Source organism: Marinicella sediminis (genome assembly GCF_002000055.1).
Lineage (GTDB): Bacteria > Pseudomonadota > Gammaproteobacteria > Xanthomonadales > Marinicellaceae > Marinicella > Marinicella sediminis.
In genome coordinates, this window is the sequence record NZ_MVBD01000010.1 from 1 (window position 1) to 57671 (window position 57671).

At 48.3% G+C, this 57671-nt stretch carries 53 protein-coding genes (1 of these 53 running past the window's edge); 26 read left to right on the forward strand and 27 right to left on the reverse strand.

Features of this window, described 5'->3' with window-relative positions; translation table 11 throughout:
• Window positions 1-2273 (forward strand): Ig-like domain-containing protein (locus B0475_RS13295; RefSeq protein ID WP_198538287.1); only part of this gene is annotated, 2273 nt, incomplete at its 5' end.
• Between the two features lie 66 nt (window positions 2274-2339).
• Here the strand turns inward: B0475_RS13295 and pdxH are convergent.
• From pdxH to B0475_RS13315, 4 genes are read right to left on the reverse strand one after another with little or no spacing between them, the layout of a single operon-like run.
• Window positions 2340-2978 (reverse strand): pyridoxamine 5'-phosphate oxidase, encoded by a 639-nt coding sequence (pdxH, locus tag B0475_RS13300; protein WP_232781890.1) that lies wholly within the window; start codon window positions 2976-2978, stop codon window positions 2340-2342.
• A complete protein-coding gene (locus tag B0475_RS13305) occupies window positions 2975-4135 on the reverse strand; it encodes a motility-associated ABC transporter substrate-binding family protein (protein ID WP_077412368.1) in 1161 nt (386 codons plus the stop codon). Before B0475_RS13305 ends, pdxH begins: the two co-directional genes overlap by 4 nt.
• Window positions 4132-4878, reverse strand: coding sequence for an ABC transporter permease (locus tag B0475_RS13310; protein WP_157892954.1), 747 nt, complete (start codon window positions 4876-4878; stop codon window positions 4132-4134). The genes B0475_RS13305 and B0475_RS13310 overlap by 4 nt, the downstream gene beginning before the upstream one ends.
• A complete protein-coding gene (locus tag B0475_RS13315; protein WP_077412370.1) occupies window positions 4875-5561 on the reverse strand; it encodes an ATP-binding cassette domain-containing protein in 687 nt (228 codons plus the stop codon). The genes B0475_RS13310 and B0475_RS13315 overlap by 4 nt, the downstream gene beginning before the upstream one ends.
• Before the next feature lie 112 nt (window positions 5562-5673).
• Here B0475_RS13315 and B0475_RS13320 point away from each other — a divergent pair, with 112 nt between their 5' ends.
• A complete protein-coding gene (locus B0475_RS13320) occupies window positions 5674-6879 on the forward strand; it encodes a DesA family fatty acid desaturase (protein WP_077412371.1) in 1206 nt (401 codons plus the stop codon).
• 60 nt (window positions 6880-6939) lie between these two features.
• On the opposite strand, the gene B0475_RS13325 is transcribed toward B0475_RS13320, so the two are convergent.
• Entirely contained in the window at window positions 6940-8694 is a 1755-nt protein-coding gene (locus B0475_RS13325) for a DUF885 domain-containing protein (protein ID WP_077412372.1), read from the reverse strand.
• Between the two features lie 118 nt (window positions 8695-8812).
• The gene (locus tag B0475_RS13330; protein WP_077412373.1) at window positions 8813-10609 is read right to left on the reverse strand and encodes an ExeM/NucH family extracellular endonuclease; all 1797 of its coding nucleotides are present in this window, start codon (window positions 10607-10609) and stop codon (window positions 8813-8815) included.
• A 433-nt stretch (window positions 10610-11042) separates the two neighbouring features.
• Here B0475_RS13330 and B0475_RS13335 point away from each other — a divergent pair, with 433 nt between their 5' ends.
• From B0475_RS13335 to B0475_RS13350, 4 genes are all read left to right on the forward strand, one after another.
• A complete protein-coding gene (locus tag B0475_RS13335; protein ID WP_198538288.1) occupies window positions 11043-11426 on the forward strand; it encodes a hypothetical protein in 384 nt (127 codons plus the stop codon).
• Between the two features lie 141 nt (window positions 11427-11567).
• Window positions 11568-12812, forward strand: coding sequence for a lipoprotein-releasing ABC transporter permease subunit (locus B0475_RS13340; RefSeq protein ID WP_077412375.1), 1245 nt, complete (start codon window positions 11568-11570; stop codon window positions 12810-12812).
• Window positions 12805-13497, forward strand: a complete 693-nt coding sequence (gene lolD / locus B0475_RS13345) for a lipoprotein-releasing ABC transporter ATP-binding protein LolD (protein WP_077412376.1) — start codon at window positions 12805-12807, stop codon at window positions 13495-13497. The genes B0475_RS13340 and lolD overlap by 8 nt, the downstream gene beginning before the upstream one ends.
• 50 nt (window positions 13498-13547) lie before the next feature.
• Window positions 13548-15752: a DNA internalization-related competence protein ComEC/Rec2 gene (locus B0475_RS13350; protein WP_269799126.1), complete on the forward strand. Its 2205-nt coding sequence runs from the start codon at window positions 13548-13550 to the stop codon at window positions 15750-15752.
• Between the two features lie 34 nt (window positions 15753-15786).
• Here B0475_RS13350 and B0475_RS13355 read toward each other — a convergent pair whose 3' ends face one another.
• Complete coding sequence (locus B0475_RS13355) at window positions 15787-16908, reverse strand: OmpA family protein (protein ID WP_077412378.1); 1122 nt, start codon at window positions 16906-16908, stop codon at window positions 15787-15789.
• Between the two features lie 155 nt (window positions 16909-17063).
• On the opposite strand from B0475_RS13355, the gene B0475_RS13360 reads away from it, so the two are divergent.
• Genes B0475_RS13360 through B0475_RS13370 form a run of 3 tightly spaced genes read left to right on the forward strand, consistent with a single transcriptional unit; the run spans window position 17064 to window position 19581 of the window.
• Window positions 17064-18566 carry an ATP-binding response regulator gene (locus B0475_RS13360; RefSeq protein ID WP_077412379.1) on the forward strand — a complete coding sequence of 501 codons (1503 nt, stop codon included), beginning with the start codon at window positions 17064-17066 and terminating at the stop codon, window positions 18564-18566.
• Window positions 18556-19425 carry a response regulator transcription factor gene (locus B0475_RS13365; protein WP_077412380.1) on the forward strand — a complete coding sequence of 290 codons (870 nt, stop codon included), beginning with the start codon at window positions 18556-18558 and terminating at the stop codon, window positions 19423-19425. The genes B0475_RS13360 and B0475_RS13365 overlap by 11 nt, the downstream gene beginning before the upstream one ends.
• Window positions 19426-19437: 12 nt before the next feature.
• Complete coding sequence (locus tag B0475_RS13370) at window positions 19438-19581, forward strand: DUF2256 domain-containing protein (RefSeq protein WP_077412381.1); 144 nt, start codon at window positions 19438-19440, stop codon at window positions 19579-19581.
• Here the strand turns inward: B0475_RS13370 and B0475_RS13375 are convergent.
• Together B0475_RS13375 and B0475_RS13380 are read right to left on the reverse strand one after the other, a co-directional pair.
• A complete protein-coding gene (locus tag B0475_RS13375) occupies window positions 19570-20919 on the reverse strand; it encodes a DASH family cryptochrome (RefSeq protein ID WP_198538291.1) in 1350 nt (449 codons plus the stop codon). The two genes, B0475_RS13370 and B0475_RS13375, sit on opposite strands and share 12 nt — an antisense overlap.
• Before the next feature lie 29 nt (window positions 20920-20948).
• Window positions 20949-21215 (reverse strand): TIGR03643 family protein, encoded by a 267-nt coding sequence (locus tag B0475_RS13380; RefSeq protein ID WP_077412383.1) that lies wholly within the window; start codon window positions 21213-21215, stop codon window positions 20949-20951.
• Between the two features lie 52 nt (window positions 21216-21267).
• Between B0475_RS13380 and B0475_RS13385 the strand changes: the two genes are divergently transcribed.
• The 3 genes from B0475_RS13385 (at window position 21268) to B0475_RS13395 (ending at window position 23730) form a co-directional block, all read left to right on the forward strand.
• The gene (locus B0475_RS13385) at window positions 21268-22758 is read left to right on the forward strand and encodes a cryptochrome/photolyase family protein (protein ID WP_077412384.1); all 1491 of its coding nucleotides are present in this window, start codon (window positions 21268-21270) and stop codon (window positions 22756-22758) included.
• A 116-nt stretch (window positions 22759-22874) separates the two neighbouring features.
• Window positions 22875-23225, forward strand: coding sequence for a hypothetical protein (locus tag B0475_RS13390; RefSeq protein WP_077412385.1), 351 nt, complete (start codon window positions 22875-22877; stop codon window positions 23223-23225).
• Window positions 23226-23340: 115 nt separating this feature from the next.
• The gene (locus B0475_RS13395) at window positions 23341-23730 is read left to right on the forward strand and encodes a hypothetical protein (protein ID WP_077412386.1); all 390 of its coding nucleotides are present in this window, start codon (window positions 23341-23343) and stop codon (window positions 23728-23730) included.
• A 38-nt stretch (window positions 23731-23768) separates the two neighbouring features.
• Here B0475_RS13395 and B0475_RS13400 read toward each other — a convergent pair whose 3' ends face one another.
• Window positions 23769-24290 (reverse strand): cob(I)yrinic acid a,c-diamide adenosyltransferase, encoded by a 522-nt coding sequence (locus B0475_RS13400; RefSeq protein WP_077412387.1) that lies wholly within the window; start codon window positions 24288-24290, stop codon window positions 23769-23771.
• Window positions 24291-24380: 90 nt separating this feature from the next.
• Here B0475_RS13400 and gcvT point away from each other — a divergent pair, with 90 nt between their 5' ends.
• The 6 genes from gcvT to B0475_RS13430 all read left to right on the forward strand — a co-directional run bounded on the left by gcvT (window position 24381) and on the right by B0475_RS13430 (window position 30999).
• The gene (gene gcvT, locus B0475_RS13405; protein ID WP_077412388.1) at window positions 24381-25451 is read left to right on the forward strand and encodes a glycine cleavage system aminomethyltransferase GcvT; all 1071 of its coding nucleotides are present in this window, start codon (window positions 24381-24383) and stop codon (window positions 25449-25451) included.
• 4 nt (window positions 25452-25455) lie between these two features.
• Window positions 25456-25848 (forward strand): glycine cleavage system protein GcvH, encoded by a 393-nt coding sequence (gene gcvH, locus B0475_RS13410; protein ID WP_077412389.1) that lies wholly within the window; start codon window positions 25456-25458, stop codon window positions 25846-25848.
• A 99-nt stretch (window positions 25849-25947) separates the two neighbouring features.
• Window positions 25948-27306, forward strand: coding sequence for an aminomethyl-transferring glycine dehydrogenase subunit GcvPA (gene gcvPA / locus B0475_RS13415; protein ID WP_077412390.1), 1359 nt, complete (start codon window positions 25948-25950; stop codon window positions 27304-27306).
• A 265-nt stretch (window positions 27307-27571) separates the two neighbouring features.
• Window positions 27572-28108 carry a DUF2937 family protein gene (locus B0475_RS13420; protein WP_077412391.1) on the forward strand — a complete coding sequence of 179 codons (537 nt, stop codon included), beginning with the start codon at window positions 27572-27574 and terminating at the stop codon, window positions 28106-28108.
• 132 nt (window positions 28109-28240) lie between these two features.
• Window positions 28241-29623, forward strand: coding sequence for a hypothetical protein (locus B0475_RS13425; RefSeq protein WP_077412392.1), 1383 nt, complete (start codon window positions 28241-28243; stop codon window positions 29621-29623).
• Window positions 29620-30999 (forward strand): hypothetical protein, encoded by a 1380-nt coding sequence (locus tag B0475_RS13430; protein ID WP_077412393.1) that lies wholly within the window; start codon window positions 29620-29622, stop codon window positions 30997-30999. Before B0475_RS13425 ends, B0475_RS13430 begins: the two co-directional genes overlap by 4 nt.
• Before the next feature lie 331 nt (window positions 31000-31330).
• Here the strand turns inward: B0475_RS13430 and B0475_RS13435 are convergent, their stop codons facing one another.
• Window positions 31331-31828, reverse strand: a complete 498-nt coding sequence (locus B0475_RS13435) for a peptidylprolyl isomerase (protein ID WP_077412394.1) — start codon at window positions 31826-31828, stop codon at window positions 31331-31333.
• A 148-nt stretch (window positions 31829-31976) separates the two neighbouring features.
• Between B0475_RS13435 and B0475_RS13440 the strand changes: the two genes are divergently transcribed.
• From B0475_RS13440 to B0475_RS13455, 4 genes are all read left to right on the forward strand, one after another.
• Window positions 31977-33239 (forward strand): amidohydrolase, encoded by a 1263-nt coding sequence (locus tag B0475_RS13440; protein WP_109862404.1) that lies wholly within the window; start codon window positions 31977-31979, stop codon window positions 33237-33239.
• A 3-nt stretch (window positions 33240-33242) separates the two neighbouring features.
• Complete coding sequence (locus tag B0475_RS13445) at window positions 33243-34619, forward strand: lipase/acyltransferase domain-containing protein (RefSeq protein WP_077412396.1); 1377 nt, start codon at window positions 33243-33245, stop codon at window positions 34617-34619.
• 79 nt (window positions 34620-34698) lie between these two features.
• Window positions 34699-35526, forward strand: coding sequence for a hypothetical protein (locus tag B0475_RS13450; protein WP_077412397.1), 828 nt, complete (start codon window positions 34699-34701; stop codon window positions 35524-35526).
• Window positions 35527-35700: 174 nt separating this feature from the next.
• On the forward strand, window positions 35701-37029 hold the full coding sequence (locus tag B0475_RS13455; protein WP_077412398.1) for a choice-of-anchor Q domain-containing protein: 1329 nt from the start codon (window positions 35701-35703) through the stop codon (window positions 37027-37029).
• A gap of 40 nt (window positions 37030-37069) precedes the next feature.
• On the opposite strand, the gene B0475_RS13460 is transcribed toward B0475_RS13455, so the two are convergent.
• From B0475_RS13460 to rsfS, 8 genes are read right to left on the reverse strand one after another with little or no spacing between them, the layout of a single operon-like run.
• Window positions 37070-37495 (reverse strand): hypothetical protein, encoded by a 426-nt coding sequence (locus B0475_RS13460; protein WP_157892956.1) that lies wholly within the window; start codon window positions 37493-37495, stop codon window positions 37070-37072.
• A gap of 8 nt (window positions 37496-37503) precedes the next feature.
• Window positions 37504-38943 (reverse strand): metalloprotease TldD, encoded by a 1440-nt coding sequence (tldD, locus tag B0475_RS13465; RefSeq protein ID WP_077412400.1) that lies wholly within the window; start codon window positions 38941-38943, stop codon window positions 37504-37506.
• A complete protein-coding gene (locus B0475_RS13470) occupies window positions 38943-39758 on the reverse strand; it encodes a paraquat-inducible protein A (protein ID WP_077412401.1) in 816 nt (271 codons plus the stop codon). Before B0475_RS13470 ends, tldD begins: the two co-directional genes overlap by 1 nt.
• Window positions 39751-43431: a YhdP family phospholipid transporter gene (locus B0475_RS13475; protein WP_077412402.1), complete on the reverse strand. Its 3681-nt coding sequence runs from the start codon at window positions 43429-43431 to the stop codon at window positions 39751-39753. Before B0475_RS13475 ends, B0475_RS13470 begins: the two co-directional genes overlap by 8 nt.
• A gap of 12 nt (window positions 43432-43443) precedes the next feature.
• On the reverse strand, window positions 43444-44907 hold the full coding sequence (locus B0475_RS13480) for an Rne/Rng family ribonuclease (RefSeq protein ID WP_077412403.1): 1464 nt from the start codon (window positions 44905-44907) through the stop codon (window positions 43444-43446).
• A 22-nt stretch (window positions 44908-44929) separates the two neighbouring features.
• Entirely contained in the window at window positions 44930-45526 is a 597-nt protein-coding gene (locus B0475_RS13485; RefSeq protein ID WP_232781892.1) for a Maf family protein, read from the reverse strand.
• Complete coding sequence (gene rlmH, locus B0475_RS13490; protein ID WP_077412404.1) at window positions 45519-45989, reverse strand: 23S rRNA (pseudouridine(1915)-N(3))-methyltransferase RlmH; 471 nt, start codon at window positions 45987-45989, stop codon at window positions 45519-45521. Before rlmH ends, B0475_RS13485 begins: the two co-directional genes overlap by 8 nt.
• Window positions 45989-46345 carry a ribosome silencing factor gene (gene rsfS / locus B0475_RS13495; RefSeq protein WP_232781893.1) on the reverse strand — a complete coding sequence of 119 codons (357 nt, stop codon included), beginning with the start codon at window positions 46343-46345 and terminating at the stop codon, window positions 45989-45991. The genes rlmH and rsfS overlap by 1 nt, the downstream gene beginning before the upstream one ends.
• 297 nt (window positions 46346-46642) lie before the next feature.
• Here rsfS and ovoA point away from each other — a divergent pair, with 297 nt between their 5' ends.
• Entirely contained in the window at window positions 46643-48796 is a 2154-nt protein-coding gene (ovoA, locus tag B0475_RS13500; protein WP_232781894.1) for a 5-histidylcysteine sulfoxide synthase, read from the forward strand.
• Window positions 48793-49893 (forward strand): pyridoxal phosphate-dependent aminotransferase, encoded by a 1101-nt coding sequence (locus B0475_RS13505; protein ID WP_157892957.1) that lies wholly within the window; start codon window positions 48793-48795, stop codon window positions 49891-49893. The genes ovoA and B0475_RS13505 overlap by 4 nt, the downstream gene beginning before the upstream one ends.
• Here the strand turns inward: B0475_RS13505 and B0475_RS17820 are convergent.
• The 7 genes from B0475_RS17820 to B0475_RS13535 form a co-directional block, all read right to left on the reverse strand.
• Window positions 49880-50728 (reverse strand): GGDEF domain-containing protein, encoded by an 849-nt coding sequence (locus B0475_RS17820; RefSeq protein ID WP_198538293.1) that lies wholly within the window; start codon window positions 50726-50728, stop codon window positions 49880-49882. The two genes, B0475_RS13505 and B0475_RS17820, sit on opposite strands and share 14 nt — an antisense overlap.
• Before the next feature lie 1000 nt (window positions 50729-51728).
• Window positions 51729-51890: a hypothetical protein gene (locus B0475_RS17715; protein WP_157892959.1), complete on the reverse strand. Its 162-nt coding sequence runs from the start codon at window positions 51888-51890 to the stop codon at window positions 51729-51731.
• Window positions 51891-51954: 64 nt separating this feature from the next.
• A complete protein-coding gene (locus B0475_RS13515; protein WP_077412407.1) occupies window positions 51955-52524 on the reverse strand; it encodes a GNAT family N-acetyltransferase in 570 nt (189 codons plus the stop codon).
• A complete protein-coding gene (locus B0475_RS13520) occupies window positions 52524-54275 on the reverse strand; it encodes a GGDEF domain-containing protein (protein ID WP_157892961.1) in 1752 nt (583 codons plus the stop codon). Before B0475_RS13520 ends, B0475_RS13515 begins: the two co-directional genes overlap by 1 nt.
• 69 nt (window positions 54276-54344) lie before the next feature.
• Window positions 54345-54551 (reverse strand): hypothetical protein, encoded by a 207-nt coding sequence (locus tag B0475_RS13525; RefSeq protein ID WP_077412409.1) that lies wholly within the window; start codon window positions 54549-54551, stop codon window positions 54345-54347.
• A 62-nt stretch (window positions 54552-54613) separates the two neighbouring features.
• The gene (locus B0475_RS13530; RefSeq protein WP_077412410.1) at window positions 54614-55393 is read right to left on the reverse strand and encodes an SAM-dependent methyltransferase; all 780 of its coding nucleotides are present in this window, start codon (window positions 55391-55393) and stop codon (window positions 54614-54616) included.
• A complete protein-coding gene (locus B0475_RS13535; RefSeq protein ID WP_157892962.1) occupies window positions 55390-55866 on the reverse strand; it encodes a GNAT family N-acetyltransferase in 477 nt (158 codons plus the stop codon). Before B0475_RS13535 ends, B0475_RS13530 begins: the two co-directional genes overlap by 4 nt.
• Window positions 55867-56027: 161 nt before the next feature.
• Here B0475_RS13535 and B0475_RS13540 point away from each other — a divergent pair, with 161 nt between their 5' ends.
• Both B0475_RS13540 and B0475_RS13545 read left to right on the forward strand, forming a co-directional pair.
• A complete protein-coding gene (locus B0475_RS13540; RefSeq protein WP_198538294.1) occupies window positions 56028-56801 on the forward strand; it encodes a M90 family metallopeptidase in 774 nt (257 codons plus the stop codon).
• Between the two features lie 152 nt (window positions 56802-56953).
• Window positions 56954-57490, forward strand: a complete 537-nt coding sequence (locus B0475_RS13545; protein ID WP_157892963.1) for a hypothetical protein — start codon at window positions 56954-56956, stop codon at window positions 57488-57490.
• 121 nt (window positions 57491-57611) lie between these two features.
• Here B0475_RS13545 and B0475_RS13550 read toward each other — a convergent pair whose 3' ends face one another.
• Window positions 57612-57671 carry the 3' end of an FAD-binding oxidoreductase gene (locus tag B0475_RS13550; RefSeq protein WP_077412414.1) on the reverse strand. Its footprint extends 1323 nt past the window's final position, so the window shows 60 of its 1383 coding nt (coding positions 1324-1383); its start codon lies off the right edge, out of view — the gene reads right to left on this strand; its stop codon occupies window positions 57612-57614.

Sequence of the window (57671 nt, forward strand, 5' to 3'; positions counted from 1 at the left end):
GCAGCTGGTCTTGTACCCTGTCTGGTCCCATCACTGACGGTGATGACATCTTTGCCGAGCAGGATGATCCGGCTGGCAACACCTCACCACAAACCACTGAACTGGGTGGTATTGACACCACACCACCGGCCGCTCCAGTGGTCACCAGCCCTGTTGATGGTGCACTGACCAACAACAACACCCCATTGGTGGTTGGTACTGCAGAACCCGGTTCGCAGGTCACAGTGACTGGTCCATTGGGCGAGACCTGTTCAGTGGTTGCAGACGTCAATGGTGATTGGTCTTGTACCATCGCTCCTGCATTGGCCGATGGCGCCAACCTGCTCAGTGTCGTCGCCACTGACGAAGCTGGCAACAGTTCACCAGCCACCGAGCTGACCCTGAACGTTGACACCATTGCCCCACTGGCGCCCGTGATCATTGCACCCACCAACGGTGCTCCGGTGACCGGTACCGGTGAGCCTGGCGCTACAGTCAACGTCACCACCCCATCAGGTGCCACATGTTCCGCATTGGTTCAACCAGATGGCAGTTGGTCTTGTAATCTGGATCAACCACCGGTGGATGGCGAGGACATCAGTGCTGATCAAACTGATCCGGCAGGTAACACTTCACCAGACACCACTGCAACAGATGGCATTGACACCACACCACCGGCCGCTCCAGTGGTCACCAGCCCTGCTGATGGTGCACTGACCAACAACAACACCCCATTGGTGGTTGGTACTGCAGAACCCGGTTCACAGGTCACAGTGACTGGTCCATTGGGCGAAACCTGTTCAGTGGTTGCAGACGTCAATGGTGATTGGTCTTGTACCATCGCTCCTGCATTGGCCGATGGCGCCAACCTGCTCAGTGTCGTCGCCACTGACGAAGCTGGCAACAGTTCACCAGCCACCGAGCTGACCCTGAACGTTGACACCATTGCTCCACTGGCGCCCGTGATCATTGCACCCACCAACGGTGCTCCGGTGACCGGTACCGGTGAGCCTGGCGCTACAGTCAACGTCACCACCCCATCAGGTGCCACATGTTCCGCATTGGTTCAACCAGATGGCAGTTGGTCTTGTAATCTGGATCAACCACCGGTTAATGGCGAGGACATCAGTGCTGATCAAACCGATCCGGCTGGTAACACTTCACCAGACACCACTGCAACAGGTGGCATTGACACCTTAGCACCCGCTGATCCGGTGATCACTGCACCTGCTGACGGCATCACCATCAATGACAACACCCCAACGGTGACAGGAACTGGTGAACCAGGTTCAACGGTAACCGTGACTGGTCCATTGGGCGAAACCTGTTCAGTGGTAGTTGATGTCAATGGTGACTGGTCTTGTACCATCAGTCCGGCCTTACAAGACGGCAGCAACCTGCTCACCGCCGTGGCCAGTGATGATGCCGGCAATCAATCCAACAGTGACAGCATCACCCTGATCATCAATGCGTCGGCCACATACGGGTTGGTCATCAATGCACCAGCTGAACTGGTCACCACTGAAATGGGTGGCAGCGACAGTTTCACGGTGGTTCTGCCATTGTCGCCCACAGATGATGTGACGGTTGACTTTTCTAGTAGTGATTTAACAGAAGGTACCGTGAGTCCTTCTTCAGTGACCTTCACTGCCGCAGACTGGGATCAGCCGGTGACCATCACAGTGACTGGTGTGGACGACCCTGATTATGACCTTGATCAAAGTTATCAAGTGATCACTTCAGCACTGTCCTCACTGGATCTGAACTATGCTGGCATCAATCCTGCTGATGTTGACGCAGTGAATGTTGATGATGATGAAAGTCCGGATCTGCGGGCATTCATCACCAACTGCGTCAGAGGAGTGCAACCCACTGACTCGATGACGTACCGTTTACTGATCAGTAATACCGGTAACAAAGACATCACGGGGGCCAATGTAGCCACTGTTCTGGGTGACAAGATGACATTGCCACAATGGGTTTGTCAGCAAAACGGTGGAGCCTCTTGTGACTCACTCAGCGGCAGCGGCGATCTGAATGAAACGGTTGATTTGCCGGTTGGCTCCAGTCTGCTTTATCTGTTTGATGCGGATGTCGATGCTGCATTGACCGATTTCATTGATGTGGAAGGGTCTGTGACCATGCCGGTTGATGAAACCGATGTCAACCCAGGTGACAATGTGGCCTTTGACAGTGATCTGGTGTATTTGTATCTTTTCAAGGACACATTTGACTGTGCCCCTCCAGGAACCATCGAATCGACCAATGCGCTGCTTGAGTCGCTCACTCAGTGATGAAACGCTGAAACAAAAAAAGGCCGGAATTACCGGCCTTTTTTTATGTCTGGATAAATAATATTTCTATGGAGCCAGCCTTTGAATGCGCCAAGTTGTTCCGTCTTTGGTGTATTGGAAACGATCATGCAAACGATTGGCCCTGCCCTGCCAGAATTCATAGCGTTCAGGAATCACCCGGTAACCGCCCCAGGCATCCGGCAAAGGGACTTCACCAGCTTTGAACTTTTCCTTGATTTGATTCATCAGGGTTTTGAGGACTGTACGGCTGGAGATAACCTGACTTTGCTCTGAAATCCAGGCCCCAAGTTGAGACCCCCTGGGTCGCGAGGTGAAATAGGCAAAGGATTCTTTGGCTGATATTTTTTCAACCTGTCCACTGATTCTGACCTGCCGCTCAAGCCCCAGCCAGGGAAACAACAAAGCTGCCCTGGGATTAGCCGCCAATTCTTTGGCTTTGGCACTTTGGTAATTAGTGAAAAAAACGTAGCCCCTGTCATCAAACAATTTCAATAAAACCGTTCTGGCCTGCGGCATGTCATCGGCACCGCAAGTGGCCAGAGTCATGGCATTCACCTCATGCAACTGTGCATTCCGGGCTTGTTCAAACCACATACTGAATTGCGCCAGAGGGTCATCTTTTAACTCTGCCCTTTGCAATCCCGATTGGGTGTATTCATTTCTTAACTCGCCTATATCCATCATCGCTCTCTTTTGAACTTAAACCAAACCAACAATCCGCCCAACAGCAACAGCAGCGGTACCACAATCAACATCAACCCAGCCAACCACAATACTTCATTGGCTGCAAAATACAATTCAGACTGCCACCGACCAATGGCCGGCAAATCAATCCGTTCATCCCGTTTAAGCAACCAGTCAATCAATCGAAATGACATTTCAAGATTGCCTCCACTGAACAGGTGTTCGTCGGCCAAAAAATCACTGTCGCCGACCACCATGAGACGACTTGCACCCAGCTGACTGGTTGATGCCAGGGCTTGTTGTTGATCATTGACCCACAAAACATCATTGGCTGTTTCATAGGGCATCACTTCAACCAAATCAAGAGGTCGGTCAAATGCCTGGTTCACCGGGTGATCTGGAAATGACTTGATGATCAGGTGACCTTGATGAAATGCATCAGTCTGAACCACATCAAATAACAAAGACAATTCAGGTTGAACACTGGTTACCATGGGATCAGTCAGCCACAACAGACTGATACCCTGCTGCACTTGTTGTTCCAGCCAAAGTCGCTGTTGCAAGTTAAAGGGTCTGGCTGGTGCTGGCAGAACCAGTAAGCGGGTTTTTTCGGGCAATTTGAGTTGTGCACTCCACGGTAATACCATGACCTGATAATTGGCGGCTTGTAATGCTTTGAGCCATTGCCCATACCCCAGTGAAACCCCGGCATCAAATGATTTACCCTGATGTCCTTCCAGAAACACCAGCCAGGCTCCATCTTGGTGACTCAGTCTTTTCAAGCCGTTAAAAAAAGCTTCATACGACAAAGTCGTCAGATGAAACTTCTCTGTGCCCTGATAAATCAGCATTTCACCCAGCTTTTCGATACCCAGTTTTTTTTTCAGTTGGGGTTGTGAATCAATATCCATGTATTTAACTTCAGCATTTTCCACCGATGCCACAATGGGCTGTAAAAAATTATTCACCAGTTGTGCAGCGGGCGATTCAGGTTGGGCATACACTTCAATGGTCAGTCCTTGCTGCTGATGCAATATGTTTTTGGCCGATTGAGGCAACAAGTCTGTATAGGTATCAACCATTCTGAAATTGTCTATCAACCGCGCTGATAGCATCACCAGTAGCAGCCAGCCAATGATCATCAACCCCTGTTTCATGACCCGTCCCTCAATTGTTTCAATTTTTGCTCAGTCAACATGCTAAACAGGACCACGCCTCCAGCAAAATAGACCACTGAGCTGATACTCAATTCGCCACTGAACAGCCAGTCAAGGTGGTGTGCCGGAGAACACAGTTTCAACCAATTCATTCCATATGCCTGACCGGAACCATCAGCACCCAACAACCACAAGACCGCCATCACCACAATACTCAGCAAAGCAGCCGTTGCAGTGGCATGACAATAAACGCCAATCAGCAGGCCCAATGCCGCCATCCACAACACCGCCAGACTCAGACCCAATACACCTGACAAAACCTGCCAGCCAGACAAAGTCCCTCCGGTTTCGAGCAATGCCCAAAACAGGAACACCTGTAACCAGACAAACCACAGAAGGGTTGCTGATGCGGCCAGTTTTTGTCTGACCACTGACCCGGTGGAGCGATGGCTTAATAATAAATAAAACAGGGTTTTCTGAGAGCGTTCACTGGTCATGATGGTGGCCGTCGACAAGGCCACCACCAGAATCATCACCCTGGCCAACATGTGTAACAGCGGAGACCACAAGGTATCAGTCACAGACGGAGGATATGGCAATTGGCTGAGTGAAGGCTGGATGGCGAGGTAATGATCCAGCATTTGCCAACACATCCAAGCCAGTACAAAACTCAGCACACCAAGCATCAACCACATAGAAGGAGCACGCCAAAGGTGTCTGCAATCTTTACTGAACACGTTCATCGTCCATCATCCATGACATCACCTGAAGCCTGCCAGTCATTGATGGCCTGATTATAAATATTGTGGAATGAATCACCATCGGTATGCCGTCGCAATGTAACCAGTTCGCCCTGGTGCATTACCACCACCCAATCTGCCAAAGATTCCATATCTTGCATAATGTGGGTTGCCATGATGATGGATTTTTGGGATTTCCATGCTTGGACTTGTTGCATAAATGCTTGCATCACCTGAGGGTCCATGCCATTCAATGGTTCATCCATCAGTAACATCGATGCAGCGGAAACATCCAATTGAGCCAATGACAGGCGTTGCCTGAAACCCAATGACAAGTGTCGGGTTAAACGATTGGCCATGGCAGTCAGCCCCCAGCGCTCCATGACCGGTTCGATATCAACTGCCGCAACCCGCATCTGTTGGGCGACAAATTGTAATTGTTCTTTCACGCTCAGGTATGGGTAAAAAACCGCTGGCTCAGGCAACAGATAACAACTGTGATCAGGTGAAAAGTTCAACTGGCCACAGTCAGGACTCAACAGACCTGCCATCACCTGTAACAAGCTGGACTTGCCGGCACCGTTGGCGCCTAACAACACAACCACGCCGGTATCAGGCAACTCAACAGTGATGTTCTGGAGAATTTCCTGACCGGAACGGCTCAGGCAAAGTTGATTTATTTTCATAGAGTTAGCTTGATTCTATAGCCATACCATACGCCAAAGTACGCGGTTTTAGCTGGCTATTGTGGTGGTTATTCATTATAGTGAGCAATGCTTTTATTACAAACATCTATTTATGATTCCAACAATTGAATTTTTACAAACCGGTCTGCTTGACCTGTCGGCTTGGCAACTGGTTCTCTATACCTTTATAGTGGTACAGATCACATTATCTGGTGTCAGTCTTTTTTTACACCGCGAACAAACCCATCGGGGCATCAAAATGCACCCGGCTATTCAACATTTTTACCGCTTCTGGACCTGGTTTACCACAGGCATGCTGACCAAAGAATGGGTGGCCATTCACCGTAAACATCATGCATATTGTGAAACCGAAGATGATCCGCACAGCCCACAAATTCATGGCATCAAAAAAGTCCTGCTGCATGGCGTCACTTTATACACCGCAGAACGCAAAAATCAGGAAACCATGGAAAAATATGGCCAGGGAACACCGGATGACTGGCTGGAAAAAAACGTCTATACACGTTTTCACTATTTAGGCATTGTACTGCTGGCTTTCATTAATGTGGCCCTGTTTGGTGTGATTGGCTTATTGATTTATGCCATTCAAATGCTTTGGATTCCGGTATTTGCTGCCGGTGTCATCAATGGCATTGGTCACTATGTGGGATACCGCAACTACCGGACCGATGATTCGTCTCGTAACATCACCCGCTTTGCCTTCTTTATCTTTGGTGAAGAATTACACAACAATCATCATGCCTTCCCTTCTTCATGTAAATTTGCCCATAAAAAAGGTGAACACGACATCGGCTGGTACATCATCAAACTGATGAATAAGATGGGGTTGTGCGAAATCCGCAAAGTCGTCCCAGACCTGTATGTTGATGAGCAAAATGAAGATTTCAATGGCGACACAGTCAAAGCCATTTTGACTCATAAATTCAATGTTTTACAGGTGTATATCCGGGATGTGATCAAACCAAACCTCACGGCCGAATACCAGACTGCATCGAAATCTTTCAAGAAAAAGATTCACAAATACACCCATAATCTGTCACTCGATCCTCAGTTTTTGAAAACTGACATCAGGCAGAAATGGCAGAGCTATTTTGCTGACAGCCAATCCCTGAACAGCCTTCTGCAATACAAAGAGGAGTTGCAATCCATTTGGGAAAATAACAGCAAATCAGTGGATGAAATGATCGCTGATTTCAAAGCCTGGTGCGCCAAGGCAGAACAAAGTGGCAACCGCCTGTTACAGGAATTTGCCAGCTCACTGAGTCGTTACAAGCTACAAACCTTTACCGCCAGATAAGGGGTTCCAATTACACGGCACAAAAAAACCGGGTCAAACCCGGTTTTTTTGATTCATCATTTACTTCATCCGTTGCGGGATGTACTCTTGCTTAACAGCTTTCGCCAACAACTCTGGTGGCAACAATCCTTGAGCCAGAATGAAATCATGGAACGATTGCTGGTCAAACTGATCCTTTAGTTTCAACTCAGTTTCAGCGCGTAACTGCAACAACTTCTCGTAGCCATAATAATAAGCAGTGGCCTGAGCTGGTGACCTGAACGTATACCGGTCAATTTCAGTCTGAGCATTCTTATCATCCTCTCCAACATCTTCCATCAATACCCGTTTGGCTTCAGCCGGGGTGATCAACCCGAGGTTGAGCATGGGATCGAGCCAGATCCGCGCTGCGCGTAACAACCTGGCCTGTAAAGCATACAACTGACCTTCAAGAGGCATGTATTCCTTACTGATCGCTTCAGCATAAAGTGCCCAGCCTTCGACATTAGCTGAGTTAAAAGCAAACATGGCTCTGGCCGTTGACACCCCACCTCTGAGCATGGTGGTGAACTGTAACTCATGTCCGGGTCTGGCTTCATGTGCCGATAAGGTCCACATCATGGCTTTGAATGCATAATCATTTTTAGGCCAGCTACCATCTTCGTTCTGTTCAATTTTGGGAACGATGAACTCCGGGTACTCACCGGTGTTGCCCACCAGTCTGGGTACGTCCAGGTGAGCCGCTGGCTGTTGTGCTGTTTCAGCAGCAGTGGCCATCCTGGCACGGGCAGGCTCATTCGGTAAGGACACCAACTGATGTTTGTTAATGATCTGATCGAGCTCACGCATCACCGCGGCATACTCTTCCATCAAGGCATCACCATGAATCTGTTCGTTTTTAAGCAGCTCCATCACTTCACGGTAATCTGTGGTTTCATAACCCATTTTTTCGGCCACCAAAGGTGCCAGAGCCATCATTTCAAAGCGAATATTCATGAACGCCACCTGACCAATTTTCATCAATTCCTCAGGACTGGCATCGACACCATAATTTTTGAGTTGCAATTCGTACAACTCACGGGGCAACATGGCGCTTTCCCTGGTGTTGGGCAGAATGTTGGCCTTAACCCATTCATTGTATTCACCCATTTGAGATTGCAGTAGTTGCAATGAAGATTCATAACCAGTCAGATCGGTGGCTGCAAAAACCTGAGACAGTCCCTGAATAAAAATGGCGGACCGCTCTATGTCCTGCTCCACTTCACCCCGAAAAGGCTTGATCAGGTCCGGCTCATCCATGCGTTCAGTCAGGCGTTTTTTCGCCAATTCAAACAAGGGTTCATAACCTTCCGCCTCACCAGTGTATTTTTTAAGTCTGATCAGAGCGGCTTTTTGTCGTTCAAATGGCACTTGTTTATCCAGCTGGCCATTGAACCCATAAAAGATCAGGCCAATGACATTGCCATAGGGCAACACCCTGGCATCATTGATTTTGGTGGCTTCAATGTTGTCTTTGACTGATTGGATCATGATTTCGATGTCTTGTCTGACCCGCTGATCCTGTTCATTGGCAAGGTGTTCGTTGAGCATTTTCAGATTGGCTGTTGCATTCTCCAACTGCCGTTTTACCAGGTTATCCTGCAAGTCAAAAATGTCTTCGTCGTAACCTTCCACACCCGACTGAGCTGAAAACTCAGGGGCAAATTTAGCCTGCGACTTTAATATTTTATAAGCTATTTCATTGGACCGTTTGACCCAGTCCTGTTCTTTGGCGTGTGCCTGAAACACACACAACAACATGACCATCAGCACAATGGTCGATTGCTTGATACGCATAAATTTCACCAGATGATTTAGAGAGTAAACAAATTATATGAATTTGTCACATCACAAATCATGGGCAAGAGGTAACGAAATCCCCTGTGCGTTCAACGTAAAGATTTAAACACTGCCATCACAGCTCAAAACCGGCAATCACCACGTCATGATCTGACGAAGAAAACGGATCCGGTTGAAAAAAAGTATCTGGTTTGTTGAAGGATTTATCCAATGCTTCGGTATGGTAACCAAACCACGGCATCTCCGCTGAATTGATGTGCCACTGAGTCAGTTCTGTCACCACATTCAAACCTGCATCATTGGTCATGATGTAATCCAGAGAGCCAACCTGACCACGATAACTTGCGGTCCAATTGGTTGGTGCCAGGAAGGGATTGGCCAAATTAATCATGCCTTTTTTACTGAGCATACCGATGGGATCTTCCTGTTGATAACTGTTCAGATCACCAACCAGAATCAGAACCTCACTGCCATGACCCGTTGGGTCACTGTTCAGCCAGTTTGCGACCTGTTCTGCCACCTCAGTTCTCACTGGGTTGTAGCAGCCCTGACCATCAGCCTGCGCTTTATTGGCACCTTCTGCATCTGAACAACTCTTGGACTTGAAATGTGCAGTGGCCACAGTGAACACATTGCCTTTTCGGGATTTGAAAGATTGCGCCACAACAATGCGGTTACGGTGTTCTTTGAATGCAGGATTGGCGGCTGCATTTAACAACGCATAATCACCAACGGTTTGCAATTGACCTGGCTGATAGATCAGACCCACTTTGATCACATCTTCACCCAGAGCACCGGTATCAATATAAGCCCATTTTTCATGACCGGCTGCCTCATTCAGGTGCTGGACCAATTGCCCACCTGAGGTTTGATTGTTTTCCAATTCCTGGATACCCATGACACTGGCATTGGTGGTATTGATCGCGCTGACCAGCTTGGCCACCTGACGGTTGTACTCTTCAGGCGAGTCGGCACCCCTGCAGGAAAACTGCTTCGTCGGTCCACACCTGACCTGACCGTCATCAATGGTGGTGAAGAAATTCTGTACATTGAATGTCGCCACCTGCACAGTTCCCCCCACGTCTTTTGGCTGCTGCCATGCCTGATCAGTCATGTTGAGCTTCATCAAAGGCTCGGTGGGCTGTAATTTATATTTTCCAAAGGCATAAAAAAGCACACCTCTGGGCTGAACCTGATCACCCAACCACCATCGATTAGCAGCAGAAACAGGTCGCTGGCCCAAAAACCCTTTGGCCAATGGTGTGGCAAATGCTGCCAGCCGTCCGTCATCAATGATGAGTTGATCCAATTGGTTTTTTCTCGCCACTTCTTTCACTGCCTGTTCCCCACGGACCACTGCAGTCGGTGCCATGAGCATTTCAGAGGAAACCGTCAACTCGCCATATTTGATGTATTGATAAACATCGGTGATCACCACTGGATTGAATAACGTTACGTACATGTTTTCGTGGGCTTCCAGATAAGCATCATTTTTAGGCATGTACAATGAAGTCGAGGACGGCAGTGGCAAGCCACTTTGACAGACTTTGATTTTTTGCACCCGATCCAGTTGGGTCAGTTCATACTCTTCTGATACATAACCATCAATGGCCACCAAATCACCTACTTTGATCTTCCGGTAGGTATCATTGTCACGAATAAATAACCCTTCTGATGTATATATGTCATCATCACTGTTAACAGATTGGATAAAAAAACCGCCCAGAGACTGTTTACCTCGAAAATCCGCAGTCACAATACCCGACACGTGAATCCGTTCACCTACCAATTTTGATGCCTGACCGGTTCCCTGAATGTCATGAATGGCTACGAATGATTTGTCACACGTCAGACTTTCAGACCAGCTGGTTCCGAAAACCCACATTGAACATAAAAGCAAAACAATTTTCATGGGTATTTTGATGAGTCAGTTAAAGAGCTGGCATTCTAACACGAGCCTGCGACATGAAGTGTTAATGGCAAGTTAAAAAAAAACCCGGCACCAGGCCGGGTTAAATGGGGAATTTGGCCCTAAGGCCTATGAAAAATAAATGTAACAGGAAACACAATCCTGAAATGTCTGATTCATCACACAACACTTATCAGACACAACCATTATAGGTGCATTCAGCCGATGCAAATGTCAAGCATTGTGAACTCTTCGGCAGCCTGCCTGGTTTATCTTGTTGGGCTGATGTGACTTGATTTTTATGGTTACGTGCCCATCTTAGACAGACACCAACCGGAGGAAAACAATGAAAACCATTTTAATATTTATCACGGCATGTTTGATCATGCTTCTGACAGCCTGTAGTGAGGACACACCAAACAAAGCAGAATCTCAAATGAACCAAGCCAAGTCTGAAGTCAAAAAGGCAGCTGAAAAAGGCGCTGATGCGGCCAAAGAAGCAGCTGAAGAGCTGGCTGATGGAGCCAAAGACCTGGCTGATGAAACAGGCGAAATCATGACAGATGGTTATGAAAGCAGCAAAGACAAAGTCAATGAGATGGCAAATGACATCCAGGAAGGCGCCAAAGAGATGGCTGATGAAGCCAAAGACATGTATGCCGATGGCAAAGAGACAGCCAGTGAAATGGCTGGGCAAGCCAAAGATCAGGCCAAAGAGATGGCTGAAAGCCTGAAACAGGAATCAGCTGAAGCCCTTGAGGCGGCGAAAGACAAAGCCGATGAATTGACAGACGACGATGATGATGACACCCGCCCCTGAGCGACCATGGGGTTGATTCGATTCCAATAACAACACCGCCTTGTTCAGCAAGGCGGTTTTTTTCTGACAAAAAAGCAGAATTTAACCATTGTTTCGATGGTCTGATTAAGCCACAATGACAGCGATCCAATGGAATAACCTATGAACTTACCTTTATTTATTGGCCTCAGATACACCAAAGCCAAACGCAAGAATCACTTCATATCTTTCATCTCTTTGATCTCCATGGGCGGCATTGCCCTGGGTGTGATGACGGTGATAGTGGTCATTTCTGTGATGAATGGATTCAACAAGGAGTTCCAACAACGGATGCTCAGTACGGTTTCACATGCCACCATATCTGCATTCAGCGGAGAACACCTGACCGATTGGCAACAAGCCATTGACATTGTCAGGGGACAACCGGATGTAATTGGTGCAGCACCGTATATTCAAACCGAAGGCATGTTGCAGGGTTACCGCACAGAAGGGGCCCTGATTCAGGGAATATTGCCTGATCTTGAGCAGCAGGTCACTGAGTTCCAGGACAACCTCCGATATGGCGCCATGGAAGATTTACAGGCCGGTGAATTCAACATCATACTGGGTATTGATCTGGCAGCACACCTGGGTGTGGGTCCGGGTGATACAGTGACATTGTATGTGCCTGAATTCCGCACCACTGCGGTGGGAATAACTCCCCGGCTGAAACGATTTACCGTCTCTGGTATTTTCGAAGTGGGGATGTATGAGTATGACTTCAAACTGGCTTTGATTCACCTCGAGGACGCCCGCAGACTGATGCGTTTACCTCAGGCAGCAGCTGAAGGTGTGCGGCTGAAAGTCGATGATTTGATGCGGGCTCCATTGATAGTCAGGGAATTGGCGCCTGAACTGGATGGGTTTTACCGCATCAGAGACTGGACTCAGGAACATGTCAATTTTTTCAAAGCCACCCGCACTGAACGCATGGTGATGTTCATCATCCTTTCTATGATTGTGGCGGTGGCAGCGTTCAACATCCTCTCCACACTGGTGATGCTGGTCACTGAGAAACAAGCTGATGTGGCCATCCTTAGGACACTGGGCCTGTCGGGCAGTCAGATCATGGGTATATTTATGGTTTCCGGCACTCTGATAGGTCTGATAGGAACCGCCATAGGCACCATAGCCGGTTTGATCACTGCGGTTAATATCAACAGCATCATACAAACCCTGGAGGGGTGGTTTAACACTGAATTTTTGTCCAAAGACGTTTACTACATCACCGAAATATCAGCCGACATTCGATCAGGCGATGTGATTACCATCGTTGGTATTGCCTTTGGACTGTCTATCATCGCCACCTTGTATCCTGCCTGGCGGGCATCAAGGGTCGAGCCAGCGGAGGCCCTGAGGTATGAGTAATCAAAACGTGTTGCGTTGTCAACAATTGAGTAAACACTTCATCGATGGTCAACGAAAAATCCAGATTTTTGAACAACTCGATTTTGCGGTTCAGGCCGGTGACACAGTGGCCATAATGGGCGCGTCGGGGTCTGGAAAAAGCACCCTGTTACACCTGCTTGGCGGACTGGATACCCCCTCTTCAGGGCACATTGAGCTGATGGGACACATGCTTTCAAATCTCAATGCCAAAAAACGTGGACACCTGCGAAACAAACACCTCGGCTTTGTTTATCAGTTTCACCACCTGCTTCCTGAATTCAGCGCACTGGAAAACGTCATGATGCCTTTGCTGATTGGCAAAACAGCCAGAGCAGCGGCCCGCCACAAAGCCACTGAAATTCTTGAACAGGTAGGCCTGGCAGAGCGGCTGACCCACCGCCCTGCACAATTGTCTGGTGGCGAACGACAGCGGGCTGCCATTGCCAGAGCCATGGTGACCCAGCCCGACTGCATTCTGGCAGATGAACCCACCGGCAATCTGGATGAAAACACCGCTGGTGCGGTGATGGATTTATTCATCGAACTCAAACAACAATTCAACACCGCTTTGGTGCTGGTCACTCATGACCTCAAAGTGGCGGCTAAAATGCAACAAACATATCAGTTACAACAAGGAGTGTTGTCACCATTCAGTCTCGATTAACCCCTGCCAATGCACTGCTGTTTCTGGCTGGTTGCAGCCAGATTTTGTGGTTGCCCGGGGTCAGCAAATGGGGCATTTTCTGCAGCATAACCGCGCTGTTATTATGTCGCTTGCGCGTTACCAGGCATGGGGTTTTTTCATCGCTGTTTTTCTTCCTGGCCGGTCTGAGTTGGGCAATGCTGCAAAGTCAGCTGCAGCTATCCCAACAATTGACGGAACCTGTGCAAACCAGCTTTCGCGTTGAACTCACCGATTTACCCAGAGTGAGTAGCCAGAAAATCACGTTTACCGCCTCAGATATTCAGACCAAACACCGATACCTGTTGAGTTATTATCAACAACACAACGAACCCATGCCGGTCTTCATCCCGGGGCTGATCTACCACCTTGAAGTGCGCCTTAAACCGCCACACGGGCTGGCCAACGGTACTGGTTTTGACCGCCAAAAGTGGTTATTCAGAAACCGCATCCATGCCCTGGGAACCATTCAGTCAGTACAGGCCACCGAAGACCGCAGCCACACTCCCATGGCCTATATCAATCAATGGCGCATGCAGCTGTCAACGGTCATCAAACAACACTTTAACGATCCTGAAGTCAATGCCTTATTACATGCGTTATCGATCGGTGATCAATCATACTTTAGCGCAGAAGACCGGAAAAAATACCTCAACACAGGGACGGCTCATCTGATTGCCATTTCCGGATTACACATTGGTATGGTGGCCATGATAGGCTGGTTCCTTGCCAGCGGATTGTTTCTTTTGAAACCAGTCACATTCATCAGCAAACCCACGCTGCAAGTCTGCCTGGGATTGATCGCAGCGGGGGTTTATGCCAGCCTGGCAGGTTTGTCTATTTCCACCCAGAGGGCATTGATCATGCTGGCCATCTGGGGGTGGTATCGATGGCGCAGACGCCCCGGCTTTGTCTGGGATGTTTTATGCAGCAGCCTGATGGCGGTATTGCTGATCGATCCATTGAATGTCCTGGATGCCGGATTCTGGTTGTCGTTTGGTGCGGTGGCTGTGCTGGTCCTCGCTTTTCGTGGACGACCAGTGAAGCGATCCAAATGGCATCAACTGGTCAGCATGCAATGGGTGCTTCTGGTGGGCATGTTGCCTTTAAGTGTGGTCATTTTTGGGAATGTGAAGCTATTGGCGCCATTGATCAATCTGATCGTGGTACCGGTCATGGGCTTTGTGTTGATCCCATTGATTTTGATGATGCTCATCATGGCCAGCGTGACACAGGCCGTTCCTGAGTGGTTATGCTGGCTGACAGAGACCACCAGCGACCACATTATTGGTCTGCTGGGGTCTGTTAATCAATGGAGTTGGATTCATATGGATTGGACCATCGGCCAACCCAGTCAGTACCTGTTATTGATTCTGGGATCTCTTTTATTGTTGCTTCCACAGGTGATGCCCCAACGGTATTGGGGATGGTTATTGTTGTTCCTGGCACTCTTGCCAACCGCACGGGACGACCTGCCTGTTGCATCGTTTCGGGTCACCCAATTTGATGTCGGACAAGGCTTATCAGTACTGCTGGAAACCAGGCAACATCGCATGCTTTACGACGTTGGCGCGAGTCATGACAGTGGTTTCAATATGGCCGATGCAGTGCTCATTCCATTTCTCAGGAAACAACAGATCACACACCTGGACCGGCTGGTCCTGTCACATCAGGACAACGATCATGCCGGTTCAGCAAGCCATTTGATCAGCCACATCACAGTGTCTGACGTGATGGGCAGCCATCTCCGGCATACACCATGTGTAAAGGGCGCCAACTGGGATTGGGATGGTGTGAAGTTTGAAGTGCTCAGCCCGGAAAACCTGTACCCATATCTGGGGAATAACAGTTCATGTGTCCTCAGGGTGAGCAATGCAAAGCACAGTTTATTACTCACGGGTGACATTGAGGAACCGGTTGAATACAGACTCAGCCAATGGTCGCCAGCACTGATCCGAAGCGACGTCATGCTGGTACCACATCATGGCAGTAAAACATCATCCTCAAAAGCTTTTCTGGATGCAGTCAACCCCAGTCTGGCAATCAACTCTGCAGGCCTTTATAACGCCTTCAATCATCCGGCTGAAACGGTCAGAGAACGTTATCAACAAAGCAACATCTCCTGGCTGGACAGTCAATCTTCAGGCCGGTTGGTTCTGCAATTCGGTGAGCAGATAACTGTCTGGGAATTCATACCCGAAAACCCCCGGATTTGGCGCACAAAAAAACCCGGCTGAGCCGGGCTTTTTTCGACATTTCAATTGGACTTGATCAGTCTTGAATAACCAGCTCAGTCCGGCGATTTTTTGCCCGTCCTTCAGCGGTGTCATTGGTGGCTATCGGGCTCAACTCGCCATAACCTTTCCAGGTCATGCGGTCAGCCGAAACACCTTTTTCAACCAGGTAGTTATAAACCACTTTAGCACGTCTTTCTGACAATGCCTGATTGTAGCTTTCAGAAGCAGATGAATCGGTGTGCCCGGCGACTTCAACCACCAAAGTACCATGTTCGCCCATGGTTTTCACCGCAGCATCCAGAATACTGATTGACTCAGGCTTCAATGTGGCTTTGTCCAGGTCAAAATAAACGCCCTGCAATTCAATCACCACCTGAACCTCACAACCATCGGCATCAACCACTGCTCCCGGACGAGAATCAGGACAACGATCCATCGAGTTTTTCACCCCATCATTGTCATCATCACCATCTACCTGGTGACAACCATACATATCTACAGCCATACCAGCGGGGGTATTGGGACAACGATCAGACTGATCACTGACACCATCACCATCAGAGTCAAGTTGCGGAGCAGGTTCAACGATAGGAGCTGCTGCCGGTGCTGCCTGAGCGGCTCCCAGTGCAATGCTCATACCCATGCTGAACAGATAATCGTCATAACTGCTGGCAGTACCGGTGTAATCATCGGTATCCAGACGGTATTTCACTTCGGTCAGAAAGCTGACCCGGTCAGTGACTTCTTTTCTCAATCCGGCACTGAGGTTAAGCATAAAATCAGATGAATCCACTGCCTGGGCATTGTTGCTGCCATTGTGATCAAGGTAGCCGGCCCCCAAACCAAGGAATGGCCGCAGACTGGAATCAGGACTGAAATGATAACGGGTCATCAGACCCAGGCCGATCTGGTCAACAGAACCACCACCGCCTTCCTGTGATACATTGACATGATCAATTTCAAAATCCAGGGTCCAGTTTTCATTGAGGAACTTACCCAAACCCAAACCCAGTCCAAAATCTGATTCCAGATTCTTATTGTTATCAAGGGCATTAAAAATGAGGTTGGTAGACAACATCCAGCGGTCATCATGATCATTCGCCAGCGCAGCGCCAGCAACACATGACAACGCCAATCCTAACAGCGTTTTCTTCATTGATTCTCTCCTAACGAGTGTATTTTGATCACAAATTATAGCACAGCCAACCAAAGCTCAAACCCCACGACAAACAAATTTACAAAAACAAAAGCCAATGTTTTTAACCTGATCTTCATCTCCATGATGCTTACCATAAATGCTATGATGCCCTCATGGCTGCAGAACCCTATATCCTGATCATTTCATGGCTGATTGTACTGATTCTGTTCATCTTGCTTTATCAACGGAATCGGCAACTGACGCGTTTGCGTCAACGCCTGGACGCGCAACAAAAACACCTCAGCGAAAGCCAGTCACGCCAAGCCAGGGCCGAAGCAGCCAATCAGGCAAAAAACCGCTATCTATCTGGCATTTCACACGAGTTGCGCACGCCATTGAATGTCATCATGGGTTATGCCCAGATTCTGGAACGGCAAACCCCGGTGACTGATGATAACCACCGCAACTTCCAGCTGATCAGACAAAATTGTCAGCACCTGACCCATCTGATCGAAGGTATACTGGAATTTTCAGCCATTGAATCAGGCAAACTCAGGGTGCAGTCTGACATCACAGAATTCAGACCCCTCCTCGATCATTTGATTGACATGTTCAGCCACCAGGCTCAGCAAAAAAACCTGGCTTTTGTCAGTGACCTGCCAGAACAACTGCCACAATACATCAAAACCGACAGTAAAAGATTGCAGCAAATCCTTACCAACCTGCTGTCCAATGCCATTAAATTCACCCCCGCAGGTCAGGTATCACTGACTGTCAGCTACCGCAATCAGGTGGCCACATTCATCATCCAGGACACCGGAATTGGCATCAAACCGGCTGACCTGCAACGAATCTTTCAACCTTTTGAGCGCATTGAGTCAGCCGACAACCAGGTACCCGGTACGGGCCTGGGTCTGACCATCACCCAATTGCTTGCTGAATTGCTGGGTGGTGAATTGAGCGTAACCAGCAATTGGCAAAAGGGCACCACTTTTACCCTGAAAATCATGTTGTCTGCACAAGACATGGTTAAACAGACAGAGCAGCAGGAACTGCATCCATCGGTGGTCAGCCAGCCTCATTCAATCTTACTGGTAGATGACATTGAAACACACCGCGAACTGGTTCGCCAATTACTGGCACCGTTGGGATTTCAGCTGCTTGAGGCAGGCAGTGCCGATCAAGCCAGGACACTGATTAAGCAGCAAACCATTGATTTGGCCTTGCTTGATGTTTCAATGCCGGGGATGGACGGCTGGCAACTGGCTCAATGGGTCAGGGATCAGGGACATGATTTTCCCATCATTATGTTGTCCGCCAATCCCAGAGACAACAGTCCGGCCCATCCAGGAAACCATCAGGCTTACCTGGCCAAACCTCTGCAGATCAATGCATTGCTTAATCAATTGAATCGTCTGCTTCATCTGGACTGGTCACAAAACCGTCAACCGGACAGCCAAATGAATCAGGACCAAAGCCCCATCGTCCTCAAATACAAAGACCGGGAAAAACTGCTCGAATTGTTGGACATTGGCCACATCAATGGCATCAAAGCCTGTGTGAATGAATTGGTCAATGATGGTAAGATCAGTCAACAAGAAGCCGACCGGCTCAAATCACCTTTGAACCGGCTGAATTTAACCCAATTTGCCCGCTTGATTGATCATGACCGCTGACCTCAATGCCACCATCCTGGTGGTCGATGACAACACCGACAGCCTGGGACTACTTAACCAGGCACTCAGTGATGCCGGATATACCGTCTTGATCGCCCAAAGCGGTCTCCAAGCCCTTTCGGTGATTCACAAAACCCAACCGGATCTGATTCTGCTCGATGCCATCATGCCGGAAATGGATGGCTTTGCTACTTGTCAGGCCATCCGCCATCTGAATGAGGAAGTACCGGTTATTTTTATGACTGGCCTGAGCGAAACAGAACACGTGGTTCAGGGGCTCAGTTCAGGTGCAGTGGATTACCTGGTCAAACCACTGAACCACACCGAGTTATTGGCCCGCATCAAAGTTCACCTCAGCAATGCCCGGATGGCCAGTCACACCAAAGCAGCTTTGGACTCAACCGGCCAACACCTGGCGGCCCTGGATTCAAAAGGACAGCTGAAATGGACCACCGAGAAAGCCAGAAACTACCTGGCTGAAATCAGCCATCAGCAGCGCACTGAACTGCTTGAATGGCTGTTGATCGCAGAGACCACCGATTTTTTTGAATGCCAACAGGATGACAACAGCCTGATCATCACATACCTGTCCCGACAGCCTGATGACTCACACTTGATAAAGTTTAAATCGCAAAGCCTCAAGCTGGCCAAACAAACCCTGAAAAACAAACTGAAGATCACCCGACGTGAATCTGATGTTTTATATTGGGTAGCACAAGGTAAAACGGATTGGGAAATCTCTCAAATCCTGCACATCAGCGAACGCACCGTCAATAAGCATTTGGAACAAATTTACCGCAAACTGGAAGTCAGCAATCGCACAGCAGCGTCTGGCAAGGCCATTACAGCACTGCAATAACCAACCGATGGCATGGCACATAAAAAACCCAACTTACCCCACAAAACCTGCCCGGTTTGTGGCTTGCCATTTGTTTGGCGCAAAAAGTGGCGCAATTGTTGGGACCAGGTCATCTACTGCAGTGAGCGCTGTCGGCGCAAAAGGTCAGTCAACTGATCGTAAATCCTGCCAGGAAATACACCTGGCCTTTTCTGAATCAGCCCAAGCCTCAGCAAACAAGCCTTGTGGGTCATGTTGCTCCTGTTGTTTCAGAATATTGAAATGCCGGCCTCCCCTGGGATCGGCCCCAACCCCTGCGATGTACTGCCAGTTTCCCCAATTGGAACCCACATCATAATCGATGAGGTGCTGCTCGAAATAAGCCGCTCCCCAGCGCCAGTCAACCTGCCGTTCATTAATCAACTCACTGGCCACCAGTTGACGGCCCCGGTTACTCATGTAACCCGTTTGATTCAATTGTCCCATACAGGCATCAATCAATGGGTTGCCAGTCTGTCCCTGGCACCATGCCTGAAAGCGCTCAAGAGTCAAACCATCAACCAATGAAACCTGGGGTTTGCCTTTGACACCACCCGGCCAAAACAAACGGGCGCCATGAAGGTAGCCGGACCAATAAAAGTATTCCCGCCACAACAACTCAAAGTAAATCCAGTAGGTAGATTCATTGGCCCCATGCTGCATTTCATACTGTTTGAGGCGCTCATGTATCTGGCCTGGTGAAAGACTGCCCAAAGCCAACCAAGGAGAGAACTTGGTTGAATTGGCCCAACCATCCAGGGCATTACGAACGGTCTTGTAATTGCTCGGAGCCGCGCTGGAAAAATAACGCGCCAGGTGTTGTTCACCAGCCACGGTGCCACCGATGAATCCATTGTCTGCTTGCCCACTGTCAACCAATGCCAGCCAGCTCATCAACCGTTCTTCTGTATGATCTTTGCTGCTCAACTCAAGGCGATTCACTGCCACCAGGGGTGGTGCTGGTGAGGGTTGTAAATCAGCGGCTTCGATGCGTTTGCGAAAAGGCGTGAATGAAGGTGACAAACCGCTCAGCTCAAAGGGCAACTGGTCCAAGTGAAATAAACTTCGGGTGTGACCGCTGATCAACGAAGTATCAGGCAACTTGTGCCGCAGGTGCTGCCATTGTTTTTGTTCATAATTGCCAGCAGTCATGCTGCGGTAAACGGCCTTGAAATCATGAGCGTTTACCAACTTTGAAATCAGCTGTGTGGTGTGGCCGATCCTGATGTCCAAGCGCAGACCCCGCGTCTTCAGTTGCCGGGACAAATCCTGCAATGTTTCCATTAAAAATCTGAAACGTTCCCTGCCCATGCCTGATTGCAGGGTCCACATGGGGTCGAACTGCCAGGGCTGCAACACATAAACACAGGCCAGAGCCTGACATTCGGCGGTGGCGAGTGACAACAAATGGTGGTCATCCACCCGCAAATCATCAGTGAATAAAAACAAGCCCCTGCTGTATTTTTTCGGTTTCACCTGTTGTTCACCCATTACTTTTTAACATGTCATTTGTGTTTGTATTGCGTGGGACAATAAGCACGCATGACACCCTCTGGCCTGAGTTCCTGATGCTTGGTGGAACGGCCAGATACCCGCTGTCGCCAGGCTTTGAATGACCCCCGGGATAAATGGCTGCGCATCAGACAGATAACGTCCTGCTCATTTAAACCATATTGAACTTGAATGGCTTCGAATGGAGTGCGATCCTCCCAGGCCATTTCAATGATTCTGGAAACTTCAGCAGCAGCGCTGGGCAGGGTATTGGAAGTCATATACACACATCAGTCAAAACCGCCACAATAATAAAACCACAGTGAAAATCCAATGAAAACCGCAACCCTGATTTTTCCCCATCAACTGTTCGACAACCACCCCGCCATTCATCAGTGCAATGTCTACCTGATTGAAGTGGACCTGTTTTTTACACAATTCGCTTTTCACCAACAAAAACTGGCTTTTCACCGGGCCAGCATGAAGGCTTATGCAGACCTCATCAAAGACCGGGTCAATACGCTGACTTATGTGAATGCCATTGATCGCAACTCCGAAGTGGCTGTGTTACTGGAGGAGCTGGCTGGTAAAGGCTACCAATCAATCGCCTGTGTGGATGTCGTGGATGATTGGCTTCATCGCCAGATCGACCGCTCTTGCAAATCACATAACCTACAATTGAAATGGTTTCCCAGTGACGCCTTCTTGACAGACACCGATGCCCTGTTGGGCTATTTTGAGGGGAAGCAATCTTTTTTCCATCAAAATTTTTATCAACGACAACGCAAACAATTACAGATTCTGTTGGATGATGACGGTAAACCAACTGGGGGTAAGTGGAGCTATGATGAAGATAACCGCAAGAAATATCCCAAAAATAAAACCCCTCCGGTCTGCCCCCAGGCTGATACCCTTGACCATCACAAAGAGGCTGCTGATTATGTCAGGGCCCATTTTTCCAGCCACTTGGGTCAACTGAGCGATCCTGCTGAGGAAGGTCCTGTCCTGCGGTATCCGGTCACTCATGAACAGGCCAGCCAATGGCTGACTGAATTTTTTAGTGAACGATTCGCTGAATTTGGCGATTACGAGGATGCCATGGTCAGTGAACAACTGGTGCTTAACCACAGTGTGCTCACACCGATGCTGAACACCGGATTACTGACCCCCGACGAAGTCATTACACAGGCCATGCATCATGCCCGGACACATGACATACCCATCAATTCACTGGAAGGGTTTATCAGGCAGATCATCGGTTGGCGGGAATTCATCAGGGGCTTGTATCTACATGTCGGAAGACAACAGCGCACCAGAAACTTCTGGGCATTCAAACGATCAATACCCGACTCTTTTTATACCGGTGAAACTGGCATAGCACCGCTGGATCAAACCATCCGGAAAGTACTCGACACCGGCTATTGTCACCACATTGAACGATTGATGGTACTGGGAAATTTCATGTTGTTGTGTGAGTTTGATCCTGACCAGGTGTATCAATGGTTCATGGAACTATTCATTGATGCGTATGATTGGGTCATGGTACCCAATGTTTATGGCATGAGCCAGTTTGCTGATGGTGGTTTGATGGCCACCAAGCCCTACATCAGCAGCAGCAACTATCTGCTGAAAATGAGCGATTTCAAAAGAGGTGACTGGCAAGCAACCTGGGATGGTCTGTTTTGGCGATTCATGCATCATCAACGTGATTTTTTTGCCTCGAACCCCAGGCTGGGTATGTTGTTGAGGACCTGGGACCGGATGGATGAAGACAAACAACGCAATCACCTGAACAACGCCGAACAGTTCCTGCAGTCACTTTGAAATGAATACGAGCAATATGTTCATATAGGCGCATATTAAATCACGCTCATTTCACAATCAATGGTTCAATATGATGGTGTGTGTGGTGGTGTTTTAATTAACTTGTGGAGCAGATCATGACATCCATCATTGACACCATTTGGCAGACCATTTCTTACCTGCCATTGCGTGAACCATTGAAAGGGCAAATAATCAAGCTTGTGCATTGGCCTGATTTCAGTCACGGACAACCGCTCCGTGAATACATCGTGCTGGCAGACTTATTGAGTGGCCAGCCCATGACCCCACAACAACTTAAAAAACTCAGTGGTTACGATGAGCACCTGATCAACTCATTCCTCAATGCCGCCCATCTAATGAGTTTACTGGACGTCAGTGACAGCACCCGACCCAAGCAGCAACAATCCAGCAAAGCCCGGTCCAACAACCCGTTCAAGTTGTTATCAGGCTTGTTAAGCAGGATCTGATCCAATTAATTGAGCCCTGGAGTCGAGCTGAAATACTGCTCTTGATCGGCAGATGGTTTTGACAAAGCAGGTTCGGTGCGCCTAACATGAGAGACATCCAACGAATGTAATTCAAATGAACAACATCCGCACCATTTTACAACTCAATGCCCTGAACTGTTTGTTGTTCGGCGCCTTATTCGTCTTCCTGCCGGCGCAGGTCAGTCAGTTTCTCAGCAGCAGCCATCCCATGCCTGAACTGGTAATGGCCATACTGGGTGTGGTGTTGAATCTGTTCGGTTTACTGCTGTTGTGGTTGGCGAAAAAGCCGCACATCAACAAAGGCTGGGTGTTGATGGTCGCTGTGGCTGATTTCAGTTGGGTTCTGTTCACCGTTGTTCTGTTACTTTTGCAGGTCTGGGTGACCACAGTCAATGGCATGACCGCGGCCGGATTGATCGCCATCCTGGTGGGGTGGTTTGGTTGGCTGGAGTGGCAATATCACCAGAGCCCATCCAAATCTTAAATCATCCAGCACCTGATCATTGCCGTGAAACTGCGAGGTTACTCACTTTGCCAAAACACTTCCTGACCACCATTGAGAACCCGCGCCAACACAAACAGATAATCGGACAATCGATTGAGGTATTGCATGACCTCTGCTTCAATGTCATGACCAGCTGCGGCCTGCCAGGCCTTGCGCTCAGCCCGGCGACAGATGCTGCGAGATAAGTGGGCCGAACTACCGGCCTGATTACCCGCGGGAAGGATGAATTGTTTCAGAGGTGTCAGTTGATCCTGCCAGTCATCGATCCAGTCTTCCAATTGTTTGATGTCTGCTGCTTTCATGTTGTTCTCTTTGTATTGTGCCACTTGTGCACCCAGATCGAATAATTGATGCTGAATTCTGGACAATTGTTGATCGACTTTGGAGTCGGCACTGAGGGCCCGGATCATACCCAATTGGGCATTTAATTCATCAACGTCACCAAGGACATCGAACAACAGGTCAGCTTTGGTCAATCGCTGGCCGTTCACCAGGCCGCTTTCGCCCTGGTCTCCGCTGCGGGTATATATTCTGGTCATAAGGTATCAGTTTCCTAAAACTTTGGTTGAAGTGAGTGAGTTCTTTAGAGTATAGTTCAGCAGATTTTTTTGCAAATAAAATTTGATCGTATGAAGCAAACCGTACTCAATGCCGCGCACCGCAAAGCCGGTGCAAAAATGGTCGATTTTGGCGGCTGGGAAATGCCCATTAATTATGGCTCCCAGATTGAAGAACACCATGCGGTCAGACAAGCCGTTGGGATGTTTGATGTGTCACACATGACGGTGGTGGATGTGTCCGGTCCGGAAGCCCTGACATATTTGTATCAACTGCTGGCCAACGACATCACCAAACTGAAGACTGGCCAGGCGTTATACAGCACCATGCTGAATGAGTCCGGTGGGGTCATTGATGACCTGATCACCTACAAAGTCTCGGAAACTGATTACCGGGTGGTGGTGAACGCCGCTACACGGGAAAAAGACCTGGCATGGATGACGGCACAAACTGATTCTTACGACGTCGACCTGACTGAGCAAGCCGATACCGCCATGATCGCGGTACAAGGACCGAAAGCCCTTGAGACCCTGCAGCCTCTGATTGAACTGGACCTCAGCAACACCCCCCGCTTTTATGCCACCTGGAATGAAGAACTGTTCATTGGCAGAACCGGATATACCGGAGAAGACGGGGTGGAAATCATGCTGCCTGCAGAACAGGCAGAAGCCTTATGGGACCAACTGATTGCTGCCGGCGTTCAACCCTGTGGCCTGGGTGCCAGAGACACCCTGCGACTGGAAGCTGGTATGCACTTGTATGGACAGGACATGGATGAAAACATCACCCCGCTGGAATGTGGGTTGGGCTGGACATTACGCAAAGAAAACCCCACTTTCAATGGTGCTGACGCGCTGGCTCAACTGCGTGAACAAGGCATCAACAAAAAATTAATTGGATTGGTGCTGGAAGGACGCGGCGTGTTGCGTCACAATCAGACACTGATCGATGGTGCCGGTCATCAAGGCATCATCACCAGTGGCGGTTACTCACCGTCCACTGAAAAAGCCATTGCCATGGCAGTTGTGGACAAAGGCATGGACCCTGCAACCTTACAGGTTCAGATCCGTAACAAAACCTTGCCTTGTCGCGTCGTGAAACTACCATTTGTCAGAAATGGCAAATCATTGATTGAGGAATAAACCGATGAGTTACGTACCTGATAATTTAAAATACACCGCCAGTCATGAGTGGCTGGAAGACCTGGGCAACGGCGTTTACCGCGTTGGCATCACCGAGTTCGCCCAATCACAACTGGGTGACATCGTGTTTGTTGAATTGCCAGAATTGGATGAGTCATATGCTCAGGAAGACGAATGTGGTGTCGTAGAATCAGTGAAAACTGCATCAGACATTTACTGTCCCCTGGTAGGCACCGTTACTGCGATCAATGATGCCCTGGAAGACACCCCTGAACTGATCAATGATTCGCCATTTGATGACGGCTGGATCTTTGAATTGAAACTGGATGAAGAGGCTGATACCGGCTCATTGCTCAGCGCCGAAGATTATCGTGCCTCGATAGCCGACGAAGACTGAAACATTCACATTTTTTGCATATCCAATCGGTTAAAAAGTGGTTTGTGATGCACCAGGCACCACTCACCACTTAAACCGGATACAAACGACTATACCGCCATGCCATTTATTCCCCACACCGAAGATGAAATCAAAGACATGCTCGACACCATTGGCGTCGACAACATCAATCAACTGTTTGATGAGATACCAGCCGAACTGATCCATAACAAACTGGATGAAATTCCTGAACGCATGAGCGAGATGGAAGTCACCAGGCACATCAACAAATTGGCGAAACAAGATGGTACGCCGATGTGCTTTGCCGGCGCGGGCGCTTACGAGCACCACATCCCGGCAGCTGTCTGGCAGCTGACCACCCGGGGTGAATACTACACAGCCTATACGCCCTATCAGCCCGAAGCGGCACAGGGTACCCTGCAAGTCATCTACGAATACCAAAGCATGATGGCTCATCTGACCGGCATGGATGTGTCTAACGCCTCCTTGTATGATGGTTCTTCAGGTCTGGCAGAAGCCATTCTGATGGCTGTGCGGGCCAATCGCAAAAGCAAAAGCAAAAACATCCTGATTCCAAAAAACATCAACCCCGTCTATATCCAGGTGGTCAACAACATCGTTAAGAATCAGGAAATCAACATCATTGAAGTGGACTTTGATCCGGTAACCGGCCTGGTCGACCACAACCACCTGTACTCATTTGCTGATTCAGACATCACAGCAGTTGTGGTTCCACAACCCAACTACTTTGGTTTATACGAAGACGTGCACGCCATGACCAATTGGGCACACGACCAGAATGCCGTGGTGATCGGCCTGGTCAACCCCATGTCTCTGGCGCTGTTATCAGCACCCGGCAATTGGGGAGAGAAAGGGGCAGACATCTGTTGCGGTGAAGGACAGTCGATGGGCGTACCTTTGTCATCAGGCGGCCCCTACTATGGCTTTTTAACCTGTAAACAGCCATACGTCAGAAACATGCCCGGAAGGATTGTCGGCATGACCACAGATGTGGATGGTAAAGCAGGTTTTGTACTGACCTACCAGGCTCGTGAACAACACATCCGCCGTGCCAAAGCCACCTCCAACATATGTACCAATCAGGGCCTGATGGTCACCGCATCAACCATTTACATGTCACTGCTGGGTTCTACCGGGTTACGCAACGTGGCAGCCAATTGCATTCAGAACACCGACAAACTGAAACATAAACTGGCCAAAACAGACGGTCTTAAACTGTTGTTTGAAGGTGCTGGTTTTCATGAGTTTGTGGTGCAACTGGATTCTGCTCAAGCTGCTGATGTCATTGAAAAAATGGCCGCCAGGGACATCGTTGCCGGCGTCGATATCTCAGCACATTATCCAGCACTTGGACAAGCCATTCTGTTGTGTGTCACGGAAACCAAGACCGATGAGGACCTGGACCATTTTGTTGCCAACCTCCAGGCTTGTCTTTAAAGCTCATATAGCAGTCTCTTGGAAGCCGGTCAACTGACCGGCTTTTTTATGCGCAGGATCATATCAGTACGGGCTTCCAGCGACCGGCTGGGTGAAAAAATCAGTCACTGACGAATCCCAACGAAACCAACCATAATCTGACCAGACTGCCAAATCAACTCATGCCCGTGACTGTCAGCAATCTATGCCACCGCACGTTTGACTCGACAACTGGAGCGTGAAGTCCATGCATTAAGGGGAACAGAATTAATGCTAAAATAAACCCATGATAAAGAATCTGCTCGACAAAATCTGTTTCGCCCTTGGCGTGATGGTGTTTTTACAACTGCCCCATTTCATTGACCAATACACCCAACGCATGGGTGGCTTTGCCGAATCCATGCAACAACAGATCAGTGAATACCAAAGCATCGCTGACGAACATTTTCAGGGTGATGTCATGGCTTACATTGAACGCCTGGAAAACAACAGCGACCCGGCTGTGGCCAGATCAGCAGTTCAGGTAGCCAACCGCTTACAACAAGCCGAATACATCAATGCCGATTTGACTGTTTATGAACAACAACCATTGTGGTACCAAATGCCCTACTTCTTCACCCACCTGCGGCTAGACCTGGCCAAAGGCACATTGAGGAATTTTGCACCTGGACTGCCCCTGAACCTGTGGGCTTGGGGATATGGGTTAGTGGGTGGTATCCTGTTCAGCCTGTTGTTCAATGGCACCGTCAAAGCGCCTGGTGCAATCAGACGAAAAATCAGCAAGCCAGCAAAAAACCGGCACTCACCTAAACTGAATATTTGAGGCTGGTATCCAATGCCCATCAGTGCCCATTCAGGCGACTTTGCGTTTATTTTTGCTAAAAAAGCGGCACGCAGTTCAAAAAAACAACAGCCATTTGTCATATAATAAAAGCAATCAACATTTTATAAGGACATGAAAACAACCACCTCACTCATACTTTTATTGTTGCTGTGTTCAACAGCCCGTTCAGCGCTGCACCTCAACCCCGATGGCCTCGGCCAGGTGCTGATCTTTCCATACTATTCGGTCAACAACGGTCTCGATACGGTGTACACCATCACCAACACCACGGCAGACACCAAAGCCATCAAAGTCAAGTTCATCGAAGGCGACAATGGGCTGGAGGTACTGGACTTCAACGTGTACCTGGATGCCTATGACAGCTGGAGCGGGGCTTTGGTACCGACCACATCCACAATCGGCTCGCACACCGGAGAACCCACGGCATTGCACGTATCCAACGACCAGAGCTGTGTTCCCTTTCTGGTAAAGTCAGGTCAGGAATTTCTGCCTTTCACCATTGATCAGGATCCGCCCAACACCAATATGCAGAGAACGCGTGAAGGCACCATTGAGGTCATCGAAATGGCCACTTTTGCCGGACCAACCCAAAGCTTTGCAGACCACGGAACCAGTGGAGTCCCCGCTAACTGCGCCTCCATTCAAGCTGACTGGGCAGACAACAATATTTATGATTTTGGCGATGAAGACCTGGTCTCCGGTGGACTGATGGGCCATGCCAGTCTGATCAATGTGGCTGAAGGTCTGACCATGGATTATCAAGCCATCGCACTGAATGATTTCTGGGTAAGCAATGTAGGTAACCACGCCGAACCTGGCTCGCTTTTTCCCAGCCTGGCTCAGGCTGATCTGGAAACTGACATCATTGTGGACAATCAGCTTTATGAAGCCTTCTGGCCCTCCGGTGCTGAAGCCGTTTCAGCCGTCTTATCAGCTGCCGAGTTGATCAATGAATATGAATTCAACCCACTGAACTTCGGCCAATCCGAATGGGTCATCAGTATGCCGACCAAACTATTTCATACCAATACCAACACACCCATTCCACCATTTTCTGATCCGTGGGATGGCACTGAATCCTGCGAAAATTATACCGCCAGCATTTGGGACAGGGATCAGCAGCAAGGGTCATTATCAGTCCCTGATGGCAACAGGGGGCTGAACCCTCAGTTGTGCCTGTATACCAACGTCATTCAGATTCTGCCACCAGGAACCAACCCTCCTGCCATTTCGGCATTGCTCGGCAGTCACAATGTCAGCACATTGAATGGGGTCAATTCACCAAGTGCCACTGACAGCGGCTGGGCCAGGTTAACCTTTGATGGGCCACAACAACGCATGACACCTTTGGTAGGCGATTCAGTGGTGGGTTTACCCATGGTCGGTTTTCAGATCAGACAATTCACCAATCAGCAAGCCCAACCCGACCTGATCGCTCAATACGGACAGGCCTTCTCACACAAATATGTCCGTCAGGTGGAGGTGAATCCATGAAAACATCAGCCTTAAAAAGTTTTGTCCTGCTGTGCTTATTTGCAGTGTTTAGCGGCGGCCAGGCCGTCAGCATCAATCCAGATGGTACCGGTGAGGTATTGATTTACCCTTATTACACCGCACGGAATAATTTCAACACCAGCTACAGCATCGTCAACACCACCGCCGAGGCCAAGGCCATCAAGGTGAGGTTTCTGGAAGGCCATCAGGGCGTCTGGATGCTTGATTTCAATGTGTACCTGGGACCATTCGATGTGTGGACCGGAGCATTGATACCGACCACCTCAAGCCTCCCGCCAGTAACCGGTGAGCCCAGTGTCATGCACCTGACCAATGATCTGAGCTGCGCCCCTGACCTCGATAAATCAGGGACTGAGTTTCTGCCAGACAGTCTACCTGCCGGAGCCGATATGGAACGCAGCACCGAAGGCTACCTGGTGGTCATTGAGATGGGCCAGGTGAACGGTGCATCCGCGGCCGCCATTCAACACGACGGTACCGGCACACCCAACGATTGTACCAGCCTGGAAACCGCCTGGGATAACGGTGGATATTGGTTCAATGATCCCAATGTTGACCTGAGTGCGCCAACAGGTGGGTTGACTGGCTCTTTGAGCTTGTTGAACATCGCCGAGGGTTTGGCCATGGGCCATGACGCTGTGGCCTTGTCCGCTTTTTGGCAAGGTGATGGCATGCACACCAACCCAGGCAATTTCTTTCCGCATTTGGGCAACGCCTTCCCACAATCCACCTTAGTCACTGACCAGGGCATTGAGTCTTTCAACTGGATCAATGGGTATGAAGCGGTGTCTGCAGTGCTGATGAGCGAATCAATTCTTAATCAATATGATTTAAGTCCGTTTCTGATTGCCTTCAGTGAATGGGTGCTCAATTTCCCAACCAAACGATTTCACACCGCCAGTGAATTTGATGTACCTGCCCCATTTTCAAACTATGGTGATGACGTATGCATCAACGCCCAACTCCATGTTTATGACCCCAATACCCTGACATTACCTGAACAGTCACTGTTACTGTGCGGCACGGTTGGTATCTTAGAGTTTTTATCAATGGGCGACACGCCTGGTAGCCAAACCGCCTTTTTGGGTTCAGCACTGTTCGACAACGCGATGACATCGAGTGGTGGCAATGACTCAAATGGTTGGGGACGATTGTCCTTTGCTCAGGGGTCACAGGCCATGATCACCAATGATGATCGTTTACTGACCGGCTTGCCAGTCGTTGGATTTCAGACCAATAAGTACACCAACAGCAATGCGCAAGTTGGCATACTTGCCACCTACGCTAAACTGGTTCCTCACAGTCACAGCAGATCGATAACCGATGATTTGATTTTTGCCGATGACCTGGATTAAACAAGCGTGCATTGCGCTGAAGAATCCCGCATCAAGAAGTGGCACAAACGGAGGAATTACCCTGTCTGCAGGGAATTCCTCCAATTCCTGATTTTCAGTCGAAATGACGCCATGCTGGCAAGAACTTGTATACCACCAGCCTTCACAACATGGTCATCCTGAGCGAGTGATATGCATGGAGGGATCAGTTGTACTTTTGGAAGTTTTTCCAATCACTGACATGCGGTTGGCAAGGCCCCTGCAGATGAGCCACTGCGTACCACAGGCCAGCCTAACCAATGACTGAGTTCAGGTGGTTTTGGCACTGCCAAAGAAGCCTGAACTCAACATTTTAAATGTACTCGTTCCACTCCTTGACGCGATCAGCCTGTGCTTCCAGCAAGGCATCAACATCACCAGATACTTCAATGCTGTGGATGTTGTCACCACCGGCAATTGAGTTCACCACGGCCTGATCTTCAGCTGAAACCACTTCACCAAACACAGAATGCTTGCCATCCAGCCATGGAGTGGCCACATGAGTCACAAAGAACTGACTGCCATTGGTACCGGGACCGGCGTTGGCCATGGACAAGATACCCGGTTTGTCATGTTTCAGTGAAGCATCAAATTCATCTTCAAAACGATATCCCGGACCACCGGTGCCGGTGCCAATCGGACAACCACCCTGGATCATGAAATCGGGGATCACCCGGTGAAAAGTGAGGTCATTGTAGAAACCGCTTTTGGCCAGGTTGACAAAATTGGCCACAGTGACCGGGGTCTTGTCGTCAGTCAGATTGATGTTGATGTCGCCTTTGTTGGTTTTGATGGTCGCTTTGATCGCCATGATGTGTACTCAAAAATAAATTGTGGATTATATCAGGGCGTGCCTGCCTCCTTTCAAGTCTGGATCTGCAGTATTTCACCGGCAAAAACCCGTTGATGTATCAATGACGATGAATTATCATGATAATCTGTTTAAGCAGAGCTCCTTCATGATCCGAAACTTCTTACTCCTGACCACCCTCTTTGGTTTCAATGCCATTGCCGACATCCAACAGGATATTGAAAACATCGAAACTCAAATGCTGGAATGGCGACGCCATATACATCAGCATCCCGAACTCAGTAACCGTGAATACAAAACCGCAGAATACGTTGCCAGCCACCTTAAATCGCTGGGCATGAAGGTCGAAACTGGCATTGCGTTCACCGGTGTGGTGGGAATCCTTGAAGGCGACCAACCGGGCCCCCTGCTGGCCCTCAGAGCTGATATGGACGCCTTGCCAGTCACAGAGCAGGTGGATCTGCCTTTTGCTTCCAAAGTCACCGCAGAATACCGTGGTGAACCGGTTGGGGTGATGCATGCCTGTGGCCACGACACCCATGTGGCCATACTGATGGCCGTGGCTGAAGTTTTTGCCAACAACACCGATCAACTGGCCGGCACCCTGATGTTTATTTTTCAACCTGCAGAAGAGGGAGCGCCTGGAGATGAAGAAGGTGGTGCCGAGCTGATGCTGGCAGAAGGCTTATTTAAGGACATGAAACCTGAAGCTGCATTTGGATTACATGTGACATCAAGTATGCCAAGTGGGGTCATTGGTTATCGTCAGGGGCCCATGATGGCCGCAGTGGATGATTTTGAACTGACAGTCATCGGCCAGCAAACCCATGGCTCAAGACCCTGGAGTGGTATTGATCCGATTGTGACCTCTGCACAGATCATTAACTCAGTTCAGACCATCATTTCCCGCCGCACCGATGTCACCAAAGCCCCGGCCGTGGTTTCCTTTGGCGCCATCAAAGGCGGTATTCGTAACAACATCATTCCTGATGACGTGACCATGGTTGGTACCATCCGTAATTTTGACATGGGTATTCGTGACAACATCCATCACCAATTGGGTCACATCATTGATCATGTGGCTGAAGCCAACGATGCACATGTTGAATTTAAAATCAATGAGGGTTACCCGGTGACGGTCAATGACCCTGCTTTGGGCGAAAAAATGCTGCCTTCGCTGGTTAAGGTATTCGGCGATCGCGGTGTGGTAGACCCTGGTCTGATTACAGGTGCTGAAGATTTTTCATATTTTGCCAACGAAGTGCCAGGTTTGTATTTTTTCATGGGCGTTACGCCTCCAGATCGGGATTACACCACCGCACCCACCAACCACTCCCCTCATTTTTATGTGGATGAGTCGGCCTTGTTGAATGGTGTACGGGCATTTGTGCAACTGGTCCAGGACTACTGACAGATGCGTTGGCTGGGGTTCATCGCCCTGGTCTGGTTGAGTGCCTGCCAGGTCAGTAAAAAACCCGACCTGGCTAAACTTTACCAACCACACGGCACGGATCACAGCAACACGCCCCTGGTGCTGATTCATGGCACCATGGGCAGTAAGCTGCGCCATAAAGTCACCGGAGATGAGTTGTGGCCGGGCAAAATCAATCAACTGATTTTTTCCAACTACCGACAATTGGCCAATGTCATTGATCCACAGCACATCAAAGTCATGGATCATGACATTGAATCCTATGCCATTTTTGATTCTTACTCCGGACTGAGCGTTTATGATGAGATCATAAAAACCCTGACCACCTATGGTGGCTATCAGGAAAACACAGTTGCAGGACAGGCATTGCCGGGCCGTAACCTGTATGTCTTTCATTATGACTGGCGGCAGGATAATGTGGTCAATGCAGGACACCTTGCTTCTTTTATTGAACAGGTGTTGGCACAACATCCTGAACATCAACAACTGGATGTGGTGGCCCACTCGATGGGTGGCCTGATCCTCAGGTATTATCAACGTTTTGGCGGTCTTGATGTGTTGCCTGCCATTGAGCAATCAGTCAATTCTGGATTAACTGAAGCAGCCTTCACTCAGCACCCTCAGGACCATTTAATCCGCCACGCCATATTCTTGGGTACACCACAATTGGGTTCGGTCAAATCGGTTGCCCGATTACAACACGGTTTTGATTTCAATCTGCGTAATGTACCCGTCGAAGTCCAGGTTACCATGCCCAGCGTTTACCAACTGTTACCCCACCCCGACAGTTCCTGGGCAGTTGATGAACAGGGAAAAGCGCTGAACCTCGATGTTTTTGATCCACACTTATGGCAACAAAATCAATGGTCTGTTTACGACCCTAAAGTACAGGAGCGCATCATTAAAGATGCCGAAACTGAGGAATCAGGCCAGCTACAACTGCGGACCCTGCAACGCTTTTTCGCTGCCCAGTTATCCCGCGCCAGGGCCTTTTGGCTTTCTTTATCGCCACAATATGACATTGATCACGAGGGTTATGTGATCATGGGAGGTGATTGTGACCGCACCCTGAACCGCCTGATTGTACAAGATGTGGAAGGCCGAAATATCATCCTCGATGACATCAGGATGAGTGATGCATATCCCACCCGTGCCAGTCAAAAAGAATGGCTTTATGCACCCGGGGACGGTCAGGTCAGCAAGGCCTCTTTATTGGGTCAGATCCATGATCCGGTGACCCACCAGACACTGCATACCCTGCGCATCCGTTATCCGGTTTTCGTTTGTGAAAACCACATCAAACTCACCCAAAACATCACTTTTCAGGATAATTTGTTGCACATACTGCTCAATGAATGATCCCTGGATACAGGCTATGGTTGAACAAGCCGCTTAACTTCTGGTACATTATCCAGTTAATTGCCACATGGAATGACCCATGAATAAGACCTGTTTATTGCTCTCCTCCTTACTGTTCAGTCATACCCTGCTGGCTTTTGACGAAGTTCTGGTCACCCCCAATCACCCTCAAGGCTGGGAAGCGGTCAACGTCCGCGAAGATGGTCTGGTCGAACACAGCAAGATTCAACCGCTGTTTGGAGATGGTTCCCTGTTATTTGCTACCATCACCGAGACCAATGGTCAGGACAAGGCCGATTATCAATACTTATGGCAACAATCAGCAGATGTCATTGACTTTCCCAACCGTACCCTGGGCAGCATCAGTCATTTGTCCTATGCCTGGTACCGTGATTCAACCAGCACCACCACCGCCCATTTTCTGCCCGTATACCGCCTGTCTTTCTACGATGATGGCGGCACCCCAACTGATGCCAGCGATGATGTGCTGGGCCTGCTGATCTGGGAAGGGGTATACAATGGATTCAACACCCCTGCGGAAGACAGTTGGGTATGGCCAGACATCACCAATGATCATTTTTGGGTCTTTGTCTCTCAAAGTGCGCAGGGCAGCGGGGTGATTGAAAACTATGGCAGCACCCTCAATGACTGGATCAATGGCACTCCGGTTGGTCAACCAGGAAACCCGGTGATTGATTTGTCGGCAAACACGTTCATCACGGGCCTTAATCTTGGCGTTGGCTCTGGCTGGGGAAACACTTTTCTGGGCTATGCCGATGCCGTAAGGATTCGCTTTGGCTCCACAGATGACACCCTGTACAATTTTGAAGTCTGTGATGTGACACCGGTCAACACCGACCCTGACCTGATCTTCGCCAATGATTTTGAGTGTTATAAAGCCCCTTGAAATCAGCAGCAAATGTAACAAGTATTTTCTTTAACTGCGGGTTGATCAGCCATTGAATTGAGCACTGGATCACACCTGAATTCTTTTTCTGCTTTTTTTTTCGTTTTTTCTGAACGATGCCCCTGATTTATCGAATGGATGGGTAATTGTTTTATTAAACCGAGGAAAACTGTTATGAAAAAATTCACCCTGATCTTGATATTAATGATCACCCAAAACGCAGCCACAGCAGCCAATTTTATTGTTGACCGCTTCGAAGATGCCCCCGATGACTTTCCTGGCAATGGCATCTGTAAAGGCCTTAATATGGTGGGCGCGACCTGTTCCCTGCGTGCTGCCATCATGGAAGCCAATGCCACTCCAGGGCCACATACTATTCTGGTACCCGCTGGCAATGATTTCGTTTTGAATCGGGTCGGAGAAGATGACTCAGGATTAAATGGTGATCTGGACATCACTGAAGACATCACCTTGATCAACGGCACCTCTGGCTTCGTCGTCGATGGCAATGGCCTGGACCGCCTTTTTCATGTCCATGCCGACGGCGTGTTGACCATCAATAATGCCACCTTAAAAAATGGTGTCGCCAATACCGCCACCACTTTTCAGGGAGGTGCTGTTCGGGTGGAAGACAATGGCGCTTTCATTGCTGATGAAGTGATTTTTGTCAACAACCTGGCCAATCGCGGCGGGGCCCTGTTCAATGATGGCGAAGTGTTGATAGAAAACAGTTATTTTCACCACAACGCCATCACCGATGAAAACACCCCACAAAACCTGGATGCCGTAGGCAGCACCATTCTCAATCGCAACCTGCTGCTGTTTGCCACCAGTACGGTCAGCCACAATGGCACTTTGCTCGATAATCCCGGCCAGGTGTCCATGGCGGCTTCCCAATACGCCATGCATTTCAACCCAAACGGCCAAAATGCCACACCGCCTTCCAGTTTTGTTTTCAATTCCACCATCGCCAACAACGGCTATGCCGGTATTCGCTCTGACCGCGGCTTTACTGACATCAACCAGTCCACCATTGCCAATCATGAAACCCAGGGCATCCGTTTCACCCGAAATGACAATCACCCGGATGTGCTACAGCTGAAAATCCGTAAATCTTTGTTTGTGAATCATGGTTTTAAAGACTGCAACGACTTGTGGGTGTTACCGGTTTCAGAAGCAGACCTGATAGATAATCACAATGCCAGCACCGATGAATCATGTGGCTTCAGTGGCAGTGATGATTATGAAAACATTGCCGACCCATTGAATGGTTCATTGCATGATTGGGGAGGTTTTGCGCCCACCCTGATGCTCAATCCAACAAGCATTGTGATTGATCATGCTGGTGATGACTGTACTGCAGAAGATCAACGTGGATCTCTCAGACCACTGGATGGCAATGAAAACCAGGTCGCTACCTGTGACATCGGTGCCGTTGAATTCAATCCCAATACTGACCCAATGGTTTCAGATGTGATATTCAAAGATGGCTTGAATGACTGATCACATCCTTTATACAACAGACTCAGCAATGAGTCTGTTGTTAAACTGCATGGATGTGATGACTCAATTCGCCCCTGAGGACTGACTGTTGTCGTTGACTGAGTGCTCTTAAAGGAATCAGCAATGATCCGGTTTGATGCTCGCCGTACCTGAAATCCAGGAGCAAAAATTGACCTGTTTCATGTACTGTGGTCAGTTGTGACCACGCGATCAGTACAGACTGACCTACATGGCTGCGTTTGATGCCTTGTGATGTGACACTGAAGAGATAAACGTGACGCAACTTGGTCAACACGGCCTTGATCAACATCACGGGTACGATGATAACAGACAGCAGCCTCACCACCCAAACAGCCGTGGTTCGACCCTCTTTTTGATAAGCAGAACGCAATTCAGCCATACTGAAAAGCACTGCCCTCAGGTAATCTGAGATCGAGTATTTTACTTTGAATTCAATGACATTCATCGATTGGGTCACACCTGGGTGCCACCCACCGTTAGTTTATCAATTTTCAGACTTGGTTGTCCGATGCCAACCGGTATGCTTTGTCCGTCTTTACCACACACCCCCAGTCCCTGATCAAAAGCCAGGTCGTTACCAACCATGCTGACCCTTTGCATGGCCGTCGGGCCATCTCCAATCAAGGTGGCACCTTTGACAGGATGGGTCACTTTACCATTTTCAATCAGGTAAGCTTCAGAGGCAGAAAACACAAATTTACCGTTGGTGATGTCCACCTGACCGCCACTGAAATTAACCGCGTAAATGCCTTTATCAACCGAGGCAATGATTTCTTCCGGTTCAAATTCACCACCCAACATATAGGTATTGGTCATCCTGGGCATGGGCAAGTGAGCAAATGATTCACGCCGGCCATTACCAGTCGTAGGCACACCCATTAATCGGGCATTGAGTTTGTCCTGCATATAACCTTTGAGGATGCCATTCTCGATCAACACATTCTCCTGGGACAAGGTGCCTTCATCGTCAATGTTCAAAGAGCCCCTTCTGTTTGGCAAAATGCCACTGTCTATCACAGTACACGCAGATGAAGTGACTTGCTGGCCCACTTTGCCGGAAAAAGCCGAAGAGCCTTTGCGGTTGAAGTCACCTTCCAGTCCATGACCCACAGCTTCATGAAGTAAAACCCCGGGCCAGCCACTGCCAAGCACCACAGGAAATTCTCCGGCAGGGGCTTCTTTGGCCTGCAAATTGGTCAGCGCACCATGAATGGCTTGTTCAATAAAACCATCTGCATAGCCGGGCTGTAACACATCGGTCAGTAAGATGCGCCCTCCTCCACCGGCAAAACCCATTTCCATGCGCCCTTTATCATCAGCACAAATCACCTGAATACTGAGCTTAACCATCGGCCTGATGTCGCTGGCCAACACCCCATCTGAAGCAGCCACCATGATTTCTTCCTGTGAAGACACCAAAGAACAGATGACTTTCTGAACCCGGTGGTCTTGCTGCCTGGCCTGGCGGTCCATTTGATTCAATAATGCAATCAGGTCCTGGTTATTCACTCCGTGTAACACATCAATTGGTGTATAAAGTGAATCTGGGTGTTGTTGCCTGAGGTTAACTCCGGCGTGAGTCACTTGATTCCGGGCAATTCCCCTGGCAGTCCGCACTGCCTGACTGATGCTGTTTTTCTGTAAGGCATCGGTGTAGGCAAATCCGGTTTTTTCTCCCTGATTTACCCGAATACCGACACCCCGGTCAATGTTGTGACTCCCTGATTTGACTTGCTGGTTTTCCAGCACCCATGATTCCAGTCTTGAGGACTGAAAATAAAGGTCAGCAAAATCTCCACCGGTTGACAGGGCTTCTCCGAGTAATTGCTCAAGGTCGGCAACAGACATTCCGCCTGGCTCTAAAAATGTTTTTGCAGTTTGTTCTGTGGTCATTATTTTTTATGTGTTATCAGGTAAGTCAGTAACATCGAGGCGATGACATAAGTGGTGAAGTAATACACCCCGATCTGTAAGGTGGCGTCTGTGGCGCCGCCGGATTTGGTGGTGAAATAAGTCACCAGTATGGCAATCACAAAGACATCCAGCATCGACCATTTCCCGATGCTTTTCAACACCTTCAGGCTCTTGCCTGAGAAATGCAATTTTTCACTGATGATCAGTAACAGCATCATCAATGATTTCAATATAGGGGTCAAAATGGTAAACACAAAGATCACCACAGCAATCATCACCTGGCCTGATTCATATAATTTGAATAAGGCCGAAACGATGCTCTTCGATTCGAACTGAAACACCGTTTGCCCCAACACAGGAATGTCCTGATAAGCAATGATGGCAAGAATCGGTGCAAACCATCCAGTCACCAAAGCCATCACCGTGACCAGCAACAAGGCCAGCAAAGAAATCGAGGATTGCAAAAAGATGTGCAGCAAGAACATCAGCACCAGTGTGGCCACAAATAACTTGGTGTATTTATGTGCCAGCAGGTCATGATTTTCAGCCCGCTGCTTCTGCTCACTCAGTTCATCCAGGTCTTCTGTGTAGCCGGAATACCAGCCAATGGTGAGGGTTTCGAGGACTTTTTTACTGGTTGACTTGAAATTATCTGACATCGATAGTTTTTCAGACAGTGCGGTGATTCGGTGTTCATAAGCCACAGACTGGCCCCATGATTCATAAGCCAGATAAGCACAAAATCCACTCATGATTAACAGGTACAGCAATTGTGCCAGGGTCTTTTTATTCATCCGATATCAACTCAATTTGTGGTTTGTCCCAGGTACCGGTTACCCGATACACGATCTCATTGCTGTTTTTCAATTGCTTGTCAAACAGACCCTGGACCAGAAATCCGGCGGCCGCACCCACCGGTCCTCCGGCTATGGCGCCAATGGTGGGAAATGTTTTGCCAATTTGAGGGCGTATGGTGATGGTCTGGGCATAACTTTGATCAGCAAAGCCCACATCACCCTCGATGTAAATTCTAGCAGAAGACGCCTTGATCAAAAAGTCTTCTGTACTGGCCACGCCAGCCTGAATGCTGAAATGACCTTCCATACTGCTGAACATCAGACCGTCAGCCAGCACATCACGAAAATCAAGTATCAGTCGTCGCGGCAGGTTGGTCAGGTTAAACAAACCCAATACGCGACCAAACCCCGGTTCCTGATCAAGCACCTGGCCCTGGCCCAGCTTGATGTCCAGTTCACCATCAATGTTGGCCATATTGAATTGGCTCGGTGCACCGTTCCAGCGGGCATTCATTTCAACCAATGTCTGGGCATTGGTGATCGGTGCAGCAAAGCCCACCACGCCAAGAAAATCAGCAATGCGTTCGGAAAACATCACAATATTGAATGCCGATGACCCTGGTTCACCCTCTGAATTATTCCAGGTTCCGGACACATTGATTTCAGCCAACTCGGACTTGATGTTGAGCTGATCGATTTTGATGCCATCAGCCACGTTGCGCATCTCCATTCGCAACTCACCCAGTGGTATATCAGCATAACTGAATGACCTGGCCCACAAATGAATGTCAGGCACAGCCCTGTTGGCAGTTGTTTCAGGATCTTCTGTTTGTTGCGCATCCGCATCGATCCAGTTGAGGTGATCAAATTCTGCCACTATGCCTTTTCTTGGCAGATCATCATCAATGATTACCAGGCCTTTGATGGCTTCACTGGAGACTTCAATTTCGTAGCTGGATGCCAGTCGCCTGATTTGCAGGTCCATGTCAGAGAAAACCCTGGACATAAACGTCAGTGAGCCAATGTTCAGGTCAATCTGGTCAAAAGGCAGGTCGCCACTCTGTTCACTGTTGACTTCATAGGCTGTCATCAGTTCCAGCCACTGGTCCAGGTCCAGCTCTGCAATGTACCCACCATAGGGTTGGTTGGGGTCTGCAGGGTGATTCTGACCAACAAATTGTAACTGACTGAGGTGGTGTCGTCCGGTTTGAGGATCCAGGGATGTGGCAATCTGATCATCGTAATTGACCTTCACCACAGATTGTTCACAAGGTAAATAGCATTCAATTGTTAGCCATTTTTCTTCATCGCTGGTTTTATTCAACGGTGCCGGTAACTGGCTGCCTACTCCTGCAAGGTCAGACCTGGCCAACATATTTAAGCGGTCTCCTTCACTTTTAATCTGTATATCCCAGGCAGAAGCACCTTTGATGGGTAACTCATAATTGACTTTGTCCAGCATGTTTGAAACCGGCATCACTCCGGACATATTAACGTCAACCTCAGTTCCAGATGTTCCACCGGTGGTGATGCTACCATTGAGTGTCACCGGCGCATCCTGCAATATCGCAGGCAGATCCTTGATTTGCAGCTGTCTGCCTTCCAGCGCCACCGTCCCATCTATGCCGGTCAGAGCAAAATGTTCAGTGGTGAACTGGCCTTCCTGAAAAGTGATCAAACCCCGCGGTTGAAATGGAATATTGACTTCATTTTTGATCGACACGGCAAAATCCAGCTCCACTGCTTGTTGGCCACCCAGGCTGATGCTCTTACTCAACTCCAGGTTACCTGACAGGGGAGATTTTTGCAGGTAGTCAAGCAACTCATTGCGTTGACTGCTGGCATGCAGATGAACCTTTAGCCGACCACTGTCAATCGAATCAATGTCGACATCAGCGGTGGTGATGTTGATCCCTGCCGTGCTGGCTTGCAAAACATCCACTTTCACTTCATCAGGTTTAAACAAGGCAATCGCATCCAGCTCCCTGACCGCAGGCCAGTCAGGCCTGAACTGATTGGTGTTGCCTTTCACATAAGCCCTGGAAATGAAGTCAGCCTCACCTGTTTGGAAAGCTTTGGAAACCATCTTGCCATTGATAAACACATAGCCATTTTCAACCTGCCCGCCTTGTAAAGAAGCATCCAGCCAGTCAATGGTTTTGGGTTTCCACACAACATGTGGCCAATACTTCCATAACTGTGTGACATCGGCATCAAAAATCCGGCTGTTGAGTATCAGGTGAGGCGCTTCGGCCACATGAAAATCAGCCCAGACCTGCAAATTAAAATCGCCGCACTGGCAAAACACGTTATTGATTTTGATTTGCTTCAGCGGATCACCTGGATCAGTCGATATTTGCATCGACAATTGTTGCCATTCGGCGGTGCCACGAAAGTGATTGGATAATTGTAACTGACCATTCTGGCTGTCAATCAACACATTTAATTGCTGTTCGGCCAGAGAAATTTCACCGGCCAGTTTTGTTAAGACGAAACCATCACCAGCCATGTTCAAATCGCTGAACTTCAGCTGTCCATCCAGCCAGGTGCCACGGATGTGATCAATACTCAACTGCAGCCCTTCTGCCTGACCCGATATAGACTGAAGCGCACCATTGTTCAGTGGGTGCTCAACCGGCAACAAGCTGCTCAGGGGGGGCAACAATGCCATTGGTATGGCGCCTTCAGAGACCAGGTAACTGATGTCATCCTCACGTTCAGCCATGAGCATAAAGTCTGTCAGCCGTTGTTCACCCACCTGGACATCGCTGAATTGCCACCAACTGACCCAATTTTTCTGTTGGCCCTGATGTTTGTTTTTTACTGAAAAGTGAAGACCTGACTCCTCATCATGCCACTGCAAACTGGCTGATGCCCGACTGATGTATCCCGCTTTGGCTGACAACCAGATTTCGCCATCTAGCTGTCCTTTAGGCCAGTTAATGCCAGTGAACAGCTCATTGAGCTGACTCACTTCAAATTGGTTAATCTGGATATACCAGCTGGCATCTTTGGTAAGGCTTTGGCTGCGCTGTCCAACGCTCCTTATCTCGATGCTTTGTGGCGTGTCATCATTTTGTATACTCAGCTTAAAAGCCCTTTGCTGTGGATCTTGTTCCAATAAAAACCCGGCCTGCAAGCCTGCCAGCAGAACTTCTCCCTGCTCATTGGCCAGATTGAGCGTCAATTCATCCACCCGCAATGAACCCGTGGTCAGAATCCGGTCCAGCATATCAGTAAACCGGGCTTCATCTGAGGCATCATTGATGGTGATGCTGGCGCCTTCAGCTGAATGAATCATGCCCAATTCAGCTTTTTTGATGCTCAGGTCAATTCCTGAGCGACCACCAGGTAACAACATCTGATAAACATTGAGAGATAAGCTGGCGGCATCCAGATCTATTTGCTGCTTACCAGTCAGGGACAATTGCCGCAAATCAAAATAAGGCCCATAGCCTCGCCATGAACCATCAATGGACTCCACATCTACCTGTAAACCCCATTGTTCCTCAAGAAAGTCTTCTAATTGACTTTGATACAATGATTCAAAAGGCAACAACAAACTGAGCAGCCCCACAGCCACCCCTGCTGTCACAATCAACAACGCCAGCAGTCCGCGGATTTTTACCCACAGGCGAAAGGTCCAGTGATGTTTCCTATGACGTGTCATAACCCCGGAACCTTACAACAACACCACGTCATGTTGATGACGTTCATAACTTTCCTCGGCCTGAAAACTGATTCGTTTACCGAGGTGTTCTTCCATTTCGGCCAGGGTTTCAGAATGTTCATCAATGATGTATTTCACCAGCCTGGCTGATCCAATCACCATGACTTTGCTGGCTTTGAATTGTTTGACTGAACGGGTGATTTCTCTGAATAATTTAAAACTGATGGTTTCGATGGTTTCGATGGCACCCACACCATGACATTTATCACAGGATTCACACAACAAATCCTGCAAATTTTCGGTGGTTCGCTTGCGGGTCATTTCCACCAGCCCGAGGCCAGTGAAACCCAGCACATTGGTGCGGGCACTGTCAGTTTGCAGGCACTCCTCAAGGGTTTGCAGTACCTGTGTTTTGTGCGATTGTTCTAGCATGTCAATGAAATCGATGATCACAATGCCACCAATGTTTCGCAAACGAAGTTGCCGGGCAATGCTTTGTGCCGCTTCCAGATTGGTCTTGAATGCGGTGTCTTCTAATGACTTATAACCAACAAACTGACCGGTGTTGACATCGATGGTGGTCATGGCTTCATTTTGATCAAAAACCAGATTTCCTCCCGATTTAAGAGGCACCATACGGCTGATAGAACGGTCAATTTCATCATCAATGTGAAACTGGTCAAACAAAGGTCTTGTGACTGTGTGCTCAATCAGGTCACCCGTCCAGTCGGGAGCGTAATCCTGAATGAATTGACTGATGTTCTGATAGATCTCATACGAATCGGTGGTTATTTTGGTGAGGTTTTCATTCACCTGATCCCGAACCACTTTTTTCGACAAAGAAAATTCGCTGTAAATCAACGAGGGTGAAGGCGCTTGTTTGATTCGCTGGTCGATTTGTTGCCACAGGCGGTGTAGAAAACGCCAGTCGTGATACAACGCTGTGTGACCAACCATTTCCGCATTGGTTCTGGCTATCAATCCAAAATCTTCATTATCACGATTGATTTTCAACAACAATTCTGCCAGTCGGTCACGCTCCTGTTCATCGGTGATGCGGGCCGAAATGGCCGCCAGTGAAGGGACATTGGGAATCATCACCAGATAACGGCTGGGGATACTCAACTGCGTGGTAATCCGGGCGCCTTTGGTACCGATCTGATCCTTGTAAACCTGCACCACAATGGTTTGTCCTTCGTGCAGAATTTGATTGATGGTGGCGCCTGACTCATGGTCAGTGCCTGCTGCCTGGTCCACAATGTCTGAAACATGAATAAAAGCCGCTTTGTTCTGGCCGATGTTGACAAAAGCAGCCTGTAAGCCGGGCAACACCTTTTCAACAGTCCCTTTATAGATATTTCCCACAATGGAATGTTTCTGATCACGCTCAAGCCAGACTTCGGTCAGCAGACCTTCTTCCACCAGTGCCACACGGGTTTCAAAGCCATTGTTGTTAATCAGAATTTCTTTTGACATGAAAATACCTGTAAGACAATGTCTATGAGACATCAAGAGGACTTATTATATCCCGTTTATTCAAAAGTTGTGAGGTCTCAAACAATGGCAACCCCATGATGGCGGAATAACTGCCTTCGATGTGTTCGATCCACCTGGCAGCCATGCCCTGAATGCCATAAGAACCGGCTTTGTCCAACGGTTCTCCGGTGGCAACGTATGCGTCAATCAGCTGTGGTTCAAGCACAGCAAAGCGCACTGTATTGATGCTGATCTGCGTTTCCACTTTGCCTTGCCAGGCCAATGCCACAGCGGTCATGACCTGATGAGTCCGGCCTGAAAGCCTTTGCAGCATGTCGCCGGCTTCTTGATTGTCGTGTGGCTTACCAAGGATATGTTGATCCAGCACCACAGTGGTGTCAGAAGCAATGATGGGCAAACCCTGATCCAACTGAGTCATCGCCGTGCGGACTTTCTGTTCTGCCATACGCAAGCAGTATACAGCCGCGTCTTCATGGGTTGCCGGTGTTTCATCGATATCCACCGGATGGACCTGAACCTGCCAACCCAGTTGTTCCAGTAATTGTCGACGACGGGGTGAAGCAGATGCCAGTTGAATGATGGTCGCCGCTTTATTCACGGTGATAAGGATGGTTGTTCAACAGGCTCCAGGCGCGGTACAGCTGTTCTGCAACAATGACCCTGACCAATTGATGAGGAAAGACCAACCTGGACAATGACCAGCAATGGCTGGCCTGTTGAATGATGCGCTGATCCAGTCCGTCAGCTCCACCAATGATGATGTTGACGTCACGACCTTCCATTTGCCAGTCACCGAGGATTGTAGCAACCTGCGGAGTGCTGATGGCCTTGCCACGTTCATCCAATGCCACATTGATGGTTCCGGAAAGGGTGTGTTTTTCCAGAATACTGGCTTCCTGTGACTTGATTTGTGACACCGACAAGCCTTTATGCCGGGATACCGGAGTCAGTTCAACCAGGTGTAATTTGAGGTGACCGGGAAGACGGTCATTGTACATTTGAAAAGCCGAATCGACCCACCCGGGCATTTTATGTCCCAGTGAAATGAGTGAGATTTTCATCAGTCAGTCATTTCTTTGATGTCCCAAAGTCCTTCCAGATGATAAAACTCGCGGGCTTCGGCACTCATCACATGTAACACCACATCACCACAGTCTACTATGATCCACTCATCTGAGTTCATGCCCTCGGTGCCCAAAACTTCTGCACCATGTTGCTGTACGGCATCCTTGGCCGTGTCAGCCAAATGCTGCATATGACGATTGGAACTGCCGGTGCAAATGATCATATGATCGGTCACCGAAGTCAGGTGACTGACCGGTAAAGACACAATCTGCTGGGCTTTGGCGGCATCGACTGCCTGATGAACGATTTCTGAAAGAGGAGTTTGGTTGGTGTTTTCTTTGATTTCTTGCACAAATGATTAATTGATTTAAACAGCCCCATTTTACCACGACACAAGCAGAACAGACCAATGTTTCGTGCATTACTGTCATTTATCTCAGCAGATCTTGATTTCACCGGATTAAGGCTTTGTCAACAGCCCAATGTCACCGGCTACAATGATTATGTAAGCAAATCCAATTCATCAGGTCTGTATGAGGTGAGCAGACCCGATTGGTAAAGTGCTGGATAAATTGATACAATCTTCACACAGCTGGAGTAAAAATAAGTCCACACTTTTACCCTGACACCAACCACAAACCCTAGCACTATGACGCAATCCAGCCACCACCGCAGAATACAGGCATCCATGCCACTGAAAATCACGCACACCCCGATCATTGACCAAGGCGTCGCCCACCAGAAAAGAGCTGAGATCAAGGCTCATTTCAGCAACACCTATGACACTTATGAACGGCTTTTTGAATGCCTCAAAGATGATGAAGCATACTATCTGAAACCAGAACCGCTGCGCCACCCGTTGATTTTCTATTACGCTCACACCGCCGTTTTCTTTGTCAACAAACTCAGGGTCGCTATGTTAATTGAGCACAACATCGATGACCGCATTGAATCCATGATGGCCATCGGGGTGGATGAAATGTCCTGGGATGACCTCAACGATGCCAATTATGACTGGCCTGCAGTGGCCGAAGTACAGGCCTACCGGGATCAGGTCAGGGAGTTGGTATTGCAACAAATAGACGAATTGCCGCTGACCCTGCCTGTGGGCTGGGAAGATCCGTTCTGGATCATTCTGATGGGCATTGAGCATGAACGCATTCACCTGGAAACCTCTTCTGTGCTGATCAGACAAATGGACCTGAAACACGTACGCAGTCACCAGGACTGGCCTCATTACCCGGATGATCATGACGCGCCTGACAACCATTTATTGCCGGTGGCAGGCGGAACAGTGGTACAAGGCAGGGAAAGACCCGGCTCGACCTACGGCTGGGACAATGAATATGGCCACAACCAGACCATTGTCAAAGAATTCAAAGCCAGTCAGTTTCTGGTCACCAACCAGGAATTCCTGAGCTTTATCGAAGATGGTGGCTACCTTGATCAACAGTGGTGGACCACCGAAGGCTGGCAATGGCGAACTTATAAAAATGCCGAGCATCCAACTTTTTGGCTGCAACGCAATGGTCAATGGTATTACCGCACCATGACCGAAGAAATCACCATGCCCTGGAGCTGGCCAGTGGATGTCAACTACCTGGAGGCGAAAGCGTATTGCAATTGGCTGGCAGCACGTACCGGAAAGCCAATTCGCCTGCCCACTGAAGCTGAATACCTGCGCTTATATGATGCCACAGTCGGAGCTGTTTATCCGGAATGGGATCATCCACCAGGTAACATTGACCTGGCCTACACCGCCTCATCGGTACCGGTCGATTTATTCACCTTCGGAGCCCAGGGTTTTGGCGATGTACTGGGCAATGTATGGCAATGGACTGAAAGCGCCATTGATGGTTTTGATGGTTTCGAAGTTCATCCCAGCTATGATGATTTTTCAGTTCCCACTTTTGACGGCAAACACAACCTCATCAAAGGCGGTAGCTGGGCAAGCACCGGTAACGAAGTACTTCGGGATGCCCGATATGCTTTTCGCCGCCATTTCTTTCAACACGCAGGATTCAGATACATAGAATCGGAGCACCAAGTGAACCAAAAATTCAATACCTACGAAACAGACGAACTCATTTCACAATACCTAGAATTTCATTATGGCGATGAATACTTCGGCGTACCCAACTTCCCCAAAGCCTGTATTGATGCCATCATTCCGCACATCGATTTGCAGAACAATGCACGGGCACTGGACCTGGGTTGTGCAGTGGGCCGCAGTTCATTTGAACTGGCCAGGTATTTTCAACACGTCGATGCCCTGGACTTTTCCACACGCTTCATCCGCAATGCCATTAACCTGGTAGAACATGGTGACGTTAAGTACCTGATCCCCATTGAAGGTGAAATCACAGAATTGAAATCATTCAGCCTCAGTGAGCTTGAGCTGGGTGATCGGGCAAATAATGTCGAATTTGCCCAGGGAGATGCCTGCAATCTGAAGGACAAGTTCAGTGATTATGATCTGGTGTTTGCCGGCAACCTGATTGACCGGCTGTATCAACCCAGACAATTTCTGCAATCAATCAGTGAGCGCATCAAACCCGGTGGATATCTGGTAATTACTTCGCCTTACACCTGGCTGGAAGAATTCACTGAGAAAGAAAACTGGCTGGGGGGCACCAAGGTCAATGGCGAAAACGTCACCACCCTGGATGCATTGCGTGCTGAACTGAAGCCTGGCTTTGCTGAAGTCACATTGCCTCAGGATGTACCCTTTGTGATACGCGAAACCGCCAGAAAACATCAACATACAGTGGCCCAGTTGACCATTTGGAAAAAACATCAGTGAAATTTGCACCGTTCAGGATGGCTGAATTCAGTGGTCAGTGGCCGCCAGGATCACTGACCAATCTGCACAGCAGCAATCCTCAACCCTTTGACTGGCAGGAACTGAACCAATTGCCGGGCATCGATTTGCAGCAGTTGCTCAACACCACTCCATTGGCCTACGAATCAACCCAGGGCAGACCTGCGGTGCGTTCAGCCATCTGTGACCAGTACCACCAAAGTTTGCACATGAATGAGGTGGTGCTCACCAGTGGCGCCCAGGAAGGTATTTTTCTGGTTATGCAGGCTTTGTTAAAGGCTGGTGATGAGGTCATTGCCTTTACCCCTTGCTTTGAGCCATTGATCACTGTGGCAGAAGAAACCGGAGCCATGCTCAAGCAGTTACCATTGATCGAACAAACTGCCTGGTCGATTGACTGGTCCGCTTTGCAATCTGCCATGACACAAAACACCCGGTTGGTGGTGGTGAATTTCCCGCACAACCCAACTGGTTGCCACCTCAATGAAACTGATTGGAAGAATTTACTGACTTTATGCGAACAGCATGATTGCTGGTTGTTTTCTGATGAAGTATTCAGAGGCCTGGAACATGACCCCGGTGATCGTCTGCCAGCCGCAGTCGATTGTTATGCCAAAGCCATTTCCATGGGTGTGGTTTCCAAATCTCTGGCCCTGCCAGGTGTTCGGCTGGGGTGGCTGAGTTGCCGGGATCAGCAGGTGCTACGCCGCCTCATGGCCATCAAGTCACATTTGTCAATTTGTCAGAGCAGCCTGGATGCCAGTCTTTGCGAACAGCTGATCCCCCACAGTGAAGTTATCTGGCAACGCAATGTTCAGTTAATCAGACGCAACAAACATAAGATCATTGACTGGCTGGCCAACCAGACAGATTTCAATTGGCAGGAACCAGTGGCAGCGGCCACCGGATTTGTACAGCTGAAGACCGGATCAGCCATGGACTTTGCCAGACAACTGGCTGAGCAGGAAAAATTGATGGTTATGCCTGGGATCGCATTCATGACCGATGTGGAAGGATTCAGACTGACCCTGGGCTTGGGTGATGAACAATTTGATTACCGGAGCATCAGGAAATTTTAGCCACCGGGGTCTTTGCCATTACTGATTGATAACTGACCACGCGGTTCCTGCCATTGTTTTTGGCTTCAAACAAAGCCAGATCGGCATGGGTCAGCAACATTGAAATATTGTATCCTGACAACCCGGAATGAGATACCCCAAAGCTGGCGGTGACAGTCAGCTCAGCACCTGATTCTGCACAATCCATCATCTCAATGGCCACCCGCATTTTGTTCATCAGATCGATCATTTGACAAGGTTCTATGCCTGGCGAGACAATGGCAAATTCTTCACCTCCCAAACGGGCAATCATGATGTCCTGATCGGCCACATCTTCGCAAGTCAGGATGGCTTGTTTCAATACCCAGTCACCAACCAGATGTCCATGTTCATCATTGACGTATTTGAAATGATCCAGGTCCATGATCGCCAGGTTAACCGGCTCATGTTTTGCTGAATTATTATCCAGCAAATCGCGCATCCGCTCTTCAAACGCTTTGCGGGTGTAGACCTGAGTGAGGTGATCAATTTCGGCAACTTCTTTGAAGTAATCGTGTTTCCGTTTGATTTTGTAAGACCAGGCTCCCAAAAACAGTAACAGCGTCAGAATCAACAACATCATCAATTGCTGTTTCTTGGTGGTTTCTGCCGCCAGCTGATTTTCCAGTGCCAGCAAATCATTGCTTTGGTTCAGGCGTTCAATTTCCAGTTCCTGCACCAGGTTTTCATGTATTGCCCGATAGTAGGCCACTTGCTTTGCTAATTTCTCATTGTACAAAGACTGTTCAATATCAGCTTTCGCTTTTAATGCAGCATATGCACTTTGCATGTCATTACGCTTAACATATATTGACATCAGAACATCATGCACAACCAAAAGCTGTTCTGTCTCACCTATTGAAGCATTTTGATCTATCGTTAACAGCGCATATTTTTCTGCATCTTCTAATAAGCCTGACAGATAAAAAATCTTTGATTTCAAGGAATTGTAATAAACCTTGAGATTTTTAAACTGAGTTTTTTCCACGCTGTCTTCTAATTGAACCAATTCATTCAGCGCATTTGATACTTGCAATTCTGATGACATTTCATTGACTGTATACCTGATAAAATCAAATTTCAAAAACAATGCCGGTATTAAGTTTTCTGTTTCAGAACATTGATTTATGGCACTGAAAATTTCATCAGTAAACTGTTCACCATCGCCCTGACGCATGTATATTCGAAATCGATTAAAATTTCCATAACACGTATCTGATTCGTTAGCCGGATTGGCCAACAGTAATTCTGCATACTTTAGACTCAGATCATCCTGATTGATAAGTCGGTAAATCATTGAGGCCACGTTATAAGTCTGGGTCTTCAAAAAATGATTATCAATTGTTTCAACCAGTTGAATAGAACGGTTAAGGTTTGAAACAGCTGATTCAAAATCACCTTTGATTACTTGCAAATTAGCCAATAAACTGTGAGCCCTGATATAAATGTTTTTATCATTGCACTCTTCTATCAGCTCTTCCAATGCACGTGAGCTGCTGTTGTAATCACCTTTAAAAGCCTCTGAGTAAATTTTCAGGTAACGAAATAAGCAACTTTCATAGAAAGTCATTTCACTTTCACTCGAATCCAGATCGATCAAAAGCGCATTGAATTGATCAACATTGCTCTTTCTTAAGCCCTCGGCAAAAACAAGCAATTCTTCAATGGATTTTTGATCATCATGGACCTGAGAGAATCCAAGCGAAACAACCATCATTCCCCACAAGAAAATCAGGTATGGAAATTTATGCAGAATCATAAATAGAAAACAAACCATTTATAAAAATGGTTTGTTTGTTTGTTTGATTTAAGAATGATTAATCTTCGTCATCATCACCTGGCTGATGAGCACATATCAACTCTATTGAGTTTAAATGAAGCTCCTTGAGTTGAGCTTCAGTAAAATACGCATTCACGTCAACTTTCTCAAATGTAACATCCTTGCCAAGTGCTTCCAGTTTCAAAATTAAATTTTTCATAACACCTCTTTTTATTAACTAATTAAAATTCACACACGTTACCGATTTCGATAACACACTTATTCTAACACCAAAATGTTCCTGATTTGGGAACTAAACTCAGGGGATCTTGGGTATGCCATTGCTGGCACAGCTGTCCGGTTTTGCGATCAACATATCTTTGCCCCTTTTTCAGTCCCAATCCGGCATTGGCTTCCATGGCTGCCAAGTTGTCTACCCAGCACCGCACCACGACCTGTTCGATTTCTGGTTGACGAATCAACTGATTGATCAACAATGCTTTGGCCTGATGGGCTTTTTTCTGTCGTCTCCAGTTGGCAAGTATCATCACCCCAACATCCACCTCATTACGTAAAGCGGGTTGTTGCCAGTGCGCGCCAACCAAGCCGACTGCCTCGCCGTCTGACACGTTTTCTATCACCCAGGTCAAGTATTTGGGCTGCTTATCTTGATGGACCAACAAGGTCTGCTGTAAATAGCTCCTTGCCTGGGATTCATCCAATGTCCGGCCAATATGACGCATCACTTCAGGATCGCCATAAATCGCAAAGAACACCGCAAAATCAGCATCACTCACTAACCGCAGGGAGACATCACAGTCGGGGTGCATGATGGACTGAATGTCCACCGGCATCAGCTTTTCACAGGCTGCTGATCATACACCTTGATCTGATTGCGCCCTTTGTTTTTGGCTTCAAACAGTGCAATATCCGCATGGGTCAGCAGCATCGCAAGCTTGTAACCTGATGTGCCCGATGATGTCACTCCGAAACTGGCACTGACCGTCAATTCAGCACCTGAATCATCACAATCCAGTTGTTCAATGGTTACCCGCAATTGTTCCAGTTTCGCTGTCATATCACTGGCACTTGCATCAGCCATTACAATGCAGAATTCTTCACCGCCTAATCGGGCCAGCAGCATATTTTCTTCCATCAGCTCTTTACAGGCATACACCACGTTTTTCAGCACCCAGTCTCCCACCAGATGACCATGGGTGTCATTGACCTCTTTAAAGTGATCCAGGTCCATGATACTGACATGGACTTCTTTGTGTTGTTCCTGAGACTCTTCAAGCACTACTGAAACCTGTTCCTCAAAAGCTTTGCGGGTCAGTACTTTGGTCAAGTGGTCAATCTCAGACACATCCCTGAAATAATCATGTCGTTTTTTGATTTTAACCATCCACAACATCAACAAACCCAGCAGGGTCAGAATCAGCAGAATCACCAGTCGCTGGTTACTGGTTTCTTGCCGCGCCAGTTGTTTTTCCAGCGCCAGCATGGTGTTTTGTCGGTTTAATTGCTCTAATTCAAAGCCTTTGGCAAGATTGGAATGTTTTACGGACATAAATGCCATTTGTTTGGCTTGTGATTCATCGTAAACCTTTAATTCTGCTTCATTACGCTGTCTCAGAAGTTCATAAGACCGGGCATAATCTCCTTGTTCCCTGGCAACCTGCTCCAGCACTTCCAGGGCCATGATCAACTGCCCGGTATTGCCCAGTGTGGCATTCAAAAGCAGGGTTTCCTCACCCATGGCTTTGGCCTTTTCATGGTCTTTCCGGAGGAGAGCCAGCTTGCTCTCAATGGCCATAAAAGATGCTTTCACATTGACGTAGGGGGTTTGTGATAATTCCTCGCGTACCTGCTCCAGGGTGGCGTCAATTCGATTCAGATCAGCTTCAGCTTTGAGTTCATTTTGTAACTGATTTTTGACATGATTGAGGATCATGGTTTGTGACAACAACAGGTTACCACTGCTGCGGCACTGCTGAGCGTATGAATTGATGGTAATCAAGCCGATACCGCTGTTCGGGTCTTCCAGGATTTGTTCAACTTCATAATAACGAAGCCGGCACAGGTTTTCATCGCTTGGTGAATTGTTGTACAGCAGTTGACTGTATTCGACACTCAGGTCATATTGGTCCATGACACTGTAGACAGTTGACGCCCCGGAATATGCAATGCTTTTGGTCATGCTGTCTTCCGTTTGATTGGCGTTCTGAATCGCATTGTCAATTTGCTCAGAAGCCTTCAGATAATCTCCACTGATGGCACTGATGTTGGCTATCAGGGCATTGATTCTGATTTTTGCCCGTAAATCTTCACACAGCGGCAATACCTGCTCCATGTCTTCCACGGCTTGTTTTGCCTGTCCACTGAAAGCTGTGCGATAAGCCTTGAGAAATTGATAGTGGCACACCTGATAGGAAGACATGGCATCCTGCCTTTGGGCCAGCTGGTCCAAACCCTGGCTGAATCCTTGCGGATCACTCAGGCGCAACTCTTCCAGGCGCAGGATTTCCTCAGTGATGCTCGCCGGTTCACCCGTGAGTACCTGTGCACCTGAAACCACTGTCACCAAAAACAACAAAGCAGTCATAAGTATTTGCTTGAATGACTGCTTGTCTGAATATATGAGTCTGGTATTCAATGGCATAAATGACGGGTTTTACTCTTCCCCATCATCACCTGCATCATTTGCATCATCGTCGTCATCGGGTAACAACAGACACACCATATCCTGGTTTTGTTTGATCATTTTTTTAAATTGGTATTGGCTCACACCGAACTTATTTGCCATCTGGGTTATTGAGGTCACCTGATGAACAGATTGAGACTGGCCAATTTTTTCCAATAGACGCACGTTGATTTTCATTGAATATCCTCTTTTGGTTTTGTTATTAAACGCTCAACACACAGTGAGCAAAAAAAATCATATCATGAATCACTGATGTGCACCAACTGATTTATTTTTTGTTGATTTTTGGTTTTTTTCAACCCTGGGGGGATAACCAGCGTGCTTTTCATGCTCAAAGTTGTCTTTGCCAGATCTGCCAGCTCAAGCTGCTTAATCATTGGCTCTTCTATTGGTAAAACCGCGCATTCATAGATGATGACCTGGTGATCAGATGGGTAGGTTTCCAACAACAAATCGACCAGCAACTGACGTGCTGCGACCTGAGTTTCGAATACTTTCAAGCTGCGGTCACCGGCCAGACTGACTTGCCAGATAATCAAATACGCCGTGGGGTCAAAGCGGGTCTCATTGAACATGAAATTATTGGCCTCATAATGAGCACAGCCATGTGTTCCGGGATCAATGCCCAAATCAGCATACAGACAGTCCTCAGCAGAGACACCAGGCTCCATATGGGCCTTGAAACCCTCTGCCCTGGCCATGCGGATGGTTTCATGCGGTGTCAGGGCAAACACCCCAGGGTGACCATAAAAAGCCCCGACCACTTTTTTACCGGCCCTGACTTCGGTCATGATGGCATCATTCATTTCAGCATAGGTTTGTTTTCGTGATTTACCTTCCGCATACAAGGGCTGCAAGCTGATGACTTCATCATTCATGGTTTTCACCCACTCTTCGACCAGCTGATTGGATGCCGCCACAAAAACCACATCCGCCTGTTCGATGAAATTTCTGGATAAGGGTGTGATGTGTGATCCCAGGGTCATACCCAGGCCCACATTGACTAAACTGCCTTTCATTGATTTAATTGCTCCATGGTGACATTCCACCGGTTTTTGTTGTGGTGACGAGCAGAATTGGACAGGTTTGCCACCCGTTGGAATCCCAATTTCCTGCAACCTTCATTGGCACTGACGTTGTGTTTATCGATAAAACAACACAATAACTGGACTGGTTGAGTAAAGAACTCGCCACTTTGTCTCATCAAGGGCAACAATGCGGACCGGCTCAACCCATGTTTCTGATATTCCGGCCTGATCATGATGCCAAATTCTACTGCCTGCAATGAGTCACGCCAATGGAGACTGATCAAGCCTGCAAAGGCCTCTTCAGTCTGATGAAAAAGCAACCTGACCAATGCCTGCCGGCATTGTGACTGCTGAATCAGTTTTTGGGCCAGCTGCGTCGCTTGCCTGAGACTTAAAGGCGGACCAATGTGTTGCATCATCAACTCATGTTGATACAAACCGGCCATAAGCCCAGTATCAGACATGCCTGGGGACCTGCTGTAAAATCCGTCAGAACCAACCAATTCCATTGACTACTCAGTTGCTCAAAACGAACTATGTTACTATATTCAAAAACATATTCCATCCCATGAATCCACAATACCAGTTTTTAATCGCTGCTGTCATGCTTGTTGTGCTCAGTATCATGTTTGCAAAATGGCGCAAACGACGCCGCAGAGCACATATTTTCAACCTGAAAACCCCTGACCAGTGGGTCACAATGATTCGCGAACAGGTGGCCATTTATGACTTCCTGCCTGAACATTTACAACAGGAGTTGCTCGGCCATGTCAATGTGTTTCTTTCCGAAAAATATTTTTCCGGGCACGCCGGTCTTGAAGTCACTGACGAGATGCGGGTCACCATTGCGGCACAGGCTTGCTTGTTGCTGTTAAACCGCAAAACCAACTATTACCCGCACCTGAAAACCATCATGATTTATCCGGCTGGTTTTAAAAACCCCAATCACGAAGGTCCTGGACATCACCTGGGTGAGTCCTGGGTCAGGGGACCGGTGGTGTTGTCCTGGGCGGATAGCCAGCACGGAGCAGCCAATGCATCAGACGGCACCAATGTGGTGATTCATGAGTTTGCCCATCAACTGGACCAGGCTGATGGCGCTGGTGATGGCCGACCGATCCTTGACAGCAGCCAGTTACGTACCTGGGGCAAAGTGATGAGCAAAGAGTATCAGTTTTTAACCACCCGGGCCCGACTCAGAAACCGATCGTTTTTTGACCATTACGGCGCCACCAATCCGGCAGAGTTTTTTGCGGTGATCACTGAACATTTTTTTGAACAACCCAGAACTTTTCAACGCAAACACCCTGATTTGTATCAAACCCTGAGCCGCTATTTTAAGCTGGATCCTGCCAGCTGGCTGAAACGACAACCACCTGTTGACAAGCGAAAAAAATAAGCCCAATAGCAACCATTTCCGTCATCAAACCGTCAATTTAATAAAGCACAATGCGCACGCTGACATCTCAATCAATGTGAACCAATGTAACTTTTTTGAGTCTGATGCGTTTATACAGATAACAAACCAACAGCCTTGGCGGGAATATGACAATGAACACACAACATTTTTTAACATCATTTTTAAAAGCAGCAGGATTGACTGCGGTGATGATCGGCTCACTGGTGGCACAAAGTTATGCCACCAATGCTTTGTTTTCAGACACAGTGATGAAAATGAACATTGAATTCAGTGCCACAGACAATGATCAGACACAAACTCAGGTGGCAGCCATGACGGTGCGCAATGAACAAGAGTCCAGCCTGGAATTTGGTGATCACCAAATCAACATCAAAACCACCTTCATCAACTGGTCTGATGAAGCCACCGAACCCGAGCAAATTTTTGCCGAACTGATCCTCAATAAAATCGCTGAAAATGGCGAAGTGGAATTCACCCACACCCCTAAATTCATGATTGACAAAAACAAATGGGCTGAATTTAAAATTGCCCCCACTGCAGACCAGGAAGGCATTGAATTCAAAATGAAATACGAGGATTTTCATCGTCTGAAAGATGAAAAGGCGCACCTTGATCAGCCAGTATGGCTGGACTGGGGCATGGCGCAGAATGAAGCAGAAGTCTGCTGATTAACGCCCAATTATTTCCCCAGGCACCCCATCAAAACCGGTACGTTTAGAAGTGCCGGTTTTTTCATGCGGTTCAGGCATTGGCAAGCCAGCTGCATACCAATGGCTTCTGGTCAATGATTCAGGAGTCCACCACCTTGCCACGGTTCAATACACCATTGGGATCGAACACCTGCTTAAC

Coding starts and splice junctions, on each gene's coding strand:
- pdxH (WP_232781890.1), bottom strand. CDS start 2,978: ATGATGGATATAGGCGAGTTAAGAAATGAATACACCCAATCGGGATTG.
- B0475_RS13305 (WP_077412368.1), bottom strand. CDS start 4,135: ATGAAACAGGGGTTGATGATCATTGGCTGGCTGCTACTGGTGATGCTA.
- B0475_RS13310 (WP_157892954.1), bottom strand. CDS start 4,878: ATGAACGTGTTCAGTAAAGATTGCAGACACCTTTGGCGTGCTCCTTCT.
- B0475_RS13315 (WP_077412370.1), bottom strand. CDS start 5,561: ATGAAAATAAATCAACTTTGCCTGAGCCGTTCCGGTCAGGAAATTCTC.
- B0475_RS13320 (WP_077412371.1), top strand. CDS start 5,674: ATGATTCCAACAATTGAATTTTTACAAACCGGTCTGCTTGACCTGTCG.
- B0475_RS13325 (WP_077412372.1), bottom strand. CDS start 8,694: ATGCGTATCAAGCAATCGACCATTGTGCTGATGGTCATGTTGTTGTGT.
- B0475_RS13330 (WP_077412373.1), bottom strand. CDS start 10,609: ATGAAAATTGTTTTGCTTTTATGTTCAATGTGGGTTTTCGGAACCAGC.
- B0475_RS13335 (WP_198538288.1), top strand. CDS start 11,043: ATGAACCAAGCCAAGTCTGAAGTCAAAAAGGCAGCTGAAAAAGGCGCT.
- B0475_RS13340 (WP_077412375.1), top strand. CDS start 11,568: ATGAACTTACCTTTATTTATTGGCCTCAGATACACCAAAGCCAAACGC.
- lolD (WP_077412376.1), top strand. CDS start 12,805: ATGAGTAATCAAAACGTGTTGCGTTGTCAACAATTGAGTAAACACTTC.
- B0475_RS13355 (WP_077412378.1), bottom strand. CDS start 16,908: ATGAAGAAAACGCTGTTAGGATTGGCGTTGTCATGTGTTGCTGGCGCT.
- B0475_RS13360 (WP_077412379.1), top strand. CDS start 17,064: ATGGCTGCAGAACCCTATATCCTGATCATTTCATGGCTGATTGTACTG.
- B0475_RS13365 (WP_077412380.1), top strand. CDS start 18,556: ATGACCGCTGACCTCAATGCCACCATCCTGGTGGTCGATGACAACACC.
- B0475_RS13370 (WP_077412381.1), top strand. CDS start 19,438: ATGGCACATAAAAAACCCAACTTACCCCACAAAACCTGCCCGGTTTGT.
- B0475_RS13380 (WP_077412383.1), bottom strand. CDS start 21,215: ATGACTTCCAATACCCTGCCCAGCGCTGCTGCTGAAGTTTCCAGAATC.
- B0475_RS13385 (WP_077412384.1), top strand. CDS start 21,268: ATGAAAACCGCAACCCTGATTTTTCCCCATCAACTGTTCGACAACCAC.
- B0475_RS13390 (WP_077412385.1), top strand. CDS start 22,875: ATGACATCCATCATTGACACCATTTGGCAGACCATTTCTTACCTGCCA.
- B0475_RS13395 (WP_077412386.1), top strand. CDS start 23,341: ATGAACAACATCCGCACCATTTTACAACTCAATGCCCTGAACTGTTTG.
- B0475_RS13400 (WP_077412387.1), bottom strand. CDS start 24,290: ATGACCAGAATATATACCCGCAGCGGAGACCAGGGCGAAAGCGGCCTG.
- gcvT (WP_077412388.1), top strand. CDS start 24,381: ATGAAGCAAACCGTACTCAATGCCGCGCACCGCAAAGCCGGTGCAAAA.
- gcvH (WP_077412389.1), top strand. CDS start 25,456: ATGAGTTACGTACCTGATAATTTAAAATACACCGCCAGTCATGAGTGG.
- gcvPA (WP_077412390.1), top strand. CDS start 25,948: ATGCCATTTATTCCCCACACCGAAGATGAAATCAAAGACATGCTCGAC.
- B0475_RS13420 (WP_077412391.1), top strand. CDS start 27,572: ATGATAAAGAATCTGCTCGACAAAATCTGTTTCGCCCTTGGCGTGATG.
- B0475_RS13425 (WP_077412392.1), top strand. CDS start 28,241: ATGAAAACAACCACCTCACTCATACTTTTATTGTTGCTGTGTTCAACA.
- B0475_RS13430 (WP_077412393.1), top strand. CDS start 29,620: ATGAAAACATCAGCCTTAAAAAGTTTTGTCCTGCTGTGCTTATTTGCA.
- B0475_RS13435 (WP_077412394.1), bottom strand. CDS start 31,828: ATGGCGATCAAAGCGACCATCAAAACCAACAAAGGCGACATCAACATC.
- B0475_RS13440 (WP_109862404.1), top strand. CDS start 31,977: ATGATCCGAAACTTCTTACTCCTGACCACCCTCTTTGGTTTCAATGCC.
- B0475_RS13445 (WP_077412396.1), top strand. CDS start 33,243: ATGCGTTGGCTGGGGTTCATCGCCCTGGTCTGGTTGAGTGCCTGCCAG.
- B0475_RS13450 (WP_077412397.1), top strand. CDS start 34,699: ATGAATAAGACCTGTTTATTGCTCTCCTCCTTACTGTTCAGTCATACC.
- B0475_RS13455 (WP_077412398.1), top strand. CDS start 35,701: ATGAAAAAATTCACCCTGATCTTGATATTAATGATCACCCAAAACGCA.
- B0475_RS13460 (WP_157892956.1), bottom strand. CDS start 37,495: ATGAATGTCATTGAATTCAAAGTAAAATACTCGATCTCAGATTACCTG.
- tldD (WP_077412400.1), bottom strand. CDS start 38,943: ATGACCACAGAACAAACTGCAAAAACATTTTTAGAGCCAGGCGGAATG.
- B0475_RS13470 (WP_077412401.1), bottom strand. CDS start 39,758: ATGAATAAAAAGACCCTGGCACAATTGCTGTACCTGTTAATCATGAGT.
- B0475_RS13475 (WP_077412402.1), bottom strand. CDS start 43,431: ATGACACGTCATAGGAAACATCACTGGACCTTTCGCCTGTGGGTAAAA.
- B0475_RS13480 (WP_077412403.1), bottom strand. CDS start 44,907: ATGTCAAAAGAAATTCTGATTAACAACAATGGCTTTGAAACCCGTGTG.
- rlmH (WP_077412404.1), bottom strand. CDS start 45,989: ATGAAAATCTCACTCATTTCACTGGGACATAAAATGCCCGGGTGGGTC.
- ovoA (WP_232781894.1), top strand. CDS start 46,643: ATGACGCAATCCAGCCACCACCGCAGAATACAGGCATCCATGCCACTG.
- B0475_RS17820 (WP_198538293.1), bottom strand. CDS start 50,728: ATGTCAATATATGTTAAGCGTAATGACATGCAAAGTGCATATGCTGCA.
- B0475_RS17715 (WP_157892959.1), bottom strand. CDS start 51,890: ATGAAAAATTTAATTTTGAAACTGGAAGCACTTGGCAAGGATGTTACA.
- B0475_RS13515 (WP_077412407.1), bottom strand. CDS start 52,524: ATGCCGGTGGACATTCAGTCCATCATGCACCCCGACTGTGATGTCTCC.
- B0475_RS13520 (WP_157892961.1), bottom strand. CDS start 54,275: ATGACTGCTTTGTTGTTTTTGGTGACAGTGGTTTCAGGTGCACAGGTA.
- B0475_RS13525 (WP_077412409.1), bottom strand. CDS start 54,551: ATGAAAATCAACGTGCGTCTATTGGAAAAAATTGGCCAGTCTCAATCT.
- B0475_RS13530 (WP_077412410.1), bottom strand. CDS start 55,393: ATGAAAGGCAGTTTAGTCAATGTGGGCCTGGGTATGACCCTGGGATCA.
- B0475_RS13535 (WP_157892962.1), bottom strand. CDS start 55,866: ATGTCTGATACTGGGCTTATGGCCGGTTTGTATCAACATGAGTTGATG.
- B0475_RS13540 (WP_198538294.1), top strand. CDS start 56,028: ATGTTTGCAAAATGGCGCAAACGACGCCGCAGAGCACATATTTTCAAC.
- B0475_RS13545 (WP_157892963.1), top strand. CDS start 56,954: ATGAACACACAACATTTTTTAACATCATTTTTAAAAGCAGCAGGATTG.